Here is a 56,439-nt window from a genome sequence, read left to right on the forward strand (position 1 = left end):
GCCTTCGTGGCGGCGGTCAACAACATGGTGACCCTGGCGCGGGCGATCCATCGGCGGGGCATCTTCAAGAGTTGCCTGTTCAATGCCCGCGATACCCTGCACCTGGAGCGGACCAGTCCGGATCACCCCTTCGTGGTCGATCCGTCGCTGAAACTGTCCTATGAGGTCAGCGCGGTGCCGGAACTGGAGGATCGCTCCCGTCTGCACAGCTATTTCGAGGACGGACCCGACCCTGAGGAGTTGCTGGTCCTGCCGGAGGCGATCATCACCTCGCTTCAGGCGCTCAATGATATCCACCACACCGGCATGATCATCTTCGAGGTGCTGCCGTCGCATCTCAAGATTCACCACCACTATCGGCTGCTCGACCCTTCAAGGGAGCAGGAATTCCATGACTGTCTCGAGGACATCGTCGATGCGGTGAAGCTGATCGAGGGACTGGGTATCTCCGGCTTCATGAAGATGCCTTACAAGGACACGCGGTTCTTTCCCCACGTGGCACGTCAGCCGGAACGCTACTATCCACGCGACCCCAGAGCGGCGCTGGCAAGAGCGATGTCCGAGCAGCCGGCCGGGGGGGAGTCAGAAGCGCTGCGAGAAGGTTTGCACCAGGCGCAGCGCTAGTCTTTGTCCGAAAAGTCGACGAGCGAAGGTTAGACAAGGCAAAAATCGGTGAGAAAGCGCAGTTTACGGGGTGTAAATGAGCATTTTAACCGAGCTGGCGCACCAGCCGATTTTTAACGCCGTATTACCGAGCGCAGGCACTTTTCAGGCGAGTCGTCAGGCGCCGAGCCCGCTTTCGCGCAGAAGTTGATCGATGGAGCGCTCTGCACGCTGGCTGCCGGCGCCCTCGTGGGCCAGCTCGGCTTCGAGAACCTCGGCGCCTTCGCTGACCAGACGTTCGATCAGTGCAGCCTTCGACAGGCCGGTCTTTTCGGCCAGGAAATCCAGGCGTGCCTCCAGGTCCCGCGAGAATCTGAGTAGATGGGGCATGGTATTCCTCCGGTGGCAACGCGTACGGCTATCAGATTTATGAAAAGTCTAGGTGTTACGGGTGACAGTCCGGTGACAATCCCGGGCCCTGTCTAGACGGTGCCCGCGCCCATCGAGGTTCAGGACCAGGCACGGTGCACTTTCAAGTGTGCAGCTATCCGTCTGGCGCTGTCGCTCTCCCTTGGGGAGTAGCTCACTGCGCGCCGAGGCGGGAGTGTGGCCCTTCTTTGAGCGCAGGTGAGCGCAGGCCAACTGCCTTGCTCAAGCGTAAGCGCCGTCATGGTGACTCAATCCAGGCCGCGCCGGGCCATCACTTCGGTGATGATCGGTACCGGCGTCATCAGATGGTCACGCATCATGCGCCGGGCTTTGCCGGCGTCCCGACTCAATACCGCCTCGGTCAGTGCCGCATGTTCGTCACGCTTGACCGCCAGGGCCTCGCTGGAAAACACCGTCTCGCGAAGCCACAGGTGGCGGTAGCGCTCGACCTGGTCGAACAGGGTGTCGCGCACCTGCATCAGGTGAGGCGAGTTGCAACCGGCCACGATGGCACTGTGGTAGGCCTTGTGGCGACTGTCCCAGATATCGAGCAGCTCCTCGGAGGAGCTGACGCTTTCGACCTTGGCCAGGGTGTGCGCGGTCGCGATGATATCGGCTTCCCAGCGATCGTCACCGCGTTGGATGGCCAACTCCAGCATCAGCCCCTCGAGCTGGGCGCGGGCATCGTACAGATCCTCGAGCTCCGCCAGCGACATGGGGGCCACCCGATAACCGCGTTGACTGATGGCAACCACCAGACGGTCGGCAACCAGCTGGGACAGGGCTTCGCGCAGCGGCCCCACGCCCAGGTCGTAGCGTTCTTTCAGCCTTGCCATCAACAGCTTTTCGCCCGGGGCGAAGACGCCACGAATGATGTCCTGCTTGAGCCAGCGGTAAGCGCTGATGGCGAGGTTCTGCTTGGGTGAGTCTTCCATCTCGTGGCCCGTCCATGTATCACCGGGCCATCTTACCGCAATGCCGACAATGTCGATATTCTCCTAAGGCATCGGTCGGCACCCAGTTGTGTCGATGGCAGCAGGTGTGGCTTTCCTATCTACGGCACCGATGGCTCGAGGCGGGCCCTTCGACCCGCAAGATCGACACGGCTCCAGCCTCGCCTGGTGGTTGTCGGGCAGATACCGGGCATCGTCCGGCGAGGCGAGTCGGGTGGATCAGTCCCGGGTGCGTCGAAGCTCCGTCCAGGCGGCATAGGTACTCAGGAACACGCGGCCGGTCAATTCATCGAGAAAGTCGGAATGCTTCAGCCGGTCCATCACCGGCCCCTTGACCTCGGCCAGGTGAAGGGTGACGCGAGAGTCCTTCAGACGGGCATTGATCGCGTCCAGGCTTTCCAGCGCCGAGGCGTCGATCAGATTCACCGCAGAGCAGATAAGTACCACGTCGCTTAGCTCGGGGCGCTGGGCCACCAGTGTATAGAGGGTGTCTTCGAGATAGCGGGCGTTGGCGAAATAGAGGCTTTCGTCGACCCGGAACAGGGCGAGATGGCTGACGGTCTCGACCTGATGCCGGGTGATCGAGCGGAAGTGCTCACTGCCAGGGATGCGGCCGACGATGGCGCTGTGGGGGCGACTGGTACGGTACAGGAAAAGCGCAATCGAGAGACCTACCCCGGCGATGATGCCGGCTTCGACGCCCTCCACCAGCGTCAGCAGCATGGTCACCGCCAGGGCCGAGAAGTCGCTGCGGGAGTAGCGCCAGGTCTGGCGAATCAGCGGGATATCCACCAGCGTCAGTATGGCCACGGTGATGGTGGCGGCGAGGGTGGCGATCGGAAGATGTTCCAGCAGGGGGGTGAGCGCCAGTGTCACCACACCGATACCGATGGCGGCAAACAGACCGGCCATGGGGGTGCGTGCACCAGACTGCTGATTGATCACGGTGCGCGACAGTCCGCCGGTGACCGGCATGCCGGCGGTGACAGCAGCGGCCAGGTTGGCGCCGCCGAGTCCGATCAACTCCTGATTGGGGGAGACGCGCTCGCGGCGCTTTGCGGCCAGCATCTGGGCCATCGAGATGGACTCGACAAAGCCCACCACACTGATCAATAGCGCCGGCACCAGCAGCGCGTGCCACAGGCCCAGCTCGAATGTCGGCAGACCGAAGGCTGGCAGGCCGGCGGGGATCTGCCCCACGGTCGCAACCCCCCTGGAGGCAAGATCCCATCGCCAGCTGATCAGCGTGGTGATGACCACCGCCGCCACGGGACCTGCGCGTACCAGCATGCTGGCAGGCCCCCTGGGCAGGCCCAGTGCCGTCAGAGCGTGTTGCCCATAGCGGCGGGTCGCCCACAGGAAAAGCAGGGTCGAGGCGCCCATCGCCAGGGTCAACAGGTTAGTCTGGTCGAGGTGGGATAGCTGGCTGTAGATCAGTGCCAGGGCGGTATAGCCACCGGCCTCGATGCCCAGCAGGTGAGATAGCTGACTGATGGCGATCAGCAGTCCCGAGGCCGAGAGAAAGCCACCGATGACCGGGTGGCTGAGAAAGTTGGCGAAAAAGCCCAGGCGCAGCATGCCCATGGCGGTCAGCATCAGTCCCGACAGCAGTGCCAGCACCAGCGCCGCCTCGACGTACGCGGCGCTACCGGGAGTGGCCACCTTGGACAGAGCGGCGCCAGTCATCAGAGCGATGATCGCCACCGGGCCCACCGCCAGCGAGCGGCTGGTGCCCAGCATGGCGTAGACCACCGCCGGTAGCAGACTGGCATAGAGTCCGACCACGGCAGGCAGACCCGCCAGAATGGCGTAGGCCAGCGACTGGGGGATCACCATGACGGTGACGATGATACCCGCCAGCAGATCGCCCCCCAGCAGACGCGGCGTATAGTGTGGCAACCAGGCAAGAATCGGAAGGTAACGCTTGATCATGGAAATGCCGACGTCCTAGTCAGGGTATTGGGGGCCTGGCGCAGGCGCTTGCCGAGAAACCTCTAGCCTAGCCGAAAGCGGTGAGCGAGTAGAGTCTTGTCAGCGCAGACGCCTGGTACGCTGCATGAAATTCAGGTCCAGATGACGTTTCAGGCGGCTGGCCAGTCGTCCGCCCCACCAGGCGTTTCCGTAGAGCGCCAGGGCTTCGCCGTGGCCGAGATTGACGATGGACAAGGCCCGCGCAGGCGGGCGGTAAGAGGTCAGTGACGCCTGTGGGTCCAGCGATGCGATCAGGTTCTGGGCCAGTACGGGGCCCTGACGAACCCCGTGGACGCCCAGCCGTGGCAAGGGATGGTCGATCAGTGCAGCACAGTCTCCGCTGGCAAAGACGCCGTCGGCCCCCTGGACCTTAAGCGACGGGTCGATGGCTATACCGCGTCCATCGATCGTCGGCAGGCCGAACCTCTCGAGTCCTCGCGGAGGACCCAGCCCAGTGGCGTCGACGATGTCGGACGCCGGCAGATGTCGGTCATGGTGGCTGTCGACGACAAGGATTCCGCGACGCTCCAGGGCTGCCAACAGGTAGCGTCGGGCTCGCGCTGGAGCTTCTGGCAAGAGGCCAGAGCCGCGATGTCGCAGGCGAATGGTCAGAGCACCAGCGGCGATCTGGTTGCGGCGGCCGAGCGCTTCGATGGCGCAGGCGATCTCGACCCCGCTGGCGCCGGCACCGAGAATCTCGACGCTCACCGACTGTCGGCGCTGAAACCGACGCTCGAGGCTGCGCCGCAGCCGCACCAGATGGGGGATGGGCTTGATCTGCCAGTGTGTCTGCTTGTCGCCTGGTAGCGAGGCTGCGCTATCGCCGCTGGCTTCATCATCGCTCGACCGCAACACAGGAGCAGAGCCCAGATTCAGCCCCAGTCGATCAAACGCCAGCGAGGTCCCGTTGGACAGCAGCGCCTGGCGCGCGTCGGTGTTCAGCCCACAAAGACGCGCTCTGACCAGTGCAACCCCTCGCCCATGACAGAGCGTCGCAGGATCGATCCTGTCGGTCGCAGGGGAATGGTCGCCGGCCAGCACGCCGCTGGCCAGGCCCGAATACCAGAAGGCGCCGGGATCGACCAGGGTGACATCGAAGCGCGACAGCAAGGAGCTCTGGTGCAGCAGATGCAGATGGGCGTGGCCTGCCCCGATCAGCAGCAGCCGTGGCTTGCTGCCGATAGCGGTAGGGCGGGATCGTGCGGTGGTCGAGGACATGGGCGGCCGTCATCCTGAAAGCGAGTAGCGATCATCCCGGCTGACATGCGCGAGGTCAAAGACGGTGCGCGCTGGACCTAACCCTATCTTCATTCCGTCGCTACCTCCAAAGGGAGCGCGAGGGGAACATCGGTGACTTCTAGGCTTCATCTACGGGGCGAGACAGCACTTGATCGAACGTCGCCAGCAGACGCTCCCGTGGGAGCTATACTCATGCACATCCTGCTCGGGCCGTGCCCTCTCCCGTGGTTGAGGTCACTGCTACTGGTGAGACTCAGGAGACTTGTGCCGACCACCCTTGGCCTGGTGGCCATGGTCGCTTCTGCGATGCTATCGGGTGATGAACTGGACGAGTCGCAGGGTGCTTCACTGACACTGTTGACCTCTTACCACCAGGGGTACCGGTGGAATGACGATGTGGTCAGCAGTGTCGAGGCGCGTTTTCGTCACGAAGCCAGCGCAGACCGACAACTGCTGGTGGAGTATGTCGATGCGCTGCGACTGGCGCGGCCGCTGGCCCATGAGGCCCTGCTCCAGCGATTGACCGCCAGCACCTTGAATGAAAGCGGCAGTCTGATCATTGCCGATGACCCCGCCATGGCCTTCTATCTGGAGTATCGTGACGAGCTCCCCTGGCCGCGCAAGGTGGTGGCACTGGGACTCAATGATGACCGCTTCAGGGAGCAGGCCCAGGCGCTTGGAGTGAAACTGCTCAAGTCCTACCCGGTCATGGCGCAGTCGCTCAATATGCTGGTGGAAACCTTTGGCTCACCGGTGCCTTTGATGCTGCTGGCCGAAGACTCCGAACACGCCTTCAATGTCGTCGACGACATGGTGGAGGTGATCGGCAGTGTCGCCGATGTGACCCTGGTCGACGTGGTCACTGGCTGGACCCCGGAGGCGGTGATCGAGCGGTTGTCGCGAAGCCCGCCGGGTACTCGTCTGTACATGCAAGGGGGGCAGGACTCCGGTTGGTCCGAAGGGGCGGGAAGCACCGCCCATCGACTGGAAGCGCTGGCCGCCCAGGGCTATCCGGTGTTCTGCCATTTCGAATTCCAGATGGCGATAGGCTGTGCCGGCGGGGCGATTCTCGATGTCGACTTCCTTGCCCACGCCGCCGTGGAACTGGCGCTGACGCCAGCCTTTGACCTGGTACCGGCCAGTTCCTCGGTGATGGCCCAGCGTCACCTGATCGATGCCCGCTGGTACCGTCTGTTCGAAGGCCATGACAACCTCCCGTTCCAGTGGATCGGCGTTCGCGGACGGCTGGAGCAGGTCGCGCGGGAGTATCGTCAGGCGTTGTACGGGGTGTCGGTGGTGGCGGTTGGCTCGCTGCTGGGCGTGGGGGCCTTGCTGGTGGCGCGCAACAGGTCACGACGTCTTCGTCGCAAGTTGATGGTCGATCAGCGCTTTGGTCTGCCTACCAGGCTGGCGTTGGTAAGCGACTATCGAGGCAGTCGATGCGAGGAGGTGGAGTGGCTGTTTGTGCTGGTCTCACCCGAACTCAGGAGCTATCGCAGGCGCTTCGGCAGCGGCAGTCTCGAGGGTCTTCTACGGATCAGTATCGACGTCTTCAAGGCGCATCTCCCCAAGGGCTGGCGGCTGTATCTAGGGGGCGAAGAGCAGCTGATCGGCATGGTCCCTGCCCAGGCCCACGGACCCGACGTGGAATCCCAGCTCGATAGCTACCTGGCCCTGGTGGGGCAGTTTCAGCAACGCGACAGCGCACGGGTCCTGCGCTGGCATGCCAGTGTGGTGGTGGTGCCCGGACACTCCACCGACCTGAGCAACTGTCTGGCTTCGCTGGAAGAGGGGGTGCAGCGGCTGGAAAGCGAAGGTTGGGTACGTCCGGTGCTCAGGGTGACCGCGGCGGGTCCCTATCACGAGACTCAGCGGCGTTGGCTGTGTCGGCAGGTCAGTCTGCTGATCGAGAATCCCGGCAATCAATGGCGCCTGGTGGCCCAGCCCAAGATGGCGCCCCCGAGCAGAACCCTGGTCGGTGCCGAGGTGTTGATCCGCTGGCGCCATCCCGATGCGGGAAACATTCCTCCAGCGGAATTTCTACCGGTCGTTTTAATGCTGGGCCTGGCGGAGCGCTTTGATCGTTGGGTGATCGGCCGCACCCTGGATTGGTTGTTGGAACTGCGAGGCGCGGCCTGGCTCGGCTCCGTTTCGGTCAATGTTCACCTTTCCACGCTGTTGGCGGAATGTTTTCCCGATTTTGTCGAGAGTGAACTGGCTAGGCGCCGGCTACCCTCGCGCTGTCTTTCACTCGAACTGGTGGAACACGAGCATGTCGATGACGTCGAGCGGGTTCAGCGACAGATGAGGCGGCTCCACGAACGCGGTATTGGCGTCGCACTGGACGATTTTGGCAGCGGCTATACGGCCTTCAACCTGCTTCAGCGCCTGCCCCTGGCGGCGATCAAGCTGGATTATTCATTACTCCACGCCGCACGGCGTTTCGATCAGGCGCGTCAGGCTTATGCGGCGCTGGTGGGACTCTGTCATCGCATGGAACTGACGGTGGTGGCGGAAGGCGTCGAGACCGTCGAGGACGCAAGTTGGCTGATCACCCTGGGGGTCCAGGAAGGGCAGGGCTACTTCTTCGCGCCACCGATGGAGCTGGAGGATCTGGTCGCGGTCTATGGCGAGAAGCCACCGGGCCCCATGCCGACGACGGTACTGCGTCAGGTGGGCACTCGGCGCTGCTGACGCAGGCTCGACCAGGAGTAGAGCGCCAGCGCGATCCAGATCAGAACGAAGGTCGTAAGCTGCTCGACCGCCAGGGGCTCGTTGAACACCCACAACGCAATCAGAAACTGCAGTGTCGGATTGATGTACATCAGAAATCCCAGAGTACCGAGGGTCAGCCGTCGCGCAGCACCGGCAAAGGCCAGCAGCGGCAGGGCGGTCAGCACCCCGGAGGCCATCAGCAGCGCGGCGCTGTAGGGAGCGGTGAAGAATAGCGCCCCGTCGAAGTGGCTGAATGGCAGCAGTTGTATCAGCAGCAGCGCCAGTGGAAGGAGCAGCAGCGTTTCGATGAACAGGCCCGACAGCCCGTCCAGCGCAAGCTGCTTGCGCAGCAGTCCGTAAGTGCCGAAGGACACCGCCAGGCACAGGCTCAGCCAGGGCAAGGTGCCCAACTGGAATAGCTGCAGCACGATGGCACCTAGGGCAAGGCCAATCGCCAGGCGCTGCGTCGGCGCGACGCGTTCCTTGAGCACCACCACGCCCAGCGCCACGTTGACCAGCGGTGTCATGAAATAGCCCAGGCTCGCCTGCAGCACCCGGTGACTCTCTACCGAGTAGATATAAAGGCCCCAGTTGGCACCGATGAGCAGAGCGCAGGCGAGCGCCGGCAGCAGTTGTCGAGGTGCCTGGCGAATGTTGGCGATGACCGACCAGCGCTTGAGCAGACTGATGACCAGTGCCAGAAACAGGCATGACCAGATGACGCGATGGGCGAGTATCTCGAGTGCACCCACGCCGTCGAACAATGCGAAGAAAAGGGGGAATCCACCCCAGGTGCCATAAGCCAGCAGCGCAAAGGCGACGCCCTGGGCCGAGGGTGTGGAGAGTCCTTTCATGCCGCGAATTCCCGTTCAGAGTTGGTGCCGAAGTTGGTGTCGACGTTGGTATCGATGTTGGTAGCGAAGGTTGAGCTGATCGCCGCGTCGCGTCAGGCCGGATGACGGTGGGTTTTCCGGGGCCTGGGGCATTCGACCGTCGCCACCTGCTGCGACAAGGCGCTGTGTCGTTTAGGCTAGGGGGACGACGTCAATTGATGAGACTACCATGACACAGCTGCGTACGACGCTTGTCCAGTGCAACCTTCACTGGGAAGATCCCGAGTCCAACTGCCGGATGCTGGAGGACAGCCTGGCGGACCTGGGCGCCAACGATACCGACCTGATCGTGCTGCCGGAAATGTTCGCCACCGGGTTCACCATGAACTCACGCGAGATGGCCCAGCCCATGGCGGACAGCAGCGTGGTGGCATGGCTTGTGGATCAGGCTCGCCAACGAGGCTGCGTGGTTACCGGCAGCGTGGCCATCGAGGAGCAGGGCGAGTACTTCAACCGCCTGGTCTGGGCGCGACCGGACGGCGACATCAGCTGGTATGACAAGCGCCATCTCTTCCGCATGGCAGGCGAGCATGAACGCTACGACATGGGTCGTGAGCGCGTGATCGTCGAGCTCAATGGCTTCCGCATCCTGCTGAGCGTCTGCTACGACCTGCGCTTTCCGGTATGGCTGCGTCAACGCCAGAACCCATCGACCCACTTCGAATATGACGCCCTTCTATGTGTTGCCAACTGGCCGGCGCCGAGGCGCCACCCCTGGCGCACGCTGCTGCAGGCGCGTGCCATCGAGAACCTGGCCCCGGTGATCGGTGTCAACCGCGTCGGTGAGGACGCCAAGGGCCTCGCCTACTCGGGTGACTCCATGTTGATCGATGCCAAGGGTGAGGCGCTGATCGACGAGGCGCGTGATGAGCCCTTTATCAAGACCGGTGTGCTCGACCGCGACGAATTGGCGGCATTCCGGGAGAAGTTCCCGGCATGGCAGGATGCCGACGCCTTTCAACTCGCCGATGACGAGGCCAACTGATGCGCCTGGACCGCTTTCTCAGCGAGACCACCGACCTGACGCGCAGCCTGGCCAAGCGGGCCCTGGTGCGCGGGGAGGTAACGGTCAACGGCGAGCTTGAAAAGAAGGCTGCGCGACATGTGGCGAGTGATGACGAGGTGCGCTGGGAGGGACGACTTCTTGAGCTGGTTGGACTTCGTTACATCATGCTGCACAAGCCCGTCGGGGTGGAGTGCACGGCCAGACGGGGACTCTATCCGCGGGCGGTTGACCTGATCGATCTGCCCAAGGCCGAGCGTCTGCAGCCGGTAGGGCGACTGGACGTCGACACCACTGGCTTGCTGTTGTTGAGCGACGATGGCCAGTGGTCCCACCGCATCACCTCGCCTCGTCATCGCAGCGCCAAGATATACCAGGCACTGCTGGCACGGGACCTGGACGACCCTGACGAGGCCGTCGCGCGTTTTGCCGAGGGCATCATGCTGGAGGGCGAGGAGACCCCGACGCGTCCCGCTACCCTGACCTGTCACGGGTCGAGGGAGGTCGAACTCGCCATCGTCGAAGGGCGTTATCATCAAGTCCGTCGCATGTTCGCCGCCATCGGCAACCATGTCGAAACGCTGCATCGCCACACGATCGGCCCCTTGACACTGGATGCGTCACTCGAACCCGGCCAATGGCGTGAATTGACAGCCGAGGAACGCGAGCTGTTTTGACAGCGCGGGGCCGGGCGCTGGTGTGAGAGCGCTGGTTTGGATCGCAGCAGTGGGCGCTGGATTGACTGCGCTGGTTTGGATCGCAGCAGCGGGCGCTGATTGGATAGCGCGGGGCCGGGCGCTGTCGCTAATGTGCTTCAGGGCTCCCCAGCCGGCTAGCCGTTCTCGTGAGGCGTGGCGAGTGCGATGCGAGCCCGCCCTGCGTGCTTGGCCCGATACAGGGCGCTGTCTGCCATCGCCAGCAGGCAGCTCGGATCGTCGCTGGTGGCCGGGAAGCTGGCGATGCCGCAGGATACCGATACCGTACCCAGGCTCTGGCCCTCGTGGCGGAAGCTCGCGCTGGCCAGGGCGTGGCACATGCGCTGCATGCGATGGTGAGCGTCGTCGGCCTCGGCGCCGGGCAGCAGCACGACGAACTCCTCTCCACCAAAGCGACAGACCACGTCGATGTCACGAAAGCTGTTGGCCAGCATTCTGCCAACCCCTTCAAGCACCGTGTCACCCGCCGCATGACCATAGCGGTCATTGAATTTCTTGAAGTGGTCGATGTCCAGGATGACCACCGCCAAGGGGCTCTTCTTGCGCAACGAAATAGCCGTCTCGTGGGCAAAAAGCTCATCGAAGTAGCGACGATTGTGCAGTCCGGTCAGATCATCGCGATAGGATAGCGCCGATAGTTCTTCCTGCAGGGCGATGCTCGACAATACCAGGGCCAGGCGGCTGACGCCGAGTTCGATGAAGCTGCGGGTGCGATCCCAGTACTGCGGGCGCTTGACCAGTGGCCCGTCGGGCACGACGCAGATCACGCCCAGTCGGCGGTGCTGGCGATCCGGGCCGGTCAAGTCCAACGGAAAGATCCAGTGAGGCAGGTTGTCGGCAGGGGAAGGTGCCGAAGGGTCCGAGGGCGGCCTCCTGGTGGAGATCGTGAGCAGGTCGTCCAGGGCGGGCAGGCTTTCTTCCGTGCGCGTTCGAAGCGGCGGAATCGCGGTGGTGTCCAGCCAAGCCGGGGGGCGATAGGTGGTGGGCCAGAACAGTTCCAGCGTCATGTTGTCCGGCTGATCCTGAGGCCGGTAGAAGGCGCCCTGCATCGGTTCCAGTATCTCCGGCATGGCCCGCTGGGTCAGGCATAGCGCTTCCTCGAGGCTGGTGCATGCCTGCAGCGTGTCGATCAGGCTGGCCAGTCGCTGGGTCTTGTGGTGTTCGGTGGCCAGCACCAGGGCACGTTGTCTCTCCTGTTCTGCGAGGCTTTCCAGTTGCCGGGTACGCTCGGCCACCTCTTGCTCGAGGTGATCGTTGAGTCGCTGCAACTGGCGTTGGGAGCGAGCATAGTGGCGCGTGGAGATGACGATCATGGCGACGATGAAGGCCAGGGCACCAAGATGCACCGGTACACTGATCCAGCCCACCAGGCCGTGGGCCACCAGCATGTCGGTGATGGCGATGGCAGCAAAGATGGCGTAGCTCGCGACGATCAGGCGTTGGTCGCTGTCGAACTCTCGTCGATAGCGAAACAGCCAGCGTGCCATATAGGCCAGCGCCCCGAGCAGTATCAGGTCGAACAAGGGAAAGGTCGGAGGAAGCGATACCACGTCCAGCATCGCCAGCGCCGGGGCGATGATGGCGTAGGCCAGCAAGCCTAGCCACAGACGTCGCATGCCCTGTCGCGGGATCTGCGGAAACCAGTGCTCGAGGATCAGCGCCATGGCCACCGGCAACGAAAAATAGGCGATGGCGGCCACATAGTCCCACGCCAGGGGCGCGAACACGATCAGTTGGCTGGCGTCGCTCTCGGCCAGCACCATGAGTCCGACCGCCAGCGAGAAGAGCCCGAGGCTACCCAGCCGCCAGCGTTCGGGCTGGGTCAGGATCAACACGAGCGCCAGGGCTGCGACGATCAGGCAGGCAAGCGCGATCACTAGTTCGCCCTTGGTGGCCTCGAGAATCGAGGGCAGTATCCGTGACTGTTCCATGATCACGACCTTGCCCCAAAGCCCGATGTCCTTGTAGGACGACTTCAGGCGCAGGTACAGGGTCTTGCCCTGGGTGGGCGAGGGCAGCTCGATGGCGTGCCAGGTCCAGCCGGCGAAGGCCCCGGCGTCCGGTCCTTCGAGCTGACCGTGGCGATAGACGTGTTGCCCATCGACGTAGGCTTCGGCGACCAGGTTGAGGCTTGAGACGAACAGCGCCGGCTGAAGCCAGTCACCGGCGGGCAACTCCCGACGCAGCCAGAGGCTGTCGCGACCGTCACGACCCGGGGGATTGCCGATGCCCTCCAGGGACTTCCATTCCCCTTCAGCGGCGGTGAGCCACTCAAGCTCTCCGTCAGGAGTGCGGGGCGAGTCCCCCCAACGATATTGCCAGTCATCATTCAACGCGAGCTCGCCAGCCAGTACCTGACTGCCGGGCAGCCAGAGCAGGGCGAGTACAAGAAGCGTGATGCAGCGGAACATGGCGAGACCTATGGACGGTAACCCGGCCAGTATAGAACGAGGTGGCAATAACAACATTCGACGGCATAGTCGAAAGAATAAACGTTTGAGGCCTGGACGGCCCCAGTCCCGGCATGAACCGCCATGGAGCGCATTTGGCTGCAACCGCGCTCAGATGCCATGCCTTCTACCGCCCCCCTGTCGGGACACCTCTTGTCAGCCTTGCTTCATCTCTGGGGCTCAAGCCCCGCCGCCTTGACCAGAGCCCTGGTGTAGGGATCGGCCGGCCGGGAAAGTACGTCCATGCAGGCCCCCTGTTCGATCAGACGGCCTTCCTTCAGCACCATCACCCTGTGGGCCATGGCGCGCACCACCGCCAGGTCGTGGCTGATGAACAGATAGCTCAGTCCGCGCCGTGCCTGGAGGTCCCTGAGCAGGGCGATCAGTTGTTTCTGCACTGTCCTGTCCAGTGCCGAGGTCGGTTCATCGAGTACGATCAGGCGCGGCTCGAGGATGATCGCTCGGGCCACCGCGATGCGTTGGCGCTGACCGCCGGAGAACTCGTGGGGATAGCGTTGGGCGACGTGTTCCGGGAGCTCCACCTCACGCAAGGTCGCACGGACCCGAGCGCTGACTTCCTGCTCGGAAAGCTCAGGCTGATGATAGCGAAGTCCCTCGCTGATGATATCCGCCACCGGCATTCGCGGAGAGAGAGAGCCGTAGGGGTCCTGGAACACGATCTGCAGATTTCTGCGCTGCTGGCGCAGTGCCTTGCCCGATAGCTGATCCAGCCTGGCGCCGGCGAAGTCGATGACCCCCTTGGCCTGGTTCAGGCGCAGTAGAGCGGAGGCCAGGGTGGTCTTGCCGGATCCCGATTCGCCGACCACGCCCAGGGTCTCGCCGGCGGCGATGTGCAAGTCCAGCGGGGCCAGCGCCTCGAAGCCAGGTTGGGGACGCTGGAACAGGCGTCGGCGCCGTTCGAAGGTGACGCTTAGCTGGCGGGCCTCGATCAGGGTCGGGGCATCGCCACAGGGGGTCGGGACACCTTCCGGCTCGGCGTCCAGCAACTCCCGCGCGTGGGCGCTCTGGGGTGATTGGAAGACCCGCTCGACGGTCCCGGTTTCCTGGTGCTCGCCATGACGCATGACACACACACGGTCGGCGTGTCGACGCACCAGATTCAGGTCGTGGGTGATGAACAGCATGCCCATGCCGTGGTGATCACGCAGCTCGGCCAGCAGGGCGAGCACCTCCTGCTGTACGGTCACGTCCAGGGCGGTGGTGGGTTCATCGGCCACCAGCAGCTCAGGCTGGTTGGCGATGGCCATGGCGATCATTACCCGCTGACGCTGCCCGCCGGAAAGCTGGTGGGGCCAGGCATCGAGCAGTTCCTCGGCTCGCGGCAGTTTTACCTGCTCCAGCAGTTCGCGGCAGCGGTGGCGAGCCCCGCGGCCTCGCAGGCCCTGATGCAGGCGCAGGGTCTCCGCCAGCTGTCGTCCGATGGTGTGCAGCGGATTGAGCGAGGTCATCGGCTCCTGAAACACGAAACCGACGCGGTTGCCGAGCAGCCCCTGCCATTTGCGCGGCGTCAGCCGCGACAGGTCGGTGTCGCCGAGCCATCTACCGCCTTTGATTGTGGCGTTGGGCGGCAGCAGGTTGAGCGCGCCAAGCGCGGTGACTGACTTGCCGGACCCCGACTCACCCACCAGCGCCAGGGTCTCTCCGCGCCTGACGTCCAGCGACAGTTCCTTGACCACGGTGGTGTCGCCGAAACCGATCGACAGCCGATCCAGCGACAGCAGGGTGTCATTGTTCATGCGCGGGGCTTCCTTGCGGTGTCGTGTTGCCGCTGGCGCTTTGGACGTGGCGCGGATCGAAGGCGTCGCGGATCCCCTCGCCGATGAACACCAGCAGCGACAGCATGACCCCCAGGGTCATGAAGGCGGTAATCCCAAGCCATGGCGCCTGGAGGTTGTTCTTGCCCTGGGCCACCAGCTCGCCCAAGGAAGGCGAACCTGGCGGCAGCCCGAACCCGAGAAAATCCAGCGCCGTGAGGGTGGTGATGGCGCCGGTGAAGAGGAAGGGTATGAAGGTCAGGGTCGCCACCATGGCGTTGGGCAGCACATGGCGCCACATGATCAGATGCGACGGCAGCCCCATGGCCTTGGCCGCCCGTACGTACTCCAGATTGCGCGCGCGCAGAAACTCGGCACGCACGATATCCACCAGTCCGAGCCAGGAAAACAGCAGCATGATCCCGAGCAGCCACCACAGATTGGGTTCCACCAGGCTGGCCAGGATGATCAGCAGGAACAGCACCGGCAACCCCGACCATATCTCGGTCAGGCGCTGGCCGATTAGGTCGACCTTGCCGCCGAAATAGCCCTGCACGCCACCGGCCAGCACCCCCAGTACCAGCGATCCGGCGGTCAGCACCAGAGCAAAGATCACCGACAGGCGAAAGCCGTAGATCACCCGCGCCAGCACGTCACGTCCCTGGTCATCGGTACCCAGCCAGTGGCGGCCATCCGGGGGTGACGGCGCAGGGTGGTCGAGATACTCGTCCAGGGTGTCGTAGGAGAACGGAATCGGCGCCCACAGCATCCAGCCATCCGACTCGATGGCGTTTCGGGTAAAGTCATCGTGATAGTCCGCCGCGGTCGGCAGAAAGCCGTCGAAGACGGTATCCGGATAGTCGACCTGCATCGGGAAGTACCATTGCTGCTGATACTGCACCAGCAGCGGCTTGTCATTGGCGATGAGTTCGGCCCCGAGGCTGAGCACGAACAGTAGGCCGAAGGCCCACAGTGACCACCAGGCACGGCGCTGGTGGCGAAAGACGGCGAGGCGACGGCGGGTGATGGGAGAAAGGCTAGGCACGATCAGGATTCCCGTGTCTCGAAGTCGATGCGCGGATCCACCCAGACGTACGTCAGGTCGGAAACCAGTTTGAGTATCAGGCCGATCAGGGTGTAGAGGTAGAGGGTGCCGAAGATCACCGGATAGTCACGCTGCATGACCGCCTCGAAGCCGAGCAGGCCCAGCCCGTTGAGCGAGAAGATCACCTCGATCAGCAGCGAGCCGGTGAAGAAGATCCCGATCAGCGCCGACGGCATCCCGGCAATGATGATCAGCATGGCGTTGCGGAAGACGTGGCCATAGAGCACCCGCCTGTCGCTGGCACCCTTGGCCCGGGCGGTCAGCACGTACTGGCGGTGGATCTCGTCGAGAAAGCTGTTCTTGGTCAGCATGGTCAGGGTGGCGAAGCTGCCGATGGCCGAGGCGCTGACCGGCAGCACGATATGCCACAGGTAGTCCTTGACCTTGCCCCAGGCGCTGAGCTCGGAAAAGTCCGGTGACGTCAGCCCTCGCAGCGGGAAGACGTCGAAGTAGCTGCCGCCGGCGAACAGCACGATCAGCAGGATAGCGAACAGGAAGCCGGGAATGGCGTAGCCGACGATGACCAGGCCGGAGGTCCAGACATCGAAGGCGGAGCCGTGTCGGAGGGCCTTGCGTACCCCCAACGGGATCGACACCAGATACACCAGCAGGGTCGTCCACAGACCTAGCGAGATCGACACCGGAAGTCGCTCGAACATCAGGGTGGTGACCGCCTCGCCGCGAAAGAAGCTCTCGCCGAAGTCGAAGGTGGCGTAGTCCACCATCATGTCGATAAAGCGTTCATGGGCCGGCTTGTCGAAGCCGAACTGCTGCTCAAGCTGGGTGATGAACTGCTCGGGGATCCCGCGGCTGCCGCGAGACTCGCCGCTATCGATGGTCTCGCCGCCACCGCCCTGCAGGCGCGTACTGGCCTCGCTGGAAAAGCCCTCGAAACGTGCCAGCAACTGGTCGATGGGCCCGCCCGGCGCGGCCTGGACGATGATGAAGTTGAGCAGCATGATCCCCAGCAGGGTGGGGATCATCAGCAGCAGACGGCGCAGTACGTAGGCACCCACGGCATTTCCTTGAGGATTGGGTTTGCCAAGGCGAAGCGTCGTTTCGCACGACACTTCGCACCACCAGAAACATTTTCTGTATCAGGGCCGCCGGCGTGGTCGGGCCTGCCGTTCGGGCTGGACACGTGCGCCTGCCCTCTGAATCTTTGACCTTCTTACCACAGCACAGCGCCCTTGGGCCGCCGTTGAATCAACGGCTACGCTGACGATCCTCGATGACCGCCTCGCGTTCAGGGTCTACCCACCAGGCGCTCAGGTCCAGCGTGTACTCGGGGAAGGGCTCCTGCCAGGCAAACTTGTCCCACACCGCGATGCGGTGGGCGGCCAGATGGAACTGCGGGACCACGTAGAAGCCCCAGCGCAGCACTCTGTCCAGCGCCTGGGCGGCGGTGTCCAGTGCCTGGCGCGAGTCGGCGGCAATCAGGCGATCGACCAGAGCGTCGATGACGGGATCCTTAAGGCCGATCAGATTCCGGCTCTGGGGGCGTTCGGCATATTCGCTGCCCCAGAACTCACGCTGTTCATTGCCGGGACTCAAGGACTGCGGAAAGCTGCCCACCACCATGTCGAAGTCGAAGCTGCGCAGACGATTGAGGTACTGATTGACGTCGACGGTACGGATATTGCCCTGCACCCCCAGTCGGGCCAGCCTTCGCAGCAGCGGTTGGGCGATGCGCTCGAACTGGGTGCTGTAAAGCAGGATCTCGACGTGCAGTGGCTCGCCATTCTCGGGGTCGATCATTACCCCGTCACGGGCCTCGTAGCCGGCCTCACGCAGGAGTTCCAGGGCCTTCCTCAGGCGTGGACGCATCTCCTGGGGCTGCTGCATCGGCAGTGGCTCGCTGAAGACGCTCTGCGGCAGCTGGTCGCGGAAGGGCTTGAGCAGTGCCAGCTCGTCTTCGGACGGCAAGCCGGTGGCTTCCATCTCGGAATTCTCGAAGTAGCTATCGGTGCGCGCATAGGCGTCGTAGAACAGGTTTCTGTTCAGCCAGGGGAAGTCGAAGGCAAGAGTGATCGCCTCGCGCACGCGGCGATCCTGAAACTTGGCCTTGCGCAGGTTCATGACGTAGGCCTGCATGCCGGCGGGCTGGCCGTCATGGACGTGAAGCTGCCTGACGAAGCCCTGCTCGCGCGCCGGGAAGTCGTAGGCCGTGGCCCAGTTGCTCGCGGAATTCTCGAGGCGGAAGTCGAGATTGCCGGCCTTGAAGGCCTCCAGCGCCACCGTCTGGTCGCGATAGTAGTCGTAGATCAGCCGTCCGATATTGTGTCGGCCGACGTTGACCGGTACCTCGCTACCCCAGTAGTCGTCGACGCGCTCGTAGACGATGCGGCGGCCCGGATCGACCTCGGCGATCCGGTAGGGGCCGGAGCCGAGCAGCGAATCGCGGGTCACCGCCTCGAAGTCGCGATCACGCCAGTAGTGCTCGGGCAGGATCGGCATCTGGCCCAGGATCAGCGGCAGTTCGCGGCTTTCGCTGTCACCCAGATCGAAGTGCACGGTGTCGCTGTCGATGGCGGTGACGCTGTCGACATCGCTGTAGTAGGCGCGGTAGAAGGGCTGCCCCTTGGTGGTCAGCGTCTCGAAGCTGAATACCACGTCCTGGGCGTCCACGGGTTCGCCGTCATGGAAGCGCGCTTCGGGGCGCAGGTCGAACTCGACCCAGCGCCGTTCGGGGTCCAGGCGGATACCCTCCGCCAGGAGCCCATACATGGTGAAGGGCTCTCCCGGGTTCGATTCGAGCAGGGTGTCGTAGATCTGTGTAAGGCCAGAGGCTGGCGTGCCACGAACAATAAACGGATTGGTCGAATCGAAGCTGCCCTGGGCGGCGCGAATCAAATCACCGCCTGACGGAGCATCAGGATTGGCATGGGGAAAGTGGCGAAAGTCAGCCGGCAGGGCCGGCTCACCATAGAGCGGAAGGGCGTGCACGGTGGGCACGCTGGAAACGTCTGCGGCCTCGCTGGCGGTCGCCAGCAGGGCGCCCAGCAGGCAGGCGCCAATTGCCACCTGTCGCATGGCGGTGGAGTCCTTGTCCTGAGGGGCGCCACCGTGGCGCCCGCTTTACCGACCGGAAAGTGTCAGTTGCTGACCGGGTTGAAGAGCCTGCGGGTTGTCGATGCCATTCCAGCGTGCCAGGTCCCGAGGCGAGATGGAATGAAGCATGGCGATGCGGTTCAAGGTGTCTCCGCTCTCGACGACATGGGTCTCGTCGGAGGCGCTGGCCACTTCGATCTGCCCCAGGTTGCTCAAGGCATTGCGCAGGGTGGCGGCGCTCTCTGCCGGCACCAGAATCTGACGGGTGTGACGCGGGTTGACGTTGCGCGACTTGAGTCCGGGATTCAGTTCGCTCAGCTCGTGGGTGGTCACTCCGGCCAGAGCGGCTGCCTTGTTCAACGAGATCGGTGCGGTGACCGAGACCTTGGCAAAGGCCGCCGAGCCGCTGATCTCCGGAAGATTGACGCCGTAGCGCTCGGGATCATTGATGATCCGCGAGATGGCCATCAGCTTCGGCACGTACGCCATGGTCTCCGAGGGCAGGTTGAGATCCCAGTAGTCGCCGGCGAGTCCGCGAGCCTGCGCCGCACGGCGGGCATTGTTGACGGTGCCGGCGCCGGCGTTGTATGCCGCGAGTGACAACTGAAGGTCGCCCTCGTACCACTGATCCGCCTGCATCTCGATGTAGTCCAGGGCGGCGCGGGTGGAGGCCACGACATCATTGCGGCCATCCCAGGCACCATTGCGCTTGAGGCCGAGGGCGTCACCGGTACGCGGCATGATCTGCCACAGTCCGACGGCGCCAAAGTGGCTACGTGCCTTGGGATCGAAGGAGCTCTCGACGAAGGGAATCAGCGCGATCTCGCCCGGCAGACCACGTGATTCGACCTGCTGGGTGATCCAGGCGAGCCAGGGGCGGGCGCGCTCGGTGATCTCCGCCACGTTATGGGGACTGTCCTGGTAGTAGTCGATCCATTCCTGCACGCGGGCATTGACCGGCTGGTCCTGCCACTGGAAATCCGCCCGCAGACTTGTCCAGGCATCTTGCGGCTCGAGTTCCAGGGCATCCCAGAAGTGGCGAGTCAGGTGTTGATGCGAAGGCGCGGCGCTTGCGTCAGCGCTGGTTCCGCCATATGGCATGGCGCCACCGGGGGGGAGTGGCGAGGCCTGGGATGTATAGGCACCGGCCATCAACGAGCCAAGGAGGGCCAGACTGCTGGCCGCGCCAAGAAGTCGTCTACGGGTCGTGTGAAATGTCATGCGTACAGAAACTCCTGGCCCGCGATGCTTATCGCGGGCGTCCTGTGGGACGATGGTTCAGGACGCCGAGCCGTTCAGAAGGAATCCTTCCAGGCTCTTAGCGTGGCAAAGGTGGCGTCCGTGCTATCGGTCGACCCATGGGCTGAGGCAGCGCGCTTGACATCTTCATCATCGCAACGAAGGAAGGGATTGATGCGGCGCTCACGTTCCATCGTTGTAGGCAGCGTGGGTCGGTCCAGATCTCGTGCCTTCTGACATTCGTCGAAGGCGGTGGCAACGTCGGGGTTGCCGGGGTTGGCCGCCTTCGCAAAAGCGAGGTTGGCCAATGTATATTCGTGCGCGGAGAATACCAGTGTATCCGCCGGCAGGGAATTCAGTCGGTCGAGGGACCCCTTCATCTGCTCCGGGGTACCTTCGAACAGGCGTCCGCAGCCACCGCTGAACAGGGTGTCCCCACAGAACAGCAGCGGCGGGATACCAGCGGTAAAGAAGGCCAGATGGTCCAGGGTATGCCCAGGCACCGCCATCACCTCGAACAGGCGGCCCATGACGCGAAACTCGTCACCGTCACGCACGATCTCGTCGACGCCTGCGATCTCGGGGTTATCCGGCCCGATCACCCGGGGCGAATAGCGCTGGATCAGTTCGGCAACGCCGCCGGTGTGGTCATGGTGGTGATGGGTCAGCAGGATGCAGCCCAGGCTCAGCCCTTCACGTTCGATAAAGCGCAGAACAGGCTCGGCGTCACCGGGATCCACGACGCAGACCTCTTGACTCGAATCCTGGCGCAGCAGCCAGATATAGTTGTCGCTAAAGGCTGGAATCGGTGTCACGCTTAACATGGTCGGCAGGGTCCTCGGAGCGAGCCTTGAGCGGGCAGCATCTAGCTGGCCGGCCGGCGCAGACTTCAGTAAACTTCGTTTTTTCGCCTTGCAAAATCAGACACTTTGGAGGCACAGGTCGACTATGTCAAATGCGTCGGAGCCGATGGAGCTCGCGTGCCTGGTGCGGCACGCTCGACGCTATTGGTCCAGCGACAGCGGATGCGCCGTGCGGCGTTCCGAGCGAGCCTGCCTGGGCCCGCTGGCCGAACGCTGGTGCGGCCAGCACGGTCTTGAAATGTCACTGGCCGAGCCACTGGCCGACATGAGCGCGGTTCGCCACTGGATACGGTGGTCTCCGACCAGGGAGCTGGCGGAAAGTTCCAGCACGCTGGTTTGCCGCCCTGAGCGCTTGGCACTGCCCGACGGAGCGATGGACGTGGTGGTGCTCAATCACTTGCTGGAGGTGGTGTCCCACCCCCACCAGCTTCTGCAGGAGGCCGCCCGGGTGGTCTCGCCGCAGGGGCGACTGGTACTGCTTGGCTGGTCCCCGCTGTCATCGTCGGGTTTGATGAGGGTGCGGCCTCGCCGCCGGCGGCAGATGCCGGGGCAGGGCGTATGGCGAACGCCGCGGACGATGAAGGACTGGCTTCAGTTTGTCGACTTCGAGATCGAGCGGGTAGACTACTGCCGATTTCGCCTGCCGGGGCTCGCCGGTGGCAATGGCATGCTGGAAACCCTCGGCCGGCGCCACAACCTGCCCCTGGGCGATTGTTATATCATCCAGGCTCGCTGCCGCTCGCAGCTGGCCTGTACCCAGGGAAAACGCCCGCTGTTCGGCTTGCCGGTCGGTAACACCGCACTCGGCACCACCAGGCTCGAGCCCAGTGTGCGGCAGACCCCCAAGCAGAAGAAGGTAGCAATGCGTTGACCACTCCCGATTCACTCCCTGTCGTGACCATTTACACCGACGGGGGTTGCCGCGGCAATCCCGGACCCGGCGGCTGGGGAGCGCTGCTGGAAAGCGGGGATCACCGCAAGTCGCTCAAGGGCGCCGAGCGTGATACCACCAACAACCGAATGGAGCTGACCGCCGCGATCATGGCGCTGAAGACGCTCAAGCGCGAGTGTCACGTGGATCTCTGGACCGATTCGGAGTATCTGCGCAAGGGCATCACCGAATGGATCCATGGCTGGATCAAGCGTGGCTGGAAGACGGCTTCCAGGCAGCCGGTGAAGAACGCCGATCTGTGGCGCGAGCTGCATGACCAGACACGCCGACACCAGGTCAGCTGGCATTGGGTCAAGGGGCACAGCGGCCACCCTGGAAACGAGGCCGCCGACGCCCTGGTCAACGAGGCCATCGACGAGTTGCTGGAAGGCGCCTGACGCCGTCGGCCCACACCCCACAGCCCATCCGACTTCAGGGACCCAGAATGCGACAGATTGTACTGGATACCGAGACCACCGGTATCGAGACGCGCGACGGCCACCGTCTCATCGAGATCGGCGCCGTGGAGATGATAAACCGGCGTCTGACCGGAAATTCCTACCATCAATACATCAACCCCGAGCGTGAGATCGATGCCGAGGCGATCGGTGTCCACGGCATCACCAACGAGCGGGTCGCCAATGAGCCGGTTTTCGCCGAGGTGGCGGCCGACTTCTGGGAGTTTATTCGCGGGGCCGAGCTGGTCATCCATAACGCGCCCTTCGATGTCGGCTTCATCGACCACGAATTCAAGCTGTTGAAGGCCACCCACCCCGAGCTATATGCAGGGCCCGTCAAGGATCACTGTCGTATCCTCGATACCCTGACCATGGCAAGGGGACTGCACCCGGGGCAGCGCAACAGCCTCGACGCCCTTTGCAAGCGCTACGATATCGACAATGGTCACCGCGTGCTGCACGGGGCCTTGCTCGATGCCGAGATCCTGGCAGACGTCTATCTGGCGATGACCGGTGGGCAGACCGCCCTGACCCTGGATGCGGGCAACGACAGCGACCAGCAGGCGGCGGTGCCCGGCGAGCTTTCGGTGCGTCGGCTGTCATTGGAGCCGGGGCGGCTGAGCGTGGTACGCCCGACAGATCAGGAGATGGCGGCCCATCTGGCCAAGCTCGACAAGGTGCGTGGCAAGGCAGGAGAGTGTCGCTGGGACGACCTGGACCCTGCCTACGCCGGCCCCGGCAGCGCCACGCAGGACGGTGTCTGATGCTGCATCGGGAGCTGCCAAGAGGTGTCGAGTCGGGGCGTATCATTCGCCTGTCGAAGGGCTGTATGGCGCCTGGCCTGGACAATACGCCGCTGGGGCCGGTCGAGCCCTGGGATGAGCGTGTTCAGCCGTTGTGCTGGTGGTCGGACGAACCGGTGGGGCTGCGTCTTGAAGACAGCCCAGGCGCCGACTGGCCAGACGGCCGTAGCTGGCTGTCGAGGTTGCCCGAGTCATGGTACGGGCTGGTGTCAACGGCGCTGCAGGTGGGTGCCTGGATGGGCAACCACCGGTTTTGCGGGCGTTGCGGCAGCCCAGCCAGGCGTCTGGAACACGAGTTTGCGATGCACTGCGACAATTGCGGCCATCGCAACTACCCGCGCATCTCGCCCTGCATCATCACCCTGGTGACCCACGGGGAGTCGCTGTTGCTGGCTCGTAGCCCGCGTTTTCCACCCGGACGCTATTCCACCCTGGCAGGATTCATCGAACCGGGAGAATCGGCGGAGCAGGCGGTGCATCGCGAGGTCCACGAGGAGGTCGGTCTGAAGCTGGGGCGGCTGCGTTATATTCGCAGTCAGGCCTGGCCTTTTCCCCACTCCCTGATGCTGGGCTATCTGGTCGAGGCGGCAAGCCGACGCATCGTGATCGACGGCCACGAGATCGAAGACGCCGCCTGGTTCTCGCCACGGCAGCTACCGCAGTTGCCGCCGCTTTATTCGATCTCGCGGGAGTTGATCGAGTTGCACCTGTCCGAGGTGCGTGACGGTCGGTCCTGACGGGCAGTCGCCGGGAGTAGCCACTGCCCATTTGAGCATCACTTCTCGGGAAACAGCTCGGTCAGGCGGGTCGCCAGCATGATATTGCCGGTCGCCTTGAGCTTGCCGGTCATGAAGGCTGTCATGCCGTTGATATCACCGGTCATGATGCCCTTGAGGGTGTCGCTGCTCATGCTCAGGCTGACAGAGGGATCGTCGTGCTCGCCCTGCTGGATGTCCAGTGCGCCATCGTCGATGACGACATAGTGATCCTCGGTATCGCTGAAGTGGAACTGGAAGATCTCGTGCATGCCCTGGGCAGCGTCAGGATTGAAGCGAGAGCGTAGCGTATCGAGTGTCTGTGACATGAGAATTCCTTGCAGTTGTGTGAGTCGCTGTCAGGCAGCGTATTTCAAACGAATGTTTCAATCAAGGCCGGGCGCCGTTCAGGGCCTATGACCGTCAAGGTCCAGGTCTTTGCAGAATTGTGCCGGCTGACAGGGAGAGAGCGATGGAAGACTGGCTGGGTGAGATCCTGACCTTTTTTGTTCAGCTACTGCTGGTGGCAGGGGTCGTGCTGTTGGCGCTGATCGTGCTTGCCCGGGCCAAGGGTGGCGGCAGTGTACCCAGGGAGCAACTCAGGATCGAGGACCTGGGTCAGCGTCAGCGTCAGTGGCGCGAGCGTTTGGTACAAGCCAGGACAGGCACAGAAAAGCGGTCTCGTCTGCGCTGGCCGTGGCGTCGGGATACCAAGCCCAGGCAGGACGAAGGCGTGGCATCGAACGCCACCACCTGGGTGATCGATTTTCATGGCAACCTCAAGGCCAGCGGCGTGGACCGCCTGGCTCGCGAAGTGTCCTTGCTGCTTGGTGTGGCTAAGGAAGGGGACGAGGTGGTCATTCGGCTGGAGAGCCCCGGAGGCCTGGTCCACACCTATGGGCAGGGGGCGGCGGAACTGCACCGGCTCACCGAGGGGGGCCTCAAGACGACGGTCTGCGTGGACAAGGTGGCGGCCAGCGGCGGCTACCTGATGGCGTGCAACGCACAACGCATCCTGGTGGCCCCGTTTGCGGTAATCGGCTCCATCGGGGTGGTGGCCCAGATCCCTAATATCCACCGCCTGCTCAAGCGCCATGACGTCGATGTGGAGCTGGTGACCGCCGGGCGCTACAAGCGCACGCTCACCGTGCTGGGCGAAAACACCGAGGAAGGCAGAGACAAGCTGCAGGCGGACCTCGACGCCATCCATGCCAAGTTCAAGGACTACGTCGACCAGCGCCGCTCCGGCGTGGATATCGACGCCGTGTCTACCGGCGAGGTCTGGTACGGAGAAGAGGCCGTGTCCAGAGGGTTGGCGGATGAGGTCACCACCAGCGAGGCTTATCTCAGCAAGGCGATGGAACGTGGCAAGGTGCTGAGCCTGAGGCTTGCGGCGGTGCCATCACTGGCCGAGCGTCTTGGTTTTTCCGCCTCTGGCATGGTCGAGCAGGCGCTCGATCGGGTGGAAGAGCGTGTCGATGCGTCCGGCTGGGAGCATCGGTAGGCGAAGCCCGCGTCGTGGTTCGTAATATTGGATCGCAATATTGGATCACAATGCTGCCTGACCTGAGCCGCCCCAGCTCCGCCTGCCCGTGTCGTTCTGTCCATCGAGCGAGCCCGATGCCCTCCAGTGAGGGCTATCGGGTGCGAAGCGCCTGCAAAGTCTGTGGTCGCGCCTCAGTCGTCGTTGGCTGCGTTCATCTTGACGATGGCGGCGATCATGATGCTCGCGCTGTCGCCTTGCAGCGAGTAGTAGATGGTCTGGGAGGAGCGCCGAGTACTGACCAGCTCGGCTCGCCTGAGGATGGCAAGGTGCTGGGATAGGGCCGACTGGCTCAGGCTCAGGCGTTGATTGAGCTCTGTCACGGACAGCTCGTTGCCTTCAAGTAGACACAGGATTCTTAGGCGATTGTCGTTGGCGATGGCTTTCAGCAGGCCGCTCGCTCTGTCTACCACGGCATCTCCACCCTCAAGCAGGCGGCCGGCAACACGTTGTGAGCTGTTCATCAGCACTCTCCCTTGCAGCGGTGACTGACACGAATTTCACCCGTTGGACGTCGTGGCGCTAGGCGCCACCCGAGATGGACGGCAATAGGGATCGAGGTGTTGTGCATGGATGGCTTGTCATCCTCATCGAAGAGATCCGCTAGTCGGATTCGGCGTATCCGGCTCCTCGGAATAGTGTTGGTCCGGGGCGCAGGACTCCTTTCATTTGGTCGCTGATGAAAGCCGAAGCCTTTCTTTCCGTTAGTGATTAAGAAACTTCTCAATAATAGCGCATTGTTGAAGTAAACGCGTCTTAAACGCGTGTTTGTGACCGTTTCGGCAGAATTAGATAATACGTTTTTCAAAGTGTGTCCATCGCGTTGTTTCTTGTATTTGTATTTAGCAGACTGACAATATTGTGCAATATCAGGTTTCTCTAGGTATCCTGTATGGCACATCTGGTGCCTGGATCTGCAGTTATCTGATTTTGCCCGTCTACCCGGGGTGGCCTGTGGGTAAAGGGGAAGGGGTCGAGCAAGGGAGTGCTGGCAAGGCGCAGGCTTGTCTCGTATAATTTCTGCCGCAAAATTTGCACCCCACGCGGTGGCGCGAGACTTATCGCCATACGGCTCGAAATCTTGCGCCATCCAGACGTATCGCAGCCAGGCGTGCCTGTAGCCGTATTGTGGTTGTTCCCAGGGTTCCCTCACCCCTTGCGAAAAAGGAATCATGATGTTCACTCTGTCCTTCGAACAGCGCCGTCGCCTGCTGGCGCTGATGGTCGTTTTCCATATCGTCGTTATCGCCGCCAGCAACTACCTGGTCCAGCTGCCGTTTACGGTATTTGGCTTGCACACGACCTGGGGCGCTTTCAGCTTTCCCTTCATCTTCCTGGCCACCGATCTGACGGTACGCCTGTTCGGCAAGGGGCCGGCGCGCGCCATCGTGATGCGCGTGATGCTGCCCGCGCTGGTGGTGTCGTACGTTGTCTCGGTGGTCTTCCCGCAGGGCGGCTTCGCTGGCCTTGCAGCCTTCGATGGTTTCGATCTGTTTGTCGCCCGGATCGCACTGGCCAGTTTCATGGCCTACCTGCTCGGACAATTGCTCGACGTGCAGGTCTTCGACCGGCTCAGGCGACTCAAGCACTGGTGGGTGGCGCCGGCGGCGTCGACCCTGGTCGGTAATCTGGTGGATACCGTGGCGTTCTTCTCCATCGCCTTCGAGGCTGGCCCTGACCCGTTCATGGCGCAGCATTGGCCAGAAATCGCAGCGGTCGACTACGCCATCAAACTTGCGATCAGTCTGGCCTTTTTCCTGCCCCTGTACGGCGTGCTGCTGCGTTATCTGAGCCAGCGACTGGTGGCGGTGACCGGCAGTCAGGACGTCTGGCCGGAGCAGGTCGCTCGGGGAGAGGGACGCTGATAAGGGCCTCGATCCCCGGCGGTTGAGCCTGCTGGGCCGGTGTTGCGATCTAGCCCCGCCCTGGTTTGCTATGGCTGTGCTTGCTGCCTGGCTCCGCGCCCCGCCTGGCACGTTCAGTACTATGCTGGTGTCGTGAAGTACGACGTTCTACCGGCTCTCTTCCAACCTTCGATCGCTCAAAGGAGTGCAGCTATGACGGTTTCCCTGGAATATACGGACAGTGGTGGTCAGGGAGAGCCATTGGTCATCGTTCATGGCCTGCTGGGTAGCGCCGACAACTGGCGCTCCCATGTCAAACAGTGGTCGGGCGAGCGCCGTGTGATCGCCCTGGATCTTCGCAATCATGGCCGTTCTCCTCATGCCGAGGGTATGGACTATGACCAGATGGCCGAAGACGTGGCAGCGGTGATGGACCGCTGCGGCGTCACCAGAGGGCACCTGCTTGGCCACTCCATGGGCGGCAAGGTGGTGATGACCCTGGCCAGGCTTCATCCTGAGCTGGTGGCGTCGCTGATCGTTGCCGATATCGCGCCGGTCGCCTATGAACACCGTCACGATAGCGTCTTCAGCGCACTGCGGCGTGTCGAACAGGGTGAGCCTACCGACCGGCGAGAGGCCGATGCCTTGATGGCTGAGGTGATCGACGACAAGCCCACCCGCATGTTTCTGGCTACCAATCTGGTGCGCGACGACGATCGCGTACTACGCCTAAGGGTCAATCTCGATGCGATCGAAGCCGGCTACGGCCAGATCATGGCACCGCCCGGTGGCGAAGGAAGCATCGATGTGCCGACGCTGGTGTTGCGCGGTAGTCGCTCCGACTACGTCGCCGATGACCTGCTTGAGTCGCTGCGCGCCGTCCTGCCCAGGGCCGAAGTCAAGACCCTGGACGCTGGTCACTGGCTGCACACCGAGCGGGCGCAGGAGTTTCAGGAGCAAGTGGCCGAGTTTCTGGCCTCTCTGGACGACTAGCCACTGCAATCAAGGCGTCTGTGGTTTAGCCGGGGTCCTTGCCCAGGCGCGAGATCGGGGTCAAGCGTTCGACGATCTTCTGGTCATGTAGATAGCGCTCCAGGCGACGATAGCGGCCGTGATCCATGGCGCCGGGGCGCAGGCTGAGTCGGCGCCTGATGTCGGGCCAGGCCTCGGCATTGGCGGGGCTGTCCATGGTCGGCTCGAGTCGAGTCATGATCTCCCAGCTCGCGGCGGGATGGTCGATGATCCAGCGCGTGGCGTCTTCCAGTGCGTCGACGAAGGCGCGAATGGCGTCCTTCTGTGCCTGAAAGTGGTCTTGGTTGGCCACGACGACCAGGCCGTCATGCACCGGGATACCCAGTGTCTCGGTCGGCATGGCGCGGGTAGCGATGCCGAGATCGGCGAGCTCTCGCGGCAGAGACAGTGCCGCGCCGCCGATAAAGGCATCGATCCAGCCTTCGTTCATCGCGCGTATCACGCTGAAGTGCACGTCCTTGGCCTCGACATGGGACAGGTTCAATCCTTCGTGTTGAAGGATGGCCCTGAGCAAGACGTCTTGTCCCGCGCGCTGCGCGTAGCCGATCCGGTGATCGATCAGTCCCAGCACCGAGTCGATGTCCGCATCTTCGCGTACCAGCAGCGCCGACAGTGGCAATTCGCTCAAGGTGGCTACCCTGATGATGGGGCGCCCCTGGTCCACCAGCCGGTGCAGGGTCAGCTGGTCGGTCAGTGCCAGATCCGCCTGGGATGCCGCCACCAGCTTGGCAGGTACGTCGGGATCGGCGGGGGTCTGCAGCACGACGTTCAGTCCGCGCCGCGAGAACAGCCCCCTCTCCTGAGCCACCAGCAAGGCAGCGTGCTGCGGCCCGGGTGACCATTCCAGCACTAGAGTCAGCTCGGTGACCGGTGGCGGTGCGATCGGATCGGCAGGAGCCGCCGTGGCCGACGGTGCCACCGGCATCGCGGGCGTGTCGATACCGGGTCCACCAGGCAATCCACGGTAGCGCTCGAGGATATCGCTCACCACCGCCGCTTCGGCGCTTGTAGGGGGCGTTCCGCCAATCTGCTCGGAAGAAGTCTCGACCCGTTGCTCCTGGGCAAGGGGCGGCGCTGCCTGTTGCTGCGCTGCGGCTTCAGCGGGCGCCTCCGGCTCGGCCAGGGCAGGGGGCAACGCGCCGAGGCTTGCCAGCAGCAAGCTCAAGCCCGCAAGCCGGATTAGCCGGTGTTGCCTGGGCGACGACTTGGGCATCAACAATCTCCATGGGTCAGGCATTCGTACCAGCGCGCTAGTGTATCCAAGGGCGAGCTTCGTTCACCAGCGGCATCCATCAACATCCTGGTAATTCGAAGTGCGCTCGATGAATCACGTTACACTCGACAGATCGCGGCGTGGGGCCGGGCGTGAGACAATCATGATGAACGTTGCAAGGGATGCGCATGGATTCGATCAATAGTCTCTTTCTTCTGTGTGGAACGCTGATTGCGCTGAGTGTGCTGGCCAGTCGGCTTTCCGCTCTGGCCGGTGTGCCACTGCTGGTGCTGTTCCTGATACTCGGCATGCTGGCGGGTGAAGACGGCCTGCTGGGTATCGACTTCGACAATTACTCGCTGGCCTTTGTCATCGGCCATCTCGCCCTGGCGATGATCCTGCTGGATGGTGGCCTGAGGACACGGCTCAAGACCTTTCGTGTCGGTTTCAAACCCGCCCTGGGGCTCGCTACCGTCGGGGTCTTCATCACCAGCGGTCTGGTCGGTCTGCTGGCGATGTGGGTCTTCGATCTATCGTTGCTGCAGGGCCTGCTGGTCGGGGCCATCGTCGGTTCTACCGACGCTGCGGCGGTCTTCTCGATGCTCAGTGGCAGAGGGCTCAACCTCAATGAACGGGTCGGCGCCACCCTGGAAATCGAGTCCGGCACCAACGATCCCATGGCGATCTTTCTCACCCTGGTGCTGGTCGAGGCGCTGGTGGGGGACCTCGGTGGCCCCATGGACATGCTGCTGTTCTTTGTTCAGCAGTTCGCCATGGCCATCGCCATCGGGCTTGGCGCGGGCTGGCTGATCGGTCGCTTGCTGCGCTATGTGGATCTTGCACCGGGACTTTACTCGCTGCTGGCCCTGGCGTTGGGGTTCTGCGTCTTTGGCTTGACCAGTGCCCTGGGGGGCAGTGGCTTCCTGGCGATTTATCTGGCCGGATTGATGATCGGCAATCAGCCGGGGCGGCACCTCAACTTCATCTTGCCGGTGCATGACGGACTGGCCTGGCTAAGTCAGATCGGGCTATTTCTGGTGCTTGGCTTGCTGGTGACACCTTCGGCACTGCTGGAGGTGCTGTTGCCTGCATCGGTGGTGGCCCTGGCGCTGATCTTCGTGGCGCGTCCGTTGGCGGTGGTGCTGACGCTCAAGCCGTTCTTCCATTTCCGCTGGCGAGAGGTAGGGTTCATTTCCTGGGTGGGGCTTCGCGGTGCCGTTCCCATTGTGCTGGCGATCTTTCCTGTCATCGGTGGCGTCGAGCAAGCCGGCCTCTACTTCAATGTGGCCTTCGCGGTGGTGTTGCTGTCGCTGTTGATCCAGGGCGGAAGCTTGCCCTGGATGGCAAGCCGCATGAAGGTCATGGTGCCGGACAGTGCCACTCCCAATCATCGGGGGCCACTTGGGATCCTGCCTGAAAACGACTTCGAGATGTTCGTCTACAAGGTCGAAAATGCCGATCTCGAAGACGTCCCGATTCGGCTGCTGCGCTTTCCCTCAGGTGCCTTGATCTCTGCCCTGTTCCGCCAGCACGTGATGCTGCACCCCAAGGGCAGTACACAGTTGCGCATCGACGATATCATCTGTGTCATCGGCAAGAGCGACGATCTGCCAGCATTGAACCGGCTGTTCAACGGCGACGCCAAGCATCGCCAGCAGCGAGCCTTCTTCGGCACCTTTACCCTGGATGCGGACGCCAGGATGGGCGATGTGGCCGATGCCTATGCGTTGACCCTGAGCCCCGGCGAGGCCTCGCTGACACTGGGCGAATTCATGGGGCTACGCTTGGGCGGGCATCCGGTGGTAGGCGACGACGTCGACTGGCATGGCATCCACTGGGTGGTGAGCGAGATGGAAGGCAACCATATCACCCGTGTGGGTCTGCGCCTCTACTGAGGCGCAGCGTTCCAGTATCGGAAAGAATCGAGCGGAAAGCATCGAGCGGAAATAACCGGGCGGAAATTATCGAGCGGGGTCTGTCGAGAAAGCCCCTTGCCAAGATGCCCTGGAAGAGCCCGTCAGGGCACCAGCAACTTGAACTGCAGCGAAAATTGGTCTTCGGGCACGGCGTAGTCGTCGGCGAAGTTGTGTTCATACAGACCACTGATCTGCAGCGGGGAGTCTCCCAGCTTTACCAGTTTGCTGAGTCGGCCACCCACGGGCAGGCTGCTCCAGTCGCTGTGCTCCCAGTCGTAGGTGATGTTCATCTCCGAAGTGCCCACTGACCAGCCCTGGCCGAGCCCGAGATTGATGATGGGCTGCAGGATGCTCAGGTTGACGTCCTCGCGATCGTCCTCACCGGCGACACTGAAGATGTTCTGGTTGAAGGCGCCATACAGGAAGGAGCCCCGCGAGGCCGCAAACCCGACCGCCGGACCCAGACCCCACTGTTCGGCGCCACGATGCTCACCGCCGGTCGGCAGAAGGGCGACCACACCGAAGCCAGAACGACCCCAGGAGTGTTCGAAGGTGGTGAGGTCGAACACCGTAGAATCGCTAAGGCCGGTGGAACCGCCGGGATCCTCGGTCAGTGAGGGCACCGTCAGGCGAAAGATGTGCTGGTGGCCCGCCAGCCGGTAGGGCAGCGCCGTTCTGAACTGGACGATGTTCTGTGAATCATTGGTGCCGTGGACTTCCGGGCTCCAGGAATTCTGTAGCTGGAAGTTCATCAGTGGCGCAGTGGGGTCGGAGGCGGCCTGTCCGAGTTCCTGCTCGGCCAGGACGCCGGGGCTGATCGCCAGTGTGCCGATCAGCAGCGCGGCACCAACGGATCTGCTGGCTAACGGAACGTTCACCCTCAGGCCATTCTGTTCGCAGAGCTCGCCGCCCCGAATCCTGACTCTTCCCTGATGCATCCCGACATTCCCCCAGCCGATGAGAGAGCCCCTGCAACGCGGGCTCGATTGCTATTTCGGCATAGTGTAGTCGGTCTTGCATGTAATATGCGTTTTTGTGCTTATCTGCCGGCGGGCGGATCGGCAGGGTCCTTGTTGCCAACCGTCCCCCGGACAAACCTGTCCCAGGATTTACCAGGCCCCCTGGTCGATCATGGCATTGGCGACGCGCCTGAATCCCGCAATGTTGGCGCCCAGCACCAGGTTGTGGGGCTCGCCGAATTCCTCTGCGGTGGACGCACAGCAGCGATGGATATTGGCCATGATCGCCTGGAGGTGGGCATCGACCTTCTCCAGCGGCCAGATCTGCATGCTGGCGTTCTGCGCCATTTCCAGTTGACTGGTGGAGACGCCGCCGGCGTTGGCCGCCTTGCCGGGGGCGTAGGCGATGCGGGCCTCCAGCAGACGGTCCACCGCCAACGGCAGGGTCGGCAGGTTGGCCCCCTCGCATAGACACTCGAGCCCATTGGCGAGCATCGCCTCGGCGTCGGCCAGGGTGACCTCGCCCTGGGTCGCGCAGGGAAAGGCGACCTGGCCAGGGATGCGCCAGACGGCGTGGCCGTCGGCGGGGTAGTCGTCCAGCGCAATGAAGCGGGCCCGGGGGTGATCCTTCAGGTAGCCTTCAAGCGAGACGCGCTCGACCTCCTTCAAGCGCTTGAGAGCCTCCAGATCGATGCCGTCCGGGTCGTGGAGGCAGCCACCGGAATCGCTGCAGGTGACCGGCAGGGCATCCAGCTGATGGAGCTTCTCGATGGTATAGATGGCGACATTGCCCGCGCCGGAGACCAGGCAGGTCTTGCCGCGCAGTTCTTCACCCCGGGCTGCCAGCATGTGCTGGGCAAAGTAGGCGGCGCCGTAGCCGGTGGCCTCCTTGCGGCCCAGCGATCCGCCCCAGTCCAGCCCCTTGCCGGTAATCACCCCTTCGTGACGTCGCGTCAGTCGCTTGTACTGGCCATAGAGGTAGCCGATCTCTCTGGCGCCGACGCCGATATCGCCAGCAGGGACATCCACGGTGGGCCCAAGATGATCCACCAGTTGGGTCATGAACGCCTGGCAGAAGCGCATGATTTCCCCGTCGGAGCGTCCGCGTGGATCGAAGTTGGCGCCACCCTTGGCGCCGCCAAGCGCGAGCCCGGTCAGAGCGTTCTTGAAGATCTGCTCGAACCCGAGAAACTTGATGATGCTGGCGTTGACGCTGGGGTGAAAGCGAAGGCCCCCCTTGTAGGGGCCGAGAGCCGAGTTGAACTGGACACGATACCCCTTGTTGACCTGGATCTTGCCGTTGTCGTCGGTCCAGCAGACGCGAAACATCAGCTGGCGCTCGGGCTCCACCAGTCGCTCGATGATGGCGTGCTCGAGGTAGCGGGCGTCTGACTCGAGCAGGGGCCTCAGGGACGCAAGGATCTTCTCTGCAGCGGCATAGAACTCCGCCTGGGCGGGACTGGTGGCTTTCAGCCCTTCCAGAGTGTTGTGCAGGTAATCCACGGCCGCGTCTCCTTTCTTGAGGCTTCCTTCGGCGTTGTGCCGTCGCTGGCTCGTTCACTATAGGAGTGGGGCGGCTGGTCAGACAGCAGGATGCGCTTTATGGCGAATTCCAGATGCGTCTGACGTCGGCCGTAGTCAAACACCGTGACAAACGGCATCATTCAGACGATAGGGCGATGGTCGCCCAGCAGCTTTTCATGAAAAGGTCAGGCTCGATGAAACGATCCTATTTTCCCGTGGTACTGACGCTATTGCTGGCCGTCGGGCTGGGGGGCTGCGACGAGACACCCACCGGGCGTAGCCAACTTGCCTTGGTGCCTGGCTTTGTGATGAGCGACATGGGGGGTGACGCCTTTGAGCAGATGCGAAGCCAGCTACCGCTTTCCACCGATGCCGCCATCAAGGCCGAGGTTCAATGTGTCAGCGACGCCTTGATCAAGTCGGCGCGGCTCGTCTATCCCAAGGTCGAGATGCCTGACGACTGGCAGGTGGTCGTGTTCGACAATCCCTCGCCAAATGCCTTTGCCTTGCCGGGAGGGCGCATCGGCGTGCACTCGGGGCTGCTGCAGGTCGCTCAGACGCCCGCCCAGCTGGCGGCGGTGGTCGGTCACGAGATCGCCCATGTGCTCGCCGACCACGGCAACGAGCGGTTGACCCAGCAGTTGGGCATCAAGGCCGTGCTGCTGGTGGTAGGACTGATGAGCGAAGGCGACGTGGGGCAGGAACCCTTGCTCCAGGCGCTGGGTATCGGCAGCCAGCTTGGTATCGCCTTGCCGTTCAGCCGTGCCCATGAGTCCGAAGCCGACGTGATGGGGCTGGCCATCATGGCGCGCGCCGGATTCGATCCCGGCGAGAGCGTCGCCCTCTGGCGCAATATGGCATCGGTTGGCGGTGATCAACCGCCGGAGATCCTGTCCACCCATCCGGGGCATCAGTCACGTATCGAAGGGTTGCGTGCCGAGATGGTGCAGGCCAAGGAGGTTTACAGAGGCGTTTCGCCCAGCCGCTGCTAGGGCTTGTCTGAAAAGTGCCTGCGCTCGGTAATACGGCGTTAAAAATCGGCTGGTGCGCCAGCCCGGTCAAAATGCTCATTTACACCCCGTAAACTGCGCTTTCTCACCGATTTTTGCCTTGTCTAACCTTCGCTCGTCGACTTTTCGGACAGCGCCTAGGGCTTGTGCGAAAAGTGCCTGCGCTCGCTAAGACGGCGTGAAAATCAGATCAACAGGTGGGTCAGACGTTGGTGGGCGTGCGGCCGAGCTTGTCTTCAAAGGCCAGGGCCGCGGCGGCGGCCCTGGCTTCGTCCTGTCCATCGTGGCGAGAGACCACCCGCCGTGAGGCGTTGGGAGAGGAATCCGAAAATGCCACCACCGCCCAGCGGGTGCGCTTCATTGTTCTTGTTTGATAACTCTCCACACGATAATGCTTCATGTCCATCCATCTCGGCATAGTTCACGGGTATGACCCTGATTGCCGATGTAAAGTTCGAAAGCTTCACCAATTAGAGCAGCTCGATCGTAAAGGCTTCTAGCTTGCCGCCAAAGGCGAAAGGGCGTCGCTCTGCGTAGTGGCGTGAGACGGGGGAGCCCAGATCGCGGCCCACGTCGAAGGTCTCGCTGGCGCTGAAGGCCAGGGGAACCGTCGAGGGCACCTGACCTTCCGCCGCGGTCTGCCCATCCACCTCGATCGTCACCTGCGCCGCTTTACCGGGCACCGGGATCCGGGTGGTGATGACGATGTCGTGGCTGCCCGGGGCCAGGGCGGCTGTGCGAATGCGGGTATTCTCCATCAGCAGCATATTGTACTCGTAGGTCAGCCTGCCCTGATCAAGATAGACGCTGAGCCCGCCGCCGGCACCCCCGGTGGCATACAGCACGCCCTCGGCATCGCCCTGGCCGGTGTCGATACGCAGCCTGGCCCGGGTGCTCTGGCGACCAACGCCGGGGGCCGAAAATTCCGGCATGCGTTGGGTCGTCTGGGTAAAGGTCCAGTGATCGTAGCGCGTCTTGACCCGGTCCTCGGGGTGGACGCGAAGCCAGTTGCCCGCACCGGTGGGGAAGGCCTTGTTGTCCTCGGCGATATCCATGAAGCGTTGTTTCATCATGGCCAGTCGCTCAGGCTGAGCATCGGCCAGATCTCTGGCCTGGGAAAAATCGCTTCGCAGGTCGTAGAGTTCCCACTCATCTTCGGCGGAATCCCAGTCGGCGATCCGCTGTGCCGCGCTCGAGGTATCCCAGGGAACCAGCGGGCCAAAGGTACCGGCAAAGTAGCCATCCAGGTAGAGCCCTCGACTGCCGTTATTGTCGAAGAACTGGTGTTGCTTGCGTCCGGGGGCATCGGCGTCGTCGAAGGTGTAGGCCAGGCTGATTCCGTCCATCGGCATCTGCGGGTAGCCGTTGACGACGTCCGGCAGCGGGATGTCCAGAATGTCGTAGAGGGTCGGGGCAATATCCACCACGTGGTGGAACTGGTGACGTACCTGCTCATCCGGTGCGATATGGCCGGGCCAGGAGATGACCATGGGGTTGCGGGTCCCGCCGAAATAGGCGCCGAGCAGCTTGGTGCCCTTGAAGGGTGTGCTGCCCGCCCAGGCCCAGCCGGCGTGGTACATGTTTTCGGTCTGGGGGCTGCCGAGAACGTCGAGGCCGCCCATGCGATCCAGTACCTCCAGCTGCTGGGCGACACTGCTGCCGATATTGTTCTGGGCCAGCAGTTCGCTGATCGAGCCGTGCTGGCCTTCGGCACTGGAGCCATTGTCGCCGACGATGTAGATGACCAGGGTATTGTCTCTAAGCCCCATTTCCGCCATGCCCTCGAGCAGTCGCTCGACCTGGCTGTCGGTGTGCTCCACGAAGCCGGCGTAGATTTCCATCAGGCGAGTCTGGAAGTCGCGCTGGCTCTCGGGAATCTCGTCCCACCCTTGCAGGCTGTCGTCGCGTGGCGTGAGTGCTGTGCCCGGCGGAATGATGCCCATCTCGAGCTGTCGCTGGTGGGTGCGCACGCGGTAGGCATCCCAGCCATCGTCGAACTGGCCGTCGTAGCGATCGGCCCATTGCGGTGCAACGTGATGGGGGCCGTGGGCCCCGCCCGGCGCCCAGTACATGAAAAACGGCTTGTCCGGATCGAATGCCCGGTAGTCGGCGAGCCACGCGAGCGCCTGGTCGGTCAGGTCCTCGGTCAGGTGGTAGTCGGGATCGTCTTCAGGGGGCTCGACATGCAGGGTGTCCACGGTCAGTCGTGGCTCCCACTGGGACGTCTCGCCCCCCAGAAAGCCATAGAAGTGCTCGAAACCGTAGCCAGTGGGCCAGCGATCCTTGGGGCCGATCGCTGTCGTCTCGACCGCCGGCGTGTTGTGCCACTTGCCGAAGGCGGCGGTGTGGTAGCCGTACTGCTTGAGCACCTCGGCCATGGTGGCGGCGTTTTTCGGAATCACGCCGGTGTAGCCGTCGAAGGCTACCGCTCGTTCGGCAATGGTGCCGGAGCCCACCCGGGTATGGTTGCGACCGGTCAGCAGGGACGCCCGCGTCGGAGAACAGATGGACGTGGTATGAAAGCCGGTGTACTCGATGCCTTCATCGGCCAGGCGCGACAGCGCTGGCATCCTGACCTCGCCACCGAAGACCTCGGACACCCCGAAGCCCACATCGTCCAGCATGACGATCAGAACATTGGGGGCGTCTTCCAGCAGGTGGGACGGCTCGTCCGGCCACTGCATGGTGGCGTCCTGGAGGCGAGGTGGTACATCGCTCGGCATGGGGGCGGGGGCGAAGGGTAATAACGCTCCGTCCGTCTCGGGCCGACCGATCTCGGGCTGGCTTGCCCCAGCCGGGCCTGATACGGGAGAGAGCAGCACCAGGCCGGCGAGAACGCCGACCATGACTTGCATGGACCTTTGCACGGACCTCTGCATGACACACCTTCCTCGATGGCGGATTGCTGCGCATGGAAACGCTGGCTCGTCGGGCGTGTCCCTGGCGACAATCGTTGCTGTGTTTCGGTGGCGACTCGTTCCGAAATTATGGGTCACTCATCACAGCAGGCCGAGCTATCGGCGGCGATAACACCGAGGAGAGATGACGCGACGTTATCTGGGGTGATTGACCCCGGTCAGGATTGCCGCATGGTCCTGGCAGGGGCATGACTTATGCCGGGCTTGGCGCTATTTGGGAGCTGCGTCTTGGGTCAGCCCCGTTCTTCTTTATGGCTGTGTTCAAGACCGGCGGTCGGCTCATCTCGTGGGTCTTCTCCAGCCAAGTATTCAGGGTCCTCCAGTGGCTCGCCCGCTTCGTTCTGCAGCTGTAGATCGTAGGCGGACTGGAGGCCCGGAGGATCTTCCACCTCTTCATCGCCCACCTGATGAATATGGCCTGGGTACAAGGGCGACAGCAGGGCAACCAGGATGCCGATTGACGCGAAGATGGCGAACCCCTCGGCATAGCTGAAGACATTGAGCAATTCGCCGATGACCGGCGAGCCGGTGGCCTGGCCGAGCGACACGGCCATGAAAGGCAGCACCGGCCCCATCGCCAGGCGCCCGGGCAGCAGGCGAATGCCGGTCATCAGGTAAAGACCCGTCAAGCTCATGTAGGCGAGGCCAAAGACCAGAGCGGAGAATGCCGCCAGCACGGGTTGGGCGGGGCTGGCGGCAAGCAATGCCAGGCTTGCCGCCAGCATGGTCAGCATTAAGGCCTGGGTGATGGGCGGATTGTTGCGGTCGGCCAGATCCGCCACCACCGCACCGCCGAGACCGGCGATGCCGACGGCGAGCCACAGCCACCCCGTGGCGCTTGGTGACAGACCGCCAAGGGTCACCACCAGGTCCGGAGCAAAGATCCAGTAGGCGGCCGAGATGAAGCCCATCGCGTAGGAAAACAGGGTGAGCCTCACGAGCCGTGACCACGGCAGTTCACGCAATGCAGGTGGGTCGGCGGCGTTGGAAGGCGTGATGCGCGACACCGAGGGTAGGTACAGCCAGGTAGCGCACACGCCGATGACCGTCAGCAGGGCGAAGGACAGATAGGCCAGTCGCCAGGCGTCCGCCATGAACAGTACCGTTGGCACGGCGACGATCACGCCGATACTGGTTCCCGCATTCATGACCGAACTGACACGAGCATGCAGTGAGCGTCTCACCAGCGCCTGCATCCCGGCGGTGAGTGCGGGCATCATCAGGCCGGTACAGATGCCGCAGGCGAACACCCCGATGCTGAGCATGGTCGCATCGGCCGCATGGCTGATCAGTGCCAGGCCGACGATACCGAAAAGCCCGGACAGTACCGCTGCGTAGCGGGCACCAAGACGATCGGTGGCGTAAGGCGCCACCGCCGTGGACAGCAGGAAGCTGATCAGGGGAAGGGCGCCTATGATGCCGATGGCATCAGGCGTCAGCGACAGCTCATCGCGAATCTGGGGGACAAACAGGCCGAAGGCAAAACGGGCGAGTCCGTAGCTGATGGCGACCAGGGCCGCGCCGAAAACCGCAAAACCGGTGCTGGAAAGAGACCTCATGCTAGCTCCTCCGACATGCACGTTGCGCCACCTGTAGTTATCTGGCGCCTTGATGCATCGTGTCTGGTTCGTCCCTGTCGTGCTGCCTGGAGCAACAGATGCAAGCAGGGTGCACGATTTGCGGCGTTGTCGCCAATCCATCAACGACAATCGGTGACCTTTTCACGACAACCGGTGAACAGACCTTGCTGCTGGGGCTGGTGTGCAGAACCAGATGTGCAGTCACTGGTGTGAAGAACCATGGCGGGGCAGCGCCTCGAGACCGTCGAAGGATTGGCGTGCCGAAAGGCAGGGAGCTGTTGAAGGAAGAGGGAAGAGGGAAAAAACGAAGAAGGGGATCAGTCTGTCGACTGATCCCCTTCTGGATTCGAGGTGGCGGAGGGACAGGGATTCGAACCCTGGAAGGGCGTTAACCCTTGCCGGTTTTCAAGACCGGTGCATTCAACCGCTCTGCCATCCCTCCGGCTCACGGCGGTGTACTTTACCAGCTTTTCTCCCCACGTCAACACTTGTGTGCGATCAATGTCTTACGCGATAGAGCGACACCCCTCCCTGATGCCTTCAAGGGAGCTGTTGCAATAGGGTGACTGCGCAAAAATTGTGCAGCTAAGCAATTTTTTGTCGCCGATAGGAAACAGTGTTCGCGCCGCCCATGGCGGGCCCATGGGCCAGTCTGATCGCTTGAATGGCGTTGAAACCCCGTCGCCAGGCGGCTTGCGTCGGGAACTTGCTGGGGGCATGCTGTGTCGAATGCATGTCAACCAACAGGGAGCTCTGGATACATGGCTTATCAAGAGTCACAGGTGAATCGTCAGACCCAGACGCAGGTCGCTGCGACGAACAAGGTTCTGCGCAACACCTACGGCTTGCTGGCGATGACACTACTGTTCTCTGCCATCACCGCAGGGGCCGCCGTGGCCCTCGGTGTACAGCAGATGAACATTCTGGTGTTCTTCATCGGCGCCTACGGCCTGATGTTCCTGGTCCACAAGACCGCCAACTCGGCCCTCGGCCTGCTGGCGACCTTTGCCTTCACTGGCTTCATGGGCTTCACCCTCGGCCCGATCCTGAGCGCCTATCTGACGCTGTCCAACGGTCCCGAGCTGATCATGACCGCACTGGGCATGACCGGCCTGACCTTCTTTGGTCTGTCAGCGGTGGCGTTGATCACTCGCAAGGACTTCAGCTTCCTGGCGAACTTCATGATGGCTGGCGCCATCGTGCTGATCCTGGCCATGGTGGCGGCGTTGATCTTCAACATTCCGTCGCTGTCGCTGATGGTATCGGCTGGCTTCGTGCTGTTCTCCTCCGCGGCGATCCTGTACCAGACCAGCGAGATCGTGCACCGTGCCGGCGAGACCAACTACATCCTCGCCACCATCACTCTCTATGTGTCGATCTACAACCTGTTCATCAGCCTGCTGTCGCTGCTGGGCGTGGTAAGCCAGGACTGATCGTCGCAAGACGTTCTGGCACAACTGTCGTACACTGTCGGCCCCGCCTTGGCGGGGCCGACGTGTTTTTGATGACCCGCTTTGTTCAACTCCCGACGTTGGCGGGAGCCAAGGGAATACCATGCGTTATGCCATCCTGCTGCTGGGTGCCCCCTACAGCCATCAGGCCGCACACAGCGCGCTGCGCTTCGCCCGTGCGGTGATCGCCCGCGGTCACCACCTGGAGGCCGTCTTCTTCTATCGCGATGGCGTTCACAACGCCGCGCGCCTGGCATCGCCGCCCCAGGACGAGCCTCATCTGGTCGACGGCTGGACCACGCTGAACCAGGAGCATGGCGTGCGTCTCGAGGTGTGCATCGCCGCCGCACTGCGCCGAGGCATCGTCGACGCCGACGAGGCGGCCAGGCACGGCAAGCAAGGCCACAGCGTCCAGGCGCCGTTCGAGCTGACCGGCCTCGGCCAGCTGGTGGACCTGGGCCTCGAGTGTGACAGGCTGGTAACCTTTGGTGCCTGAACAACACCGAGCTGCTGCCGACTGCCGCCAGGCAATGGGTCCCGAGCAGGGCAACGCTGAACCGAGAAGAGTGAAAGGTCGATGATTGAGGAACCCAACGACGATTCGGGGGATCTGCTGGTGATTCTTCGTCATGGCCCCCATGGCACCAGCTACCTGAAAGAAGGTCTCGACACGGCGCTGGTGGCCGCCGCCTTCGGACGCCGGGTATCCCTGTTGTTCCTGGCCAGTGGCGTGGCGGCACTGGTGCCGGGGCAGGGCGCCGGCCCGCTGGGGCAGAAGGGCACCCAGCCGACGCTGGCCATGCTCGAGATGTACGACATCGACCGGCTGTTCGTGGATGGGGCAGGACTTGCCGAGTTGGGCGTGGCGCCTGAGACGCTGACGCCGGATGCCATTGTCATCGAGGGTGACGCCATTGCCGCCCTGATGGCGGAGCACGCATTGGTGCTGACCTTCTGAATCGGCGTCACAGACGACTCCAGACCGCGTCTCTGTCGGGGCTCGCTCCCGCCAGGTTTTACCCATCGACGTCAGCCACTGGACTCACCCACGACCACTACCAGGAATCGGGATGATACTGCACACCCTCAATCGTTCACCGCTGGAGTCGACGGTCTATCGGCAGGCGCTACGGGCGTTGGCAGAAGACGACAAGCTGTTATTGATCGAAGACGCCGTGCTTGGCGCTCTGCCGGCCCAGCAGGCGCTGTGGTCGTCTCTGCCCGGTCGTCTACTGGCGCTGGCCGAAGATCTCGAGGCGCGCGGCTTGAGCGAACACTGTGCCACCGGCATCGAAGTCGTCGACGTGGACGGTTTTGTCAGGCTCACCGAAGAGGCCGATAAAGTGGTCAGCTGGTACTGAGGTAACACGATGGCAAGCACTGAAACTGCACGAACCCTGGAACTCGGCCAGGCCTCCGTCCCCCTGGACCCGGAAGGCTATCTGATCAATCTCGATGACTGGAGTCCCGCCGTCGCCGAGGCGCTGGCGGCGGAAGAGGGCATCACCCTCGGCGACGAACACTGGCAGGTGATCGACGTCCTGCGAGACTTCTATGCGCGCTTCGAGCAGGCTCCGGCCATGCGCCCGCTGGTCAAGGCGGTGGGCCAGGCGCTGGGCAAGGACAAGGGGAGCTCGCTGTACCTGATGAAGCTGTTCCCCGGCAGCCCCCCCAAGCTGGGCGCCCGTTTGGCGGGCCTGCCCAAACCAACCAACTGCCTGTAGACGTGCGGCGTTGAACTTTCTCGCCCACGCCTGGCTCGCCCGTGCCGGTGACGACGACTTTCTGCTCGGCAACCTGATCGCCGACGGCGTCAAGGGGCGCGATCTCGGCCAGTGGCCCGAAGGCGTCGCAGCAGGCATACAGCATCACCGGCGGGTGGACGCCTTCGTCGATCGTCATCCCTCGGTACTTGCCGCTCGACGTCGGGCACCTGCGGCGAGTCGTCGTGTGGCCGGTATTGCCCTGGATCTGATGTGGGACCACTTTCTCGCTCGGGATCTGGCTACCAGCGACCCACACGAGCGCGAGGTCGTGATCGAGCGATGCTATCGACTGTTCGAGTACCACGGCGCACCGCAGCGGCTGGCCACCATGGTGCCGGTACTGGTGCGTGAGGACTGGCTGCGTCGCTACGCCAGCCTCGCCTTTACCTGCCGTGCCATCGCCGGCATTGGCTCACGCCTGTCCGGGCCCAACCGACTGGCCGAACTGGTGCCGCATCTGCGCGATGACTATCGTCAACTGGACGACGACTTCGCGACCCTGTGGCGCGATACCCGCGCGGAACTCGAGACCTCGGGTTCCTAGGGCTCTAACCTTCGCTCGTCGACTTTTCGGACCGCGCCTAGCGACTACCGCGCTGCTTCAGCGGACCGCTACCAGGTCCGCAGCCACAGGCATTCCACCTTGTCGCCCGGCGCTATCTCGCAATGGGGCGGGATCACCGCCAGGGCGTCGGCATCAATGCAGGATGACAGTACCCCGGAATTCTGGTCGGAAAACGCCAGGGCGCTGACGCCCTGTGGGCCGAAGGCGAGGCGCACCCGCATGTAGTGCTGGCGCGGACCGGTGGAGGTGGCAAAGTCGCTGCGGGCCCATAGCCGCGGTAGCTCCGCCATGGATTCACAGCCCTGCAGGGCACCCAGCAGCGGGCGCAAGAATAGCCAGGCACCGACATAGCTGGACACCGGATTGCCGGGCAAGCCGACAAACCGCACCGGCGTGCCGCCAGGTCCTTCCATCTGACCCAGGGCCAGCGGCTTGCCGGGACGAATGGCCAGGCGCCACAGGTTCAGCGTGCCCAGTGTCTCCAGCGCCGCCTTGACGTGATCTTCCTCACCGACGCTGACGCCGCCGGTGGAGACCACCAGGTCCGCTACCTCGGCGGCCTCCTTCAGACAGGCGCGGGTACCCTCCGGGCTATCCGGTACGCTGCGCGTGAGCACTATTTCGGCGCCGAAGCGCTCCAGCAGGCTCTTGAGCATGGGGCGGTTGGAGTTGTAGATCTGGCCAGCTGCCAGGGGCTTGCCCGGATCGATGATCTCGTCGCCGGTGGACAGCAAGGCCACCCTGGGTCGGCGGTGGACGTCCACTTCGACGATACCCTGGCCTGCCAGGTGGCCAAGTGCGGCGGCGTCGAGCCGAGTGCCGGCGTCCAGCAGCGGGGCGCCTGCGCGTACGTCGCGGCCCCGCCGGCGCACGTTGTCGCCCGCCGGGATGTCGGCGGGAATGACGGCCTCATCACCCTCGCGCTGGACCTTCTCCTGCATCACCACACAGTCGGCGCCTTCGGGCAGCTGGCCACCGGTAAAGATGCGGGCACAGCGGCCGCGCTCCAGTCGCTCGCCCGGGGCCCCGGCGGCCACTCGCAGGGCCACCGGCAGGCGTTGTCCGGCGTCTTCATGGTGCAGGGCGTAACCGTCCATGGCGCTATTGTCGAACGGCGGTACATCCAGGGCCGCCACGACCGGGGCTGCCAGCACACGGCCTTCGGCCTGTTCGCAGGGCTGGCGCTCCACCGGCAGCGGCGCGACGCCATCGAGCAGGGTGGCCAGGGCGTCCTCCATGGGCGCCAGTGACGCTGCGTGGCTAGACGTCATGCTGCCCCCGCTCCGGTATCACCAGATTGGCGAAGTTGCAGGGCCGGTGACGGCTGTCGAGCTGCTCGGCAAGGATGCCGTCCCAGGCGGTGCGGCAAGCGCCGGTGGAGCCCGGCAGGCAGAACACCACGGTGTGATTGGCCATGCCTCCCAGGCAGCGGCTTTGCACGGTGGAGCTGCCGATTTCCTGATAGGACAGCTGGCGGAACAGCTCGCCGAAGCCCTCGATGCGCTTGTCGAGCAGGGCCGATACCGCCTCCGGGGTGGAATCCCGTCCGGTGAAGCCGGTACCGCCGGTGGTCAGGATCACCTGCACTTCGGGGTCGGCGATCCAGCCTGACACCACCGCACGGATACGATAGATGTCATCGATCACGATCTGCTTGTCGGCGAGCTGGTGGCCGGCGGCCTCGAGCCGCTGCACCAGCGCCTGACCGCTGCGATCGGTGTCTTCGGTGCGGGTGTCGGAGACGGTCAGCACCGCCACCTTCAACCCGATCATGGTGTCCTGACTCACTGGCGTCACTCCTTGTCACCGGTACGCTGCTGCTTGGCCTGCTGGCGAGCCTCGAAGGCCGCCATCTGTTCGGGGGTGGCCTTGGCCTGATACCTGTCCTTCCATTCGCTGTAGGGCATGCCGTAGACGTGTTCACGGGCGCTTTCGTAGTCGAGCGTCTCACCGCGCTCTTCGGCGGCGGCGACCAGCCACTTGGACAGGCAGTTGCGGCAGAAGTCCGCCAGAATCATCAAATCGATGTTCTGCACATCCTTGTTGTCGTCAAGGTGGCGAAGCAGGCGGCGGAAGGCGGCCGCCTCGAGTTCGGTGCGAGTGGCCTCATCGAGGTGCTGCATGGGGGACTCCAGTAACAGAAAACGATCAGTCGGGCGACTGTCCCACGATGGTAACGCAAGACCGTCACAAGAACAGCGGCAAAAGAATGCCGCCCCGAGTGAGCCCGGGGCGGCGAGAGGGATAGCGGTCACCGTGGGTGGGGCTGCGCTCAGGAGGGGCTGGGTGATTCCGGTTTGGTATCGTCGGTGGCCTCCACGTCAGCCGGCGCCTCGGCCTGATCCTTGACCTCTTCGTACCACAGGTTGTGGTGCTGCTTGGCCCAGCTTTCGTCGACGTAGCCGGTGGTCATGCCCTCGAGCGCACCCTCGGTCCCCAGGGTGCCGATATAGATGTGACCGAAGGAGACGGCGGTAAGCGCGAGGGCACCCACCGCATGGATGATGTTGGCCCACTGCATGGTGTCCCGGCTCTGGTCGAAGTTCGGGAAATCCAGTACCAGGCCACTGACGAAGACAACCATGCCGGCCGTGGCCAACAGCCAGAACCAGGCCTTCTCGCCTCCGTTGGCAAAGCCGGCGTCTGGATGCTTGTCGCCGACCATGCCGCCGCCTTGCTTGAACCACTCGATATCGTGGGCCTTGATCCAGTTGTGCTTGAGAAAGCGCAACAGCACGAAGATCAGCAGCAGACCGAAGAACGGACCGATGTAGTTGTGCAGGAACTTTGTGCCGCTGATCATCGCAGCCCAGAAGGCGTCGCCAAACACTGGCTTGAACACGAACTTGCCGTAGAGAATGTTGAGGCCCGTCAGCGCCAGGATGATGAACAGCGTCGCCAGGGTCCAGTGCAGCGCCCGGCTGAGTACCGACCAGCGCAACAGCTTACGCCCGGTGCGTGGCTCCTCGAGGCGGCTGCGACCGACGATCAGATAGAAGATGGTGATCATCGCCAGCATGCCGCCCACGGCGATCAGCCCGAAGGGCGAGACCCACTTGTTGCGCCATTGGCGCCAGCTCTCGCCGCTCTGGTTGATCAGGCTGTAGGTCGAATCGTGGCGGGTATCGATAAAGGACTCGCCATCCTTCACCTGGCGCCAGGTATCGGCGTCGGCGCTGGGTACGGCGGTGGCGATCTCGGCATTGGGGTCGGCACCCATGGCGGGAGCGGCGCAGGCCAGCAACAACAGCAGCAGTGCTGGCAGCACCAGCCCCAGGGCTCCACCCGGTCGAGGCAAGGCATCACGAAGGTTCATGGGGCCTCCTCACTGGTTACGTGTGGCGTCGTAGGCCATGGCGTCGATCGCCGAGGGCGAGCCATTGCCGATATCCGACCAGGCGCCATCCTTGTGACCACGGCGCACCACCCGCTCGCGGAAGATGTCGGCAACGGTCTGGGCATCGCCTGCCAGCAGCGCCTTGGTCGAGCACATTTCGGCGCACAGCGGCAGCTTGCCCTCGGCGATGCGGTTGGCGCCGTATTTCTCGTACTCTTCTTCGGGGCTGTCGGCGGGGCCGCCGGCACAGAAGGTGCACTTGTCCATCTTGCCGCGCTCGCCGAAGGCGTCCTGCTGGGGAAACTGCGGCGCGCCGAAGGGGCAGGCGTACAGGCAGTAACCGCAGCCGATGCACAGATCCTTGTCGTGCAGCACGATGCCGTCGTCTGTCTTGTAGAAGCAGTCGGTGGGGCAGACCGCCATGCAGGGTGCGTCATCGCAGTGCATGCAGGCCACCGAGATGGACACCTCGGACGGCTCGCCGTCGTTCAGGGTGACCACCCGGCGGCGCTGGATGCCCCACTCGACCTCGTTGGCGTTCTTGCAGGCGGTGACGCAACCATTGCACTCGATGCAGCGCTCGGCGTCACACATGAATTTCATCTGGGCCATGTCGAAACTCCTGTTGGTTCGGTGACGTCGGTGTCTAGCTGGCGAGTTCGATGCGACACAGGGTGCACTTGGTTTCCTGCATCTGGGTCACCGAGTCGTAGCCGTAGGTGGTGGCGGTGTTGACCGCCTCACCGATCACGTAGGGCGTGGTGCCATCCGGATAGCGGTCGGCCAGGCTTTCGCCCTGGAACATGCCGCCGAAGTGGAAGGGCATGAACACCACTTCCCGCGCTACCCGAGGCGTCACCATGGCCTTGACCTTGATACGGCCGCCTTCGGCGCCTTCCACCCACACCATGTTGCCGTCCTTGACCCCCAGGTCGTTGGCCAGGGCAGGGTTGATCTCGACGAACATCTCCTGCTGCAGCTCGGCCAGCCATGACATGGAGCGCGTTTCCTCGCCGCCGCCTTCGTACTCGACCAGGCGGCCAGAAGTCATGATGATCGGGTACTTCTTGCTGGCATCATTCTGCTGAATGCTCTGGTACAGCGTCGGCAGGCGGTAGTGCGAGGCGACGTCATCCCAGGTGGGGTAGTCCTCGACCAGATCCCGGCGTGAGGTATAGAGCGGCTCGCGGTGCTTGGGAATCGGGTCGGGGAAGGTCCAGACGTTGCAGCGCGCCTTGGCGTTGCCGAAAGGTGAGCATTCATGGGCGATGGCAACGCGCTGGATGCCGCCGGACAGGTCGGTCTTCCAGTTCTTGCCTTCCGCCGCGGCCTTTTCTTCGTCGGTCAGCTCATCCCACCAGCCCAGGTCCTTGAGCATCTGGGCGCTGAACTCGGGGTAGCCGTCCTCGAGATCGGAACCGGCGCTGAACGAGTTGTCGGCGAGAATCGGGGTGCCTTCGTGCTCGATGCCAAAACGCGCACGGAAGGTCAGGCCGCCCTGGGACACCGGTTTGCTGGTGTCGTACAGAATGGGGGTGCCGGGGTGATTGAGCTCTGCGGTACCCCAGCAGGGCCATGGCAGGCCGTAGTAATCGCCGTCGGCCGGGCCGCCTTCGGCACGCAGATCGCGGAAGCTGAAGGTATGCCAGTTCTGCTGGTGGGTCTTGAGCCGCTCGGGGCTCTGCCCGGTGTAACCTACGGTCCACATGCCGCGGTTGAACTCCCGGGTAATGTCCTCGATCAGCGGCTCCTCGCCGTTGATCTGAATGTTCTTGAACAGCTCGTCGGCAAATCCGAGGCGCTGGCTCAGCAGGTACATGATGCTGTGGTCGGGCTTGGCCTCGAAGGCCGGCTCCACCACCCGGTCACGCCACTGCAGAGAGCGGTTGGTGGCGGTGACGCTGCCGTAGGTCTCGAACTGGGTGGCCGCCGGCAGAAGATAGACGCCATCGCTGCGATCGTGCATGACCCCGGCGACGGTGGGATAGGGGTCGACGATGACCATCATCTCGAGCTTCTGCATCGCTTTCTGCATTTCGGTGCCGCGGGTCTGGGAGTTGACCGCGTGACCCCAGTAGAACATCGCCTTCAGGCTGGTGCGCTGGGAGATGTCCTGGTCTTGCTCGAGGACGCCATCGATCCAGCGCGATACCGTGATGCCGCTGGAGTGCATGGGGTAGCCGTCGGCGTACTCGGTCTGATCGAAGCGGCTCTTGAGCCATTCGTAATCGAGGTCCCAGATCTGCGCCCAGTGCTTCCAGGCGGCTTCCGACAGACCGTAATAGCCGGGTAGCGAATGAGACATCAGGCCGAGATCGGTCGCCCCCTGGACATTGTCGTGCCCCCGGAAGATGTTGGCGCCGCCGCCTGACTTGCCGATATTGCCCAGCGCCAGTTCGAGGATGCAGTAGGCCCGGGTGTTGTTGTTGCCGGTGGTGTGCTGGGTGCCGCCCATGCACCAGACGATGCAGCCGGGACGGTTTTCTGCCAGCCGCCTGGCGGTATCGTACATGGCGGCTTCCGGCACCCCGGTGATGCGCTCCACTTCACTCGGCGGGAAGTTGGCAACCTCGTTGCGGACCTCGTCCATGGCGTAGACGCGCTGGTCGATGTACTGCTGGTCTTCCCAGCCGTTCTCGAAGATGTGCCAGAGCAGGCCCCAGATGAAGGCCACGTCGGAACCCGGCCGGATCCGCACGTAGTGGTCGGCCTTGGCCGCCGTGCGGGTGAAGCGCGGATCGACGACGATGATTTCGGCCTGGCTGCGCTCCTTGGCCAGCAGGATGTGCTGCATCGCCACCGGGTGCGCTTCGCTGGGGTTGGAGCCGATGAACATGATCGAGCGGCTGTTCTGGAGGTCGTTGAGCGAGTTAGTCATCGCTCCGTAGCCCCAGGTATTGGCGACGCCCGCCACGGTGGTGGAGTGGCAGATGCGCGCCTGGTGGTCGGTATTGTTGGTACCGGCCAGCGCCGCGAACTTGCGCATCAGGTAGGCCTGTTCGTTGCTGAACTTGGCCGAGCCGAGCCAGTAGACGCTGTCCGGGCCATGCTGCTCGGTCAGTTCCAGCACCTTGGCACCGATTTCGTCGATGGCCTGGTCCCAGGACAGACGTTGCCACTCGCCCCCGACCAGCTTCATCGGGTACTTGAGGCGGCGGGTGGAGTGACCGTGCTGGCGTAGTGAAGCGCCCTTGGCGCAGTGGGCACCGCGATTGATCGGGTGATCGAAGGCCGGTTCCTGGTGGGTCCAGACCCCTTCCTGGACCTCGGCGTAGACGCCACAGCCCACCGAGCAGTGGGAGCAGATGGTGCGGCGGGTTTCCACCGGAGCATCGCTGTAGGGCGTCTTCTCGACCGCCTCGGCGCGTTGCATCATCGGTGAGCCGAACAGTCCAAGACCGGCGACACCGCTGGTCGCTGCGCCACTGCGCTTGAGGAACTGGCGCCGGGAAATGCCGAGACCGGAGACCTTGGGTGTGGTGGAGGTACGTGTCAGTCGCATGGCAGGCTCTCCTTGTTGTCAGTCGCGCAGGGATGCGTAGAAGGCACGTACGTGTTCTGTCTCGCGGTAACCGGCGCTGTCATCGGCTTTCTCGGTGGCGGTCGTGGCGCTGTCATCGCGCGCCACAGCAACCGAGGCCTGGCCGACCACCACCGCGGCACCGGCGGCCACGGTGCCGCCCCCCAGGGCCTTGAGAAGACGACGGCGTTGAGTGTTGGGCGTTGTGCTCATGCTCATTCTCCTGCTCCAAGGGCCTGGCCTCGGTCCTCGTGGACGCTGGTGCCGGGCACAGGGGTTCCAAGGGTAGTGTTGTCGATCAGGATGGCGCTCTCGCGCTGGAAAAACAGCGTCGCCAGTTCACCCAGCGCCGCATAGAAGGGGGTGTCGACCCGGGCAAGATCGTGCATGCAGCGGTTGGCCCAGGGTGCCAGGTGGCGATGGAAGAAGCTGCCGGCTCGCTGATCGTTCTGGCCGATCAGCATCGCCATGACCTCGCACATTGCCGCCAGATGATCTTCCGGCTCCGAGACGTCGGCAGAGCGCTGGATGCCCAGCGTCTTGAGATCCCGTCGCAGTGCGACCAGTGATGCTTCCATCAGGCCGCCTTCGCGGTAGTAGGAGGCGTAGGGCAGCACGTCGCCCTGGATGACCCCGATCAGATGACGAAAGTGGGCACGCTCCAGGCGTTCGACGTCGCTGTCGGCAGCAGCAGCGGCCAGCCGGCTCCAGGCCTGGCTCAGACGAATGTCGTCCGGCTCTCCCTCGAGGCCGGCAAGCCACTGGCGAAGGGCTTCGCTGGGGGGCTCGCGCAGCAGTGCCGCCAGCAGGGCGTAGATGTCGGCCCTCAGATCGGCTTCTTCGGTGCGGGAGTCAGGAATGTCGTGCGTGGTCATAGCTTGAGCTGGGCCTCCGGATTGGTCGCCATCTCGTGCCATACGTCCTTGACCCGGCAGTCCTGACACATTTCCAGCCGACGTGCCTGGTCACCACTGAAGTACGCATGGTTGGCCAGCTTCTGCTGGATGGCGGCGATGGTGCGGGCGTTGGCGAAGGCGCTGCCACAGACGATGCAGTGAAAGGGTGCGTCTTCGTGGCACACTCGCCACTGGCTGCGTTCCGCGCTGGCGAGGAAGCCGGGAGACAGGCGGATGGCGGATTCTGGACAGCTCTTGCTGCACAGGCCGCACTGGACGCAGTCTGCTTCGCGAAAGTCGAGGCGCGGGGTGTCGCCTCCGGCGCCGAGCGCGCCGGTCGGGCAGCTGGCAACACAGCCCATGCACAGAGTGCAGGCATCGGCATTGACCTCGATGCCACCGAATGGGCTGCCCGGAGGCATCGGGTGCCGCTCGCCGTCGACATGGCCAGTGGCGGCCAGATGGTCCAGTACCAGGGTGAGACGCTCGCGCTTGCCGGGCGCTTCTGCGCCATCTGTTGCCCCTGTATTGCCGGGTCGTCCGCCGGCCATTTGTACCGTGGCCGACGGGGTGTCCTTGTCGCTTTCGAACGCTTGAGCCTGTTCCAGGGAGCGCAGCCGGGGCGTCAGACCCGCATGGCGAGGCAGGGCGAGCGAGCTTTCCTGCTCCTCGTCGCTGAACCACTGCAATCGGCCGGGATCATGCCCCAGCGCCTCGAGGATCGCTCTGCCCTGGGCCAGTTGATCCTCCAGGTGCGCGACCAGCCTGTCCGGCATGCCGGAGTATGCCTGGATGCGCACTTCGCAGGCGCCGGCGGCAATGGCCGACAGCCAATGGTCGACGCCGGAAGAACCCAGGTCTTCCAGCGCCACATCGATGACGTGGCCGGCCGCGTCGGGTTGCAGGTGCTGGGCGTGATCGGCCTGAACGAAGCGCAGCACCGCCGACTGGCCGCCGGCGGCGTGGTAATGGTCGAGCCAGGCGAGCAGGGTGTCCTGCTGGCGCAGGCTATGCGGTTGGCGGAATTCGATGGCCCCGGTGGGGCAGGCGCTGGTACAGCTACCGACCCCCTGACACAGGTAGGGATCGATCTCGATGCGGGCATCGATGCGTCCGGGGACGCTCTTGATGGCGTCGGCGGGACACACTTCCAGACAGCGGGTACAGCCACCGAAGCCACGAGTGGAGTGGGCGCAGCGATCGGCGTGGACTTCGAAGTAGCGGGGCTTTTCGAATTCACCGATATAGTCGCCGAGGCCGTCGATCAGCGTCGTGCGCGCTTCACCGGCGACCGGGGAATGAAAATAGCCGGGAGGCGGGAGTTCCAGGGGCAGGCGCGGTGTCGGTGTCAGGTCCAGCACCAGGTCATGGTGTTCTCGGCCCAGCAGTGCCCGGGCAAGCTCGATGGGGCCCTCATGGCCTTCGAGCCAGGCGCTGAAGTGGCCAAGGTAGCCTTCCAGGTGCAGCCGTCCGAGTTGGGAGGCGAGTAGCGGCTGGAGCTGCACATCGGCAGCCTCGGCACGCTGCAACAGCGCATCATCCGGCACATCGGTCACCACCAGCGTGATACTGGCAAGCCCTTGTTCAAGCCCTCGTGCACGCTCCAGCACTTCCAGCAGGGACGCGCTGTCGCCAATCGCCAGTAGATGGCCATGGCTTTGGTAACCCACCGTTGCTGCGACGAGATTGAGCGGCCAGGAGACGGCGCCAAGGGCTCGCTCACGGGCCTGCCGGTTGACCTCGGTGTCCACCGGCACGGTTGCGATTTTCTGGTTCATGCTGACTCACGGTCGAAAACTTTGTGTTCGTTATGATTTTTTTCTTATGTGTCATCCCCAAGTGTGAGCGCTGTACATCAAATGCGCCAACACTCCTTGGTCGAAGGCGGTAAGCACCGCTATGACGAGGTGGGACCAGGCCCCTCGGGATCTTCCTCGCTGGCAGCCAGCGCCCGGCCAGCGGCTGGCGCTGCACGGCCTGCCTTGGCGGATGCGGAGGTGTGGCTGACACCTCGTTTGCCAGCTTGTGTCATGGCCTCCGACGTTGTGGCGTCGTCCGGTGACGGTGATGGCGTCGTGGTGGTATCGGCGACGTCCTCGTCGCTAGCGCCGTCTCCCTGATCGCTGTGCCCTGGCGGGGTGTCTGAAAGGGTGTCTGGCGTTTCGCCGGCTGAGTCGGCGACGCTATCTTCCGCGGCCTCCTCGTCATCGACGTTATCCCACCACCGGCGCAGGCGCTGGGCGGTCTCGCTGGGCAAGGGGGTCAGCTTGGCGCGAAAGTCATCATCATAGTCATCCAGCCCGTCGCGCAGGTTGTAGCGTTCACCGCGAAACAGCTGGCGCAGGGCGCGTTTCTTGAGCGCCCGGTCCACGCCCGAGGCGAGGTATGCCCGAATATCGCTGCCTGGCGCCAGCGACTCGGGAGGCGGTAGCTCGACGTCCGCATCAGGGGGCGCGTCCGCGGGTGGTGCGCCGTGGTGCGCATCGTGCTCGGGCGCGGCAGCGGCATCGACCTCGGAGTGGCACGGTTCGGCATCGCTGCTGGCAATTGGGGCGGCGGGGGCTCCCTGCGTGTCGACAGCAGCATCACTGGCGGCGGTGGCGTCAGGGGGTGTGCCGTCGACAACCGACGGGTCCTTGAGCTTTCTGCGGGACCACTGTGACAGGCGACTCATGGGGTGTTCTCCCAAGTGCGATCAGCGCCCTTGCGTCTTTTCTTGCGGAGCCAGGCTGACAGTCGACTCATGGGGTGTTCTCCCGGGCACGTCCGGCACCCTTGCGCTTTTTCTTGCGCCCCTCGATCGGCGCCTCGCCATGGGCCACCAGATAGGCCTCTATCCAGGCCTGGATCGCCAGTGGCATCTCTGTGGCGAGCACGCGGTGTTCTCCGTCCATCCAATTGGCCGCGACGTCCTGGCTGGCGGTGATGGCATCGATATGGGGCTCTCCGTCGCTGTGTCCGGCGCGGATAAACAGACGTGGGGCAGCGGCCTGAAGGTTGAACCGATAAGCCGCCCGCTCGGTCAGGCTGAGCACCAGCGTCACGACGCTGGGCCCCTGATCGCCAGGCTCCAGACGCTCGACTGCCCAGCTGCGCTGGCGAAAGCCCTTGATCACCTTGTCCTGTGGCGTGATCGTCACACTGAGTGGCCGGCGATTGGCTAGCCTCGTCATGGCGTAATGTCCTTGGCAATGGCAGGATGCGGTCAGTCATGCCGTCGAACCTGATCCGTGGTTCCGACTGCTTTTATCGGCCGACTCGAGTCAGCAAGCAGTATTAGCAAAGCAGTTTCCGCATCACGCCGTCAATTCGACGTTACCCGGCCACCTCAGCGCTTATTGTCCGATGGGAAGGTCTATCGGAAAGGTTTGTCGGGAATGTTTATCGGGAACGTTTATCGGGGATCGAGATGTCGACCATACAACGTAGTCACGCCCTGTTGCCGCCCACCATCGAGATCGACGTCGTTGATGAGTTCGGCGAATCGCACCGTCAGGCTATCGCCGCGGAGCGCTCGCTGACGGTCTACCTCAACCGGCGGGAAATCGTCACCCTGATGTCGCTGGGAGCGGACCCGGAGGCGTTGGTGGTGGGCTATTTGCGCAATCAGGGGTTGATTACGCAGCGCGAAGACCTCAAGGCGGTGATGGTCGACTGGGAAGTCGAGGCTGCGGCGGTTGTCACTCGCCATTCGCCGGAGGATCTGGAGCAACGGCTAGGCCAGCGCACCGTTACCACCGGCTGCGGCCAGGGCACGGTATTCGGCCGCCTGCTCGATGCGGTGCCACAGACCCGGCTTTCCCAGGCCAGGGTGAGTCAGTCGGTGATCTATCGGCTGCTCGACAACCTGGGAGACTACAACGAGACCTACCGCAGCGCGGGGGCGGTCCATGGCTGTGCGTTATGTCGCCAGACCGAGGTGCTCGACTTTGTCGAAGACGTGGGCCGGCATAATGCGGTGGACACCCTGGCTGGCCGAGAGTGGCTCGACGACCTTCCGCTCGGCCAGGCGGACATCTTCTATACCACCGGACGGCTGACGTCTGAGATGGTGCTCAAGGTGGCCCAGATGGGTATCTCGGTGCTGGTGTCGCGCTCAGGCGTTACCCAGAAGGGCGTGGAGCTGGCCCGGCGCTTCGGCGTGCTGCTGATCGCTCGGGCCAAGGGGCGCAGGCTCCAGATTGTCCATGGGCGCGAGCGCTTCGACTTCGACGCACAGCCGGCCCGGCGTCCCGGAGATATCAAGCGCCGGCAGACGAAAGACTAGGCGTGATCGGAGGCGTTCCAGACGTTGTCGCTCAGGTGTTCTCGCGACGGGTACAGACCGACAGTACGGTGGCGTCCTCTTCACTCACCGAAACCAGCGCGTGACCCATGTCGCTGTCGAAGTAGATGCTGTCGCCTGCAACCAGGCGCAGCGGCTCGTAGAATTCCGAGTACAGCAGAATCTCGCCGTCCAGCACCATCAGGAATTCCTCGCCATCATGGCGCACCCACTCGGAAAATTCCTCGAAGTGTCTGGCGCGCACGATGGTTTTGAACGGGATCATGCGCTTTTGCGCCAGCTCACAGCTGAGCAGCTCGTGTTCGTAGGTTGGGGTAGGGTGGCGCTGGCCTTCGCCGCGGCGCGTCATGTCTCGCCTGCCCATGGTGCGGGTCTGCTGCCTGGGCGGTGACAGCAGTTGGGGCAGGTCGATGTCGAGGCCGCCGATCAGCTTCTGCACGGCGGTAAAGGTCGGCGAGATCTGATCGTTCTCGATCTTCGATAGGGTCGAGCGCGCGAGACCGGTCTTCTGGCTGACGTCCTCCAGGGTCCACTGGTTGGCCAGACGAATCTCCTTGAGTCGCTCCCCCAGACGAAGGGGTTCGACGAAGGCCTTGCGGCCGGAGGCGATCTTGAGTGCCGCCTCCTGATCGGTGTGTTGCGCCATGTCGTGTTCACAATAGGAAACCAGGTTTCCTCTAGGCTACCACAGCGTCGCCACTCCCTGCCTGTGTCTCAGCGGGCCTTCGACCCGGGTTTTCTATCTGAGCTATCTGCCCCGGCCTGCTATTGGAGGCCTGGCAGCCGAGTCCATCATGAGGCAGTTCGGCGCGTCGATATCTCCCGGACATGTTTCCCGGCATCGGGAAACACAGGCCGACGGAAGGGGCTGGGGCAGGGCAAAGCAAGGACAAGGGCAAGGGGTAAGCCAAGCCACCAGGTGAAAGGCGATTCGCCATGACGGCTCCAGTCGCCGTCGTCAGGGCTGGTAGGCCAACCCCAGCAGGGCCCGTAGATGGGCTTCCATCGAACGTCCCAGCGCCGCCAGGTCATAGCCCCCTTCCAGCACCGAGACGACGCGGCCCTCGGCATGTCGCCGGGCAATATCGAGGATACCCTGGGTGATCCAGTGGTAGTCCTCGTCGGCGA

General features: G+C 63.4%; 53 protein-coding genes and 1 tRNA gene (2 of these 54 only partly in view). 20 read left to right on the forward strand and 34 right to left on the reverse strand.

All coding sequences use genetic code 11. The features are described from left to right. Window positions 1–624, forward strand: partial view of a protein kinase domain-containing protein gene (locus KUV74_RS15270; RefSeq protein WP_045993735.1) — the 3' end only. It extends 1,281 nt beyond the left edge of the window; the window shows 624 of its 1,905 coding nt (coding positions 1,282–1,905); its start codon lies off the left edge, out of view; the stop codon is at window positions 622–624. Between the two features lie 156 nt (window positions 625–780). On the opposite strand, the gene KUV74_RS15275 is transcribed toward KUV74_RS15270, so the two are convergent. The 4 genes from KUV74_RS15275 to KUV74_RS15290 form a co-directional block, all read right to left on the reverse strand. After that, window positions 781–993, reverse strand: a complete 213-nt coding sequence (locus tag KUV74_RS15275; protein WP_045993734.1) for a ribbon-helix-helix protein, CopG family — start codon at window positions 991–993, stop codon at window positions 781–783. Between the two features lie 287 nt (window positions 994–1,280). Then, the gene (csiR, locus tag KUV74_RS15280) at window positions 1,281–1,967 is read right to left on the reverse strand and encodes a DNA-binding transcriptional regulator CsiR (protein ID WP_108449393.1); all 687 of its coding nucleotides are present in this window, start codon (window positions 1,965–1,967) and stop codon (window positions 1,281–1,283) included. A gap of 237 nt (window positions 1,968–2,204) precedes the next feature. Next, window positions 2,205–3,917 (reverse strand): SulP family inorganic anion transporter, encoded by a 1,713-nt coding sequence (locus tag KUV74_RS15285; protein WP_222516770.1) that lies wholly within the window; start codon window positions 3,915–3,917, stop codon window positions 2,205–2,207. Window positions 3,918–4,016: 99 nt separating this feature from the next. Continuing rightward, window positions 4,017–5,174 (reverse strand): NAD(P)/FAD-dependent oxidoreductase, encoded by a 1,158-nt coding sequence (locus KUV74_RS15290; RefSeq protein ID WP_222516771.1) that lies wholly within the window; start codon window positions 5,172–5,174, stop codon window positions 4,017–4,019. A 285-nt stretch (window positions 5,175–5,459) separates the two neighbouring features. On the opposite strand from KUV74_RS15290, the gene KUV74_RS21000 reads away from it, so the two are divergent. Beyond that, entirely contained in the window at window positions 5,460–7,889 is a 2,430-nt protein-coding gene (locus tag KUV74_RS21000; protein ID WP_222516772.1) for an EAL domain-containing protein, read from the forward strand. Here KUV74_RS21000 and rarD read toward each other — a convergent pair. Beyond that, the gene (gene rarD, locus KUV74_RS15300; RefSeq protein WP_222516773.1) at window positions 7,865–8,764 is read right to left on the reverse strand and encodes an EamA family transporter RarD; all 900 of its coding nucleotides are present in this window, start codon (window positions 8,762–8,764) and stop codon (window positions 7,865–7,867) included. The genes KUV74_RS21000 and rarD overlap by 25 nt on opposite strands. Window positions 8,765–8,972: 208 nt before the next feature. On the opposite strand from rarD, the gene KUV74_RS15305 reads away from it, so the two are divergent. Beyond that, window positions 8,973–9,788, forward strand: coding sequence for an amidohydrolase (locus KUV74_RS15305; RefSeq protein WP_045993728.1), 816 nt, complete (start codon window positions 8,973–8,975; stop codon window positions 9,786–9,788). Continuing rightward, a complete protein-coding gene (locus KUV74_RS15310; RefSeq protein WP_222516774.1) occupies window positions 9,788–10,483 on the forward strand; it encodes a pseudouridine synthase in 696 nt (231 codons plus the stop codon). Before KUV74_RS15305 ends, KUV74_RS15310 begins: the two co-directional genes overlap by 1 nt. A 155-nt stretch (window positions 10,484–10,638) precedes the next feature. Here KUV74_RS15310 and KUV74_RS15315 read toward each other — a convergent pair whose 3' ends face one another. From KUV74_RS15315 to gloB, 7 genes are all read right to left on the reverse strand, one after another. Next, window positions 10,639–12,933: a GGDEF domain-containing protein gene (locus KUV74_RS15315; RefSeq protein WP_222516775.1), complete on the reverse strand. Its 2,295-nt coding sequence runs from the start codon at window positions 12,931–12,933 to the stop codon at window positions 10,639–10,641. 206 nt (window positions 12,934–13,139) lie between these two features. After that, on the reverse strand, window positions 13,140–14,729 hold the full coding sequence (locus KUV74_RS15320; protein ID WP_045993726.1) for an ABC transporter ATP-binding protein: 1,590 nt from the start codon (window positions 14,727–14,729) through the stop codon (window positions 13,140–13,142). Continuing rightward, entirely contained in the window at window positions 14,719–15,792 is a 1,074-nt protein-coding gene (locus KUV74_RS15325) for an ABC transporter permease (RefSeq protein ID WP_315900828.1), read from the reverse strand. Before KUV74_RS15325 ends, KUV74_RS15320 begins: the two co-directional genes overlap by 11 nt. Window positions 15,793–15,794: 2 nt before the next feature. Then, window positions 15,795–16,868, reverse strand: coding sequence for a microcin C ABC transporter permease YejB (locus KUV74_RS15330; RefSeq protein WP_083970510.1), 1,074 nt, complete (start codon window positions 16,866–16,868; stop codon window positions 15,795–15,797). A 190-nt stretch (window positions 16,869–17,058) separates the two neighbouring features. Then, a complete protein-coding gene (locus tag KUV74_RS15335) occupies window positions 17,059–18,885 on the reverse strand; it encodes an extracellular solute-binding protein (RefSeq protein ID WP_222516776.1) in 1,827 nt (608 codons plus the stop codon). A gap of 45 nt (window positions 18,886–18,930) precedes the next feature. Further along, window positions 18,931–20,124, reverse strand: a complete 1,194-nt coding sequence (locus tag KUV74_RS15340) for a transglycosylase SLT domain-containing protein (protein WP_045993723.1) — start codon at window positions 20,122–20,124, stop codon at window positions 18,931–18,933. Window positions 20,125–20,198: 74 nt separating this feature from the next. Beyond that, window positions 20,199–20,966 carry a hydroxyacylglutathione hydrolase gene (gene gloB / locus KUV74_RS15345; RefSeq protein WP_222516777.1) on the reverse strand — a complete coding sequence of 256 codons (768 nt, stop codon included), beginning with the start codon at window positions 20,964–20,966 and terminating at the stop codon, window positions 20,199–20,201. A 208-nt stretch (window positions 20,967–21,174) separates the two neighbouring features. Here gloB and KUV74_RS15350 point away from each other — a divergent pair, with 208 nt between their 5' ends. From KUV74_RS15350 to nudC, 4 genes are read left to right on the forward strand one after another with little or no spacing between them, the layout of a single operon-like run. Continuing rightward, on the forward strand, window positions 21,175–21,876 hold the full coding sequence (locus tag KUV74_RS15350; RefSeq protein WP_315900829.1) for a class I SAM-dependent methyltransferase: 702 nt from the start codon (window positions 21,175–21,177) through the stop codon (window positions 21,874–21,876). 23 nt (window positions 21,877–21,899) lie between these two features. Further along, window positions 21,900–22,334, forward strand: coding sequence for a ribonuclease HI (rnhA, locus tag KUV74_RS15355; protein WP_240184259.1), 435 nt, complete (start codon window positions 21,900–21,902; stop codon window positions 22,332–22,334). Between the two features lie 47 nt (window positions 22,335–22,381). Continuing rightward, the gene (gene dnaQ / locus KUV74_RS15360) at window positions 22,382–23,158 is read left to right on the forward strand and encodes a DNA polymerase III subunit epsilon (protein ID WP_222516779.1); all 777 of its coding nucleotides are present in this window, start codon (window positions 22,382–22,384) and stop codon (window positions 23,156–23,158) included. Then, complete coding sequence (nudC, locus tag KUV74_RS15365; RefSeq protein WP_222516780.1) at window positions 23,158–23,934, forward strand: NAD(+) diphosphatase; 777 nt, start codon at window positions 23,158–23,160, stop codon at window positions 23,932–23,934. Before dnaQ ends, nudC begins: the two co-directional genes overlap by 1 nt. Before the next feature lie 38 nt (window positions 23,935–23,972). On the opposite strand, the gene KUV74_RS15370 is transcribed toward nudC, so the two are convergent. Further along, window positions 23,973–24,281, reverse strand: coding sequence for an SCP2 sterol-binding domain-containing protein (locus KUV74_RS15370; protein WP_045993717.1), 309 nt, complete (start codon window positions 24,279–24,281; stop codon window positions 23,973–23,975). Window positions 24,282–24,424: 143 nt separating this feature from the next. Here KUV74_RS15370 and sohB point away from each other — a divergent pair, with 143 nt between their 5' ends. Beyond that, window positions 24,425–25,456: a protease SohB gene (gene sohB, locus KUV74_RS15375; RefSeq protein ID WP_045993716.1), complete on the forward strand. Its 1,032-nt coding sequence runs from the start codon at window positions 24,425–24,427 to the stop codon at window positions 25,454–25,456. Window positions 25,457–25,629: 173 nt separating this feature from the next. Here sohB and KUV74_RS15380 read toward each other — a convergent pair whose 3' ends face one another. Then, complete coding sequence (locus KUV74_RS15380; RefSeq protein ID WP_045993715.1) at window positions 25,630–25,959, reverse strand: ArsR/SmtB family transcription factor; 330 nt, start codon at window positions 25,957–25,959, stop codon at window positions 25,630–25,632. A gap of 711 nt (window positions 25,960–26,670) precedes the next feature. On the opposite strand from KUV74_RS15380, the gene KUV74_RS15385 reads away from it, so the two are divergent. Continuing rightward, complete coding sequence (locus KUV74_RS15385; RefSeq protein WP_045993714.1) at window positions 26,671–27,360, forward strand: 7-cyano-7-deazaguanine/7-aminomethyl-7-deazaguanine transporter; 690 nt, start codon at window positions 26,671–26,673, stop codon at window positions 27,358–27,360. Between the two features lie 192 nt (window positions 27,361–27,552). Beyond that, the gene (locus KUV74_RS15390) at window positions 27,553–28,332 is read left to right on the forward strand and encodes an alpha/beta fold hydrolase (RefSeq protein ID WP_045993713.1); all 780 of its coding nucleotides are present in this window, start codon (window positions 27,553–27,555) and stop codon (window positions 28,330–28,332) included. 25 nt (window positions 28,333–28,357) lie between these two features. Here the strand turns inward: KUV74_RS15390 and KUV74_RS15395 are convergent, their stop codons facing one another. Next, window positions 28,358–29,584, reverse strand: coding sequence for an ABC transporter substrate-binding protein (locus KUV74_RS15395; protein WP_222516781.1), 1,227 nt, complete (start codon window positions 29,582–29,584; stop codon window positions 28,358–28,360). Window positions 29,585–29,772: 188 nt separating this feature from the next. Here KUV74_RS15395 and KUV74_RS15400 point away from each other — a divergent pair, with 188 nt between their 5' ends. Continuing rightward, entirely contained in the window at window positions 29,773–31,479 is a 1,707-nt protein-coding gene (locus tag KUV74_RS15400; protein WP_222516782.1) for a potassium/proton antiporter, read from the forward strand. Window positions 31,480–31,601: 122 nt separating this feature from the next. Here the strand turns inward: KUV74_RS15400 and KUV74_RS15405 are convergent, their stop codons facing one another. Continuing rightward, window positions 31,602–32,378, reverse strand: coding sequence for a hypothetical protein (locus KUV74_RS15405; RefSeq protein WP_124804776.1), 777 nt, complete (start codon window positions 32,376–32,378; stop codon window positions 31,602–31,604). A gap of 231 nt (window positions 32,379–32,609) precedes the next feature. Continuing rightward, entirely contained in the window at window positions 32,610–33,962 is a 1,353-nt protein-coding gene (gdhA, locus tag KUV74_RS15410) for an NADP-specific glutamate dehydrogenase (RefSeq protein ID WP_045993711.1), read from the reverse strand. A gap of 215 nt (window positions 33,963–34,177) precedes the next feature. On the opposite strand from gdhA, the gene KUV74_RS15415 reads away from it, so the two are divergent. After that, a complete protein-coding gene (locus KUV74_RS15415; RefSeq protein ID WP_045993710.1) occupies window positions 34,178–34,975 on the forward strand; it encodes a M48 family metallopeptidase in 798 nt (265 codons plus the stop codon). Window positions 34,976–35,195: 220 nt separating this feature from the next. On the opposite strand, the gene KUV74_RS15420 is transcribed toward KUV74_RS15415, so the two are convergent. The 4 genes from KUV74_RS15420 to KUV74_RS15435 all read right to left on the reverse strand — a co-directional run bounded on the left by KUV74_RS15420 (window position 35,196) and on the right by KUV74_RS15435 (window position 39,933). Continuing rightward, window positions 35,196–35,393 (reverse strand): hypothetical protein, encoded by a 198-nt coding sequence (locus tag KUV74_RS15420; RefSeq protein ID WP_124804775.1) that lies wholly within the window; start codon window positions 35,391–35,393, stop codon window positions 35,196–35,198. Window positions 35,394–35,463: 70 nt separating this feature from the next. Continuing rightward, a complete protein-coding gene (locus KUV74_RS15425) occupies window positions 35,464–37,848 on the reverse strand; it encodes an arylsulfatase (RefSeq protein ID WP_222516783.1) in 2,385 nt (794 codons plus the stop codon). Window positions 37,849–38,144: 296 nt separating this feature from the next. Further along, window positions 38,145–39,470 carry an MFS transporter gene (locus tag KUV74_RS15430; RefSeq protein ID WP_222516784.1) on the reverse strand — a complete coding sequence of 442 codons (1,326 nt, stop codon included), beginning with the start codon at window positions 39,468–39,470 and terminating at the stop codon, window positions 38,145–38,147. Between the two features lie 373 nt (window positions 39,471–39,843). Next, window positions 39,844–39,933 (reverse strand) — tRNA-Ser (locus tag KUV74_RS15435). A gap of 319 nt (window positions 39,934–40,252) precedes the next feature. Here KUV74_RS15435 and KUV74_RS15440 point away from each other — a divergent pair. The 6 genes from KUV74_RS15440 to KUV74_RS15465 all read left to right on the forward strand — a co-directional run bounded on the left by KUV74_RS15440 (window position 40,253) and on the right by KUV74_RS15465 (window position 43,252). Continuing rightward, on the forward strand, window positions 40,253–40,924 hold the full coding sequence (locus KUV74_RS15440; RefSeq protein WP_045991749.1) for a Bax inhibitor-1/YccA family protein: 672 nt from the start codon (window positions 40,253–40,255) through the stop codon (window positions 40,922–40,924). 121 nt (window positions 40,925–41,045) lie between these two features. Beyond that, window positions 41,046–41,438 carry a sulfurtransferase complex subunit TusD gene (tusD, locus tag KUV74_RS15445; RefSeq protein ID WP_045991750.1) on the forward strand — a complete coding sequence of 131 codons (393 nt, stop codon included), beginning with the start codon at window positions 41,046–41,048 and terminating at the stop codon, window positions 41,436–41,438. A gap of 81 nt (window positions 41,439–41,519) precedes the next feature. Continuing rightward, a complete protein-coding gene (locus KUV74_RS15450) occupies window positions 41,520–41,900 on the forward strand; it encodes a DsrE family protein (RefSeq protein WP_108449308.1) in 381 nt (126 codons plus the stop codon). Window positions 41,901–42,012: 112 nt separating this feature from the next. Continuing rightward, window positions 42,013–42,303, forward strand: a complete 291-nt coding sequence (gene tusB / locus KUV74_RS15455; protein ID WP_108449307.1) for a sulfurtransferase complex subunit TusB — start codon at window positions 42,013–42,015, stop codon at window positions 42,301–42,303. 9 nt (window positions 42,304–42,312) lie between these two features. Beyond that, on the forward strand, window positions 42,313–42,666 hold the full coding sequence (locus tag KUV74_RS15460) for a TusE/DsrC/DsvC family sulfur relay protein (protein WP_108449306.1): 354 nt from the start codon (window positions 42,313–42,315) through the stop codon (window positions 42,664–42,666). Window positions 42,667–42,676: 10 nt separating this feature from the next. Then, window positions 42,677–43,252 carry an ACP phosphodiesterase gene (locus tag KUV74_RS15465; protein ID WP_108449305.1) on the forward strand — a complete coding sequence of 192 codons (576 nt, stop codon included), beginning with the start codon at window positions 42,677–42,679 and terminating at the stop codon, window positions 43,250–43,252. Between the two features lie 68 nt (window positions 43,253–43,320). Here the strand turns inward: KUV74_RS15465 and glp are convergent, their stop codons facing one another. From glp to KUV74_RS15520, 11 genes are all read right to left on the reverse strand, one after another. Continuing rightward, the gene (glp, locus tag KUV74_RS15470; RefSeq protein WP_108449304.1) at window positions 43,321–44,544 is read right to left on the reverse strand and encodes a gephyrin-like molybdotransferase Glp; all 1,224 of its coding nucleotides are present in this window, start codon (window positions 44,542–44,544) and stop codon (window positions 43,321–43,323) included. Further along, window positions 44,534–45,046: a molybdenum cofactor biosynthesis protein B gene (gene moaB / locus KUV74_RS15475; protein ID WP_108133422.1), complete on the reverse strand. Its 513-nt coding sequence runs from the start codon at window positions 45,044–45,046 to the stop codon at window positions 44,534–44,536. Before moaB ends, glp begins: the two co-directional genes overlap by 11 nt. 20 nt (window positions 45,047–45,066) lie before the next feature. Next, on the reverse strand, window positions 45,067–45,396 hold the full coding sequence (locus KUV74_RS15480) for a DUF1244 domain-containing protein (RefSeq protein WP_045992216.1): 330 nt from the start codon (window positions 45,394–45,396) through the stop codon (window positions 45,067–45,069). Window positions 45,397–45,545: 149 nt separating this feature from the next. After that, on the reverse strand, window positions 45,546–46,589 hold the full coding sequence (locus KUV74_RS15485; protein ID WP_222516785.1) for a formate dehydrogenase subunit gamma: 1,044 nt from the start codon (window positions 46,587–46,589) through the stop codon (window positions 45,546–45,548). A 9-nt stretch (window positions 46,590–46,598) separates the two neighbouring features. Continuing rightward, on the reverse strand, window positions 46,599–47,222 hold the full coding sequence (fdh3B, locus tag KUV74_RS15490) for a formate dehydrogenase FDH3 subunit beta (RefSeq protein WP_045992214.1): 624 nt from the start codon (window positions 47,220–47,222) through the stop codon (window positions 46,599–46,601). A 34-nt stretch (window positions 47,223–47,256) separates the two neighbouring features. Beyond that, entirely contained in the window at window positions 47,257–50,112 is a 2,856-nt protein-coding gene (locus KUV74_RS15495; RefSeq protein ID WP_222516786.1) for a formate dehydrogenase subunit alpha, read from the reverse strand. A gap of 18 nt (window positions 50,113–50,130) precedes the next feature. Beyond that, on the reverse strand, window positions 50,131–50,343 hold the full coding sequence (locus KUV74_RS15500) for a twin-arginine translocation pathway signal (protein WP_045992212.1): 213 nt from the start codon (window positions 50,341–50,343) through the stop codon (window positions 50,131–50,133). Window positions 50,344–50,345: 2 nt separating this feature from the next. After that, window positions 50,346–51,005, reverse strand: a complete 660-nt coding sequence (locus KUV74_RS15505; protein ID WP_045992211.1) for a molecular chaperone — start codon at window positions 51,003–51,005, stop codon at window positions 50,346–50,348. Continuing rightward, window positions 51,002–52,804 carry a 4Fe-4S binding protein gene (locus tag KUV74_RS15510; RefSeq protein ID WP_222516787.1) on the reverse strand — a complete coding sequence of 601 codons (1,803 nt, stop codon included), beginning with the start codon at window positions 52,802–52,804 and terminating at the stop codon, window positions 51,002–51,004. Before KUV74_RS15510 ends, KUV74_RS15505 begins: the two co-directional genes overlap by 4 nt. 119 nt (window positions 52,805–52,923) lie before the next feature. Continuing rightward, window positions 52,924–53,700 (reverse strand): DUF3306 domain-containing protein, encoded by a 777-nt coding sequence (locus KUV74_RS15515; protein ID WP_222516788.1) that lies wholly within the window; start codon window positions 53,698–53,700, stop codon window positions 52,924–52,926. A gap of 67 nt (window positions 53,701–53,767) precedes the next feature. Continuing rightward, complete coding sequence (locus tag KUV74_RS15520; protein WP_045992209.1) at window positions 53,768–54,199, reverse strand: DUF3305 domain-containing protein; 432 nt, start codon at window positions 54,197–54,199, stop codon at window positions 53,768–53,770. A gap of 236 nt (window positions 54,200–54,435) precedes the next feature. Here KUV74_RS15520 and KUV74_RS15525 point away from each other — a divergent pair, with 236 nt between their 5' ends. After that, the gene (locus KUV74_RS15525; RefSeq protein ID WP_222516789.1) at window positions 54,436–55,293 is read left to right on the forward strand and encodes a formate dehydrogenase accessory sulfurtransferase FdhD; all 858 of its coding nucleotides are present in this window, start codon (window positions 54,436–54,438) and stop codon (window positions 55,291–55,293) included. 31 nt (window positions 55,294–55,324) lie between these two features. On the opposite strand, the gene KUV74_RS15530 is transcribed toward KUV74_RS15525, so the two are convergent. Continuing rightward, the gene (locus KUV74_RS15530) at window positions 55,325–55,957 is read right to left on the reverse strand and encodes a helix-turn-helix domain-containing protein (protein WP_045992207.1); all 633 of its coding nucleotides are present in this window, start codon (window positions 55,955–55,957) and stop codon (window positions 55,325–55,327) included. 312 nt (window positions 55,958–56,269) lie between these two features. Next, window positions 56,270–56,439, reverse strand: partial view of a histone deacetylase family protein gene (locus KUV74_RS15535; protein WP_222516790.1) — the 3' portion only. The gene runs 766 nt beyond the window's last position; the window shows 170 of its 936 coding nt (coding positions 767–936); its start codon lies beyond the right edge, outside the window; it ends in the stop codon at window positions 56,270–56,272.

Source organism: Halomonas sp. DP1Y21-3 (assembly GCF_019801245.1).
Classification (GTDB): domain Bacteria; phylum Pseudomonadota; class Gammaproteobacteria; order Pseudomonadales; family Halomonadaceae; genus Halomonas; species Halomonas litopenaei.

Coding starts and splice junctions, on each gene's coding strand:
- KUV74_RS15275 (WP_045993734.1), bottom strand. CDS start 993: ATGCCCCATCTACTCAGATTCTCGCGGGACCTGGAGGCACGCCTGGAT.
- csiR (WP_108449393.1), bottom strand. CDS start 1,967: ATGGAAGACTCACCCAAGCAGAACCTCGCCATCAGCGCTTACCGCTGG.
- KUV74_RS15285 (WP_222516770.1), bottom strand. CDS start 3,917: ATGATCAAGCGTTACCTTCCGATTCTTGCCTGGTTGCCACACTATACG.
- KUV74_RS15290 (WP_222516771.1), bottom strand. CDS start 5,174: ATGTCCTCGACCACCGCACGATCCCGCCCTACCGCTATCGGCAGCAAG.
- rarD (WP_222516773.1), bottom strand. CDS start 8,764: ATGAAAGGACTCTCCACACCCTCGGCCCAGGGCGTCGCCTTTGCGCTG.
- KUV74_RS15305 (WP_045993728.1), top strand. CDS start 8,973: ATGACACAGCTGCGTACGACGCTTGTCCAGTGCAACCTTCACTGGGAA.
- KUV74_RS15310 (WP_222516774.1), top strand. CDS start 9,788: ATGCGCCTGGACCGCTTTCTCAGCGAGACCACCGACCTGACGCGCAGC.
- KUV74_RS15315 (WP_222516775.1), bottom strand. CDS start 12,933: ATGTTCCGCTGCATCACGCTTCTTGTACTCGCCCTGCTCTGGCTGCCC.
- KUV74_RS15320 (WP_045993726.1), bottom strand. CDS start 14,729: ATGAACAATGACACCCTGCTGTCGCTGGATCGGCTGTCGATCGGTTTC.
- KUV74_RS15335 (WP_222516776.1), bottom strand. CDS start 18,885: ATGCGACAGGTGGCAATTGGCGCCTGCCTGCTGGGCGCCCTGCTGGCG.
- KUV74_RS15340 (WP_045993723.1), bottom strand. CDS start 20,124: ATGACATTTCACACGACCCGTAGACGACTTCTTGGCGCGGCCAGCAGT.
- gloB (WP_222516777.1), bottom strand. CDS start 20,966: ATGTTAAGCGTGACACCGATTCCAGCCTTTAGCGACAACTATATCTGG.
- dnaQ (WP_222516779.1), top strand. CDS start 22,382: ATGCGACAGATTGTACTGGATACCGAGACCACCGGTATCGAGACGCGC.
- nudC (WP_222516780.1), top strand. CDS start 23,158: ATGCTGCATCGGGAGCTGCCAAGAGGTGTCGAGTCGGGGCGTATCATT.
- KUV74_RS15370 (WP_045993717.1), bottom strand. CDS start 24,281: ATGTCACAGACACTCGATACGCTACGCTCTCGCTTCAATCCTGACGCT.
- sohB (WP_045993716.1), top strand. CDS start 24,425: ATGGAAGACTGGCTGGGTGAGATCCTGACCTTTTTTGTTCAGCTACTG.
- KUV74_RS15380 (WP_045993715.1), bottom strand. CDS start 25,959: ATGAACAGCTCACAACGTGTTGCCGGCCGCCTGCTTGAGGGTGGAGAT.
- KUV74_RS15385 (WP_045993714.1), top strand. CDS start 26,671: ATGTTCACTCTGTCCTTCGAACAGCGCCGTCGCCTGCTGGCGCTGATG.
- KUV74_RS15390 (WP_045993713.1), top strand. CDS start 27,553: ATGACGGTTTCCCTGGAATATACGGACAGTGGTGGTCAGGGAGAGCCA.
- KUV74_RS15395 (WP_222516781.1), bottom strand. CDS start 29,584: ATGCCCAAGTCGTCGCCCAGGCAACACCGGCTAATCCGGCTTGCGGGC.
- KUV74_RS15400 (WP_222516782.1), top strand. CDS start 29,773: ATGGATTCGATCAATAGTCTCTTTCTTCTGTGTGGAACGCTGATTGCG.
- KUV74_RS15415 (WP_045993710.1), top strand. CDS start 34,178: ATGAAACGATCCTATTTTCCCGTGGTACTGACGCTATTGCTGGCCGTC.
- KUV74_RS15420 (WP_124804775.1), bottom strand. CDS start 35,393: ATGAAGCATTATCGTGTGGAGAGTTATCAAACAAGAACAATGAAGCGC.
- KUV74_RS15425 (WP_222516783.1), bottom strand. CDS start 37,848: ATGCAAGTCATGGTCGGCGTTCTCGCCGGCCTGGTGCTGCTCTCTCCC.
- KUV74_RS15430 (WP_222516784.1), bottom strand. CDS start 39,470: ATGAGGTCTCTTTCCAGCACCGGTTTTGCGGTTTTCGGCGCGGCCCTG.
- KUV74_RS15440 (WP_045991749.1), top strand. CDS start 40,253: ATGGCTTATCAAGAGTCACAGGTGAATCGTCAGACCCAGACGCAGGTC.
- tusD (WP_045991750.1), top strand. CDS start 41,046: ATGCGTTATGCCATCCTGCTGCTGGGTGCCCCCTACAGCCATCAGGCC.
- KUV74_RS15450 (WP_108449308.1), top strand. CDS start 41,520: ATGATTGAGGAACCCAACGACGATTCGGGGGATCTGCTGGTGATTCTT.
- tusB (WP_108449307.1), top strand. CDS start 42,013: ATGATACTGCACACCCTCAATCGTTCACCGCTGGAGTCGACGGTCTAT.
- KUV74_RS15460 (WP_108449306.1), top strand. CDS start 42,313: ATGGCAAGCACTGAAACTGCACGAACCCTGGAACTCGGCCAGGCCTCC.
- glp (WP_108449304.1), bottom strand. CDS start 44,544: ATGACGTCTAGCCACGCAGCGTCACTGGCGCCCATGGAGGACGCCCTG.
- moaB (WP_108133422.1), bottom strand. CDS start 45,046: ATGATCGGGTTGAAGGTGGCGGTGCTGACCGTCTCCGACACCCGCACC.
- KUV74_RS15480 (WP_045992216.1), bottom strand. CDS start 45,396: ATGCAGCACCTCGATGAGGCCACTCGCACCGAACTCGAGGCGGCCGCC.
- KUV74_RS15485 (WP_222516785.1), bottom strand. CDS start 46,589: ATGAACCTTCGTGATGCCTTGCCTCGACCGGGTGGAGCCCTGGGGCTG.
- fdh3B (WP_045992214.1), bottom strand. CDS start 47,222: ATGGCCCAGATGAAATTCATGTGTGACGCCGAGCGCTGCATCGAGTGC.
- KUV74_RS15495 (WP_222516786.1), bottom strand. CDS start 50,112: ATGCGACTGACACGTACCTCCACCACACCCAAGGTCTCCGGTCTCGGC.
- KUV74_RS15500 (WP_045992212.1), bottom strand. CDS start 50,343: ATGAGCACAACGCCCAACACTCAACGCCGTCGTCTTCTCAAGGCCCTG.
- KUV74_RS15505 (WP_045992211.1), bottom strand. CDS start 51,005: ATGACCACGCACGACATTCCTGACTCCCGCACCGAAGAAGCCGATCTG.
- KUV74_RS15510 (WP_222516787.1), bottom strand. CDS start 52,804: ATGAACCAGAAAATCGCAACCGTGCCGGTGGACACCGAGGTCAACCGG.
- KUV74_RS15515 (WP_222516788.1), bottom strand. CDS start 53,700: ATGAGTCGCCTGTCACAGTGGTCCCGCAGAAAGCTCAAGGACCCGTCG.
- KUV74_RS15520 (WP_045992209.1), bottom strand. CDS start 54,199: ATGACGAGGCTAGCCAATCGCCGGCCACTCAGTGTGACGATCACGCCA.
- KUV74_RS15525 (WP_222516789.1), top strand. CDS start 54,436: ATGTCGACCATACAACGTAGTCACGCCCTGTTGCCGCCCACCATCGAG.
- KUV74_RS15530 (WP_045992207.1), bottom strand. CDS start 55,957: ATGGCGCAACACACCGATCAGGAGGCGGCACTCAAGATCGCCTCCGGC.